Below are 49113 nucleotides of genomic sequence, written 5' to 3'. Positions count from 1 at the left end.
ATGATTCGCCATCGCTTATCGGCGCGTCAGGAACTTCCTGTGTGTAGCCTCCACCCCAACAATCATGAGTTGCTGTTCTTCCTGAAGGTCGATTCTGACACCGTCGAGCTTGAGCCCGGTTTCAGTCGAGACGTGCGCAAGATCGGACACTTCGGCACGGCGGACCTCGAGTTCAAGGTACGACGCTCAGTCGTTGCAGAGAGCCATACCGCTCATTCAGAGAAGCTACGAAGCCAGTTGAGGGCGGGGTGCGGTAGACGGTTGCGTGCGCCAGCCTTCTAAGACATTGGAGCGGCGCGCCGGACGCTGTGCAGGTAGCCGGCCGGTGGCATCTGCGGCAGAACCTGGCCCCTACTCCGAAAACGCATTTTCCGCTATTTATAGTCAAGGGCCGCAACGAAATCACCGAATGTTCGTCAGATCCAAATTCAGCGAGCGCCGTCAGGTCTGCTTGACCTGCTTGCCGGATCGAACCAACGCGATAGCACGGGCACGGGAATCCGGAGCGTAGGGACGGGGCATGGTCGGAGGCTTTAAGTAAGGCCCTCGACTCATCACCGGATTTGGAAACCTACCCGTAGGGCAGGTCATTGCGTCAACCAACCTCGGGACAGTCTAATCCCTCTAAACCAAGCCTGATTCACGAAGGAACACACTCGGTCCGTTGCTCTTCCTAGATCCCCATTTGGTCATGTACCAGCCAGAGTAGAGAACCTCGACCGTTTCTCGTGCTCGGGTGAACGAGACGTAGAACTTGCGTCGATCCTCGTTCCACGCTGCCGAGCCGCGAGCGGAGTTGAAGAACGGCAGTTTGCCCTGCTCCAACGCCGCGATAAAGACATGGTCGAACTCCAGTCCTTTGCTTGCGGACATTGTCGATACCTCGACGCGTCCGTCACGAAGGCGAAGGCGACCCAGGTCGCGCACGGAAAAGTGAGACATCTCCCCGGAAGGGTCCAGCGCTTCGCGCATATGGACAAGTTCGTTGGCGTCGTCCGACCTGAGAGCGTTCAGAGCGCCCGTTGACTCCATAATCGTCATGACGGTCTCGACGAACTCGCCTGCGGAAGTGTCCGCCGCCGCAGAGAGAAGAACGGTGACGACGTCATCGGTGCCGACTCGTAGGACCTCCCAGTCGCCAAGTTGCTGCCACTGGTCCAGGAGATCACCTAGCTTGTAGCCGCTGTCCTCACGGCCACAGGAAGCCCACGCGGCGAACGACTCCAGCGTGGTCGTCAGCGGCGTTGACGAGTAGGCGTCTGCTCGCCAGGCCACCGGAATGTCGTGACTTCGGAGAGCGGTGACGAGCTCGTCGCAGTCGTCGTGGGTGGGAGCCAGCACGGCAATCTCGTGCAGCGGGACCTCGTCTGCCTGTAGCTCCAGGATCCGGCCGGCTATGTAGTTCGCTTGTGCGCTTAATCCGCGAGGTTCACATCGGGTGGTGACGGAGCCGCCCTCTCGGGATGTCACGGCCTCGGGGCCGTCGCTACCGAGGATTCGCCGTCCCGCCGCCGCGATGAGTGCCCCGCATCGGTAGTTGATGCGCAGGTCTACCCGGTGGACAGACTCGCGCCCGGCGAGCTCAAGTAGGAGTTCTGGTCGAGTGCCGGTCCATCCGTAGATGGCCTGATCCGGGTCACCGACGGCGAACAGCGTCGTGTTTCCGGCATCAAACGAGAGCGCGGTGACGATGCGGTGCAGTCCTGGTGCGAGGTCCTGGTATTCATCGACCATTAGGTATGGGTAGCGGGCGTGAAGAACCGTCCTCACGAAGAGATGCTCCTCGACCAGGCGTGCCGCCATGGCGATAACGTCGTCGAAGTCGACGTAGTCATTGCCCCGCAATAGGCGTTCGTACTCGAGGGCGACTGCGCGAATGCCTGGGCCGGTGGCGGTCCACTCTTCCTCGGTCAGGCAGAGCTTGCGGTGGCGCCTTACCGTCGAGTCCACATATCGGGTGTCCTCGTGCGAGCTGAACACTCGACGGATGGCTTCTCGCATCGCGGCATTGGCCTCTCCGCGTGGTGCCAGTGCGTACTTTGACAATTTCGGGTACCCGGCTGCAGAAGCGAATGGCCGGATGATGTGCGACCAAGCGAACGAGTGGACTGTGCCGACGAAGACTGTGCGTCCCGCTGTTTGACCTAGGCGTCTGATTCGGGTGCGCAGCTCCGCTGCGGCCGGGTTCGTCAGCGTGATACAAGCCAGCCCGCGATCCGGCGCGACGGCATTGTTCGCCAGCCAGACCGCCTTCGTGGTCAGCAACTTCGTCTTGCCACTGCCAGGCGGGGCGAGGACGACACAGTGGCCCTCATGGTGGAATGCTTCCCGCTGTCTGGGGTTTGTCTCCAGCTCGGCTATCGCCCGCCGCAGGCCCGTCATGGCTTACTGCTCCAACAGATACTTGAGTGCAGCTGCAAGATGTGCTGGCGGGCTAAGTTGCGTGTTCGCCAGCCTTTGAGCGAATCGTCCCTTGCCGCCGATCGTAGAGATCATGTCGAGGAACTCCTTCACCTCCGGAGTCGCTTGCTCCCAGGTTTTCACAGTTCGGATGTCCTCAGTGTCGTCGAGAAGGTCGGTCAGCACCGCGACGATCGCGGAGCGGTTTGAGTCCGATGCCACGATGATGTCGTGCTCGAACGTGGTCGCGCCGACGAAGATGGCGTCCGTGTCCGCACCGATTCCCTGTTCCAGCAGCTGCTTGCGGCGAGCACCGGTGACCTTGATGGTGGGGTCACCGTCGGTCAGTACAGCCCAGGGGATTCCCAGCGCCTTGCACAGCTTGATGTAGGCGGTGAAGTGGGTTCCGCCGATGGCGCACACAGAAATACCGACCTTGTCCAGGTCCACGTCGATCGTGCGTGCGAGGGAGGGGACCATGAGCTGCTCGGCCACGCCCTCGACGAGCAACACCCGTCGAGCGAAGACCAGCTCCGAGCGAGTCGCGTCCAGATACCGGTCGATGTCGTCCCACTCGTCCTGGGTCAAGTCCGCCTCGGCAGCAGCGTGTGCAACGGTACCGTCGGGTGTCGCGCGCAGCATGACCAGGTTCCGCGCTGAGGTCGCGCTCGCGATGTGCGGCGAATGGGTAGTGACGATTGTGGACCGATTGACGTCATCCTGCTGCAGGTGTTTGAACAGCAGCCGCTGGAGATGCGGATGCAGGTGCGCCTCAGGCTCTTCGATGGCAAGTAGTACATGCGCGACCTCCGAACTCTCCAATCGTTGCTTGAGCTGCAGCTCAAGTAGCGAGAAGTACAGAACGTTCAATGCCCCAAGACTCGTGCCGGTTAATTGCCGTTGAGCGTTGCCGTCGACGAACAGTTGCATTGCCCGTATGAGCCTTCGCGGGTCCGGCGGTGCCGCGGCCAAGGTCGCTTCCAGCCCCTGATTCGCCCCGACGGCGGCTGCGGTGCTGGCGGAGATGTCGTTACTCAGCGTGACGAGCGGGCCCAGATTGTTCAGAGAGTCGTTTGCTGCCTTCATCGCCTTGTGGACATTTTCGAGGTCGGCAGGGGCTGCGTTCTGGGACGCCGCTTCGAGAAGCGCTCGAAGCGGTGATCGGCGCCAGCTCTTGACGTCGCTCTCGACATCCCGGAGGGCGTGCATGAACACAGTGATCAGACGATCACGCACGTCTCCGGAGGAAATGGGCTGTTCGTCGAGGCCTCCGTACAGGCGCGCTCGGTAGACCACGTCCTCATTAACCAACGGATCGGGCTCCCACCGATAGGTGAGTCTGGCGGTCAACGGACTTCCAGTCACGAGGGCATCGCCGAGAGTTGCGACCACGGAAGCTTCGTCTTCGAAATTCGTGACGTCTAGGGACACCTCAACGGTCTCGCCGCTGGCGGTCGGATCTCCGTCTGCGGTCGTGAGGCCATCCCAGAAGTCCTCCGGCCGTAACCGTCGGTGGTCGCCGGAAAGCGTGTTGTCGAGAACAAGGCGCATCGCGTGCAACAGGTTGCTCTTGCCTGACCGATTCTCGCCAACGATCACAGTGTGGCGGGTCAGGGGTACGTCGATGTCGACAAGATTGCGGAAGTTCTTGACCGCGATTCGGCTCAATCTCACGGACCTACCGTAGCCCGTAGCCTGCTGATTCCGACGGCTTCGCCAATGTCCGACCAAGACGATCCCGTGTTCCAGGGGCGGCTGCCATGGCTTCGTCGAGCCTATGATCGGACGCTTCCGCCACCTCGGCGGCCGCCGCGCCGCTCAAGATTGGCCGGCCGGACATGGTCAAGCCACTCGGTGTGACAGGTGTCCTCCACGCACTTGGGCGCGGGTTGCCTTCGGGCTCATACACCTGGTGGGGCTTGAGGCAACGTAGCGGTCCGTCAGGTGCTCGATCATCAACGGGCCGCAAGTGCACCGTGCCAGCCACCCAACTGTCGCCGAGACGTCCGCCGTGTTCTCGTCGTCAAGGATGAGGCTGTCGCCCTGGAACGCGGTCACTAACCGCCTGCCCGCGACCTCAATCGCAGCATATCCCTCATGTACGCCATCGGCTGTCTGCCAGCTCATCATTGACGTTGCTCTGGCCCGGCATGGCGCGGGGTGCCAGCAGGTTAGATCTTCAGTCGGAGGCGCCACAATGAATGCAGGTGTCCTCATACATCTAGGCGATGTCTAATCGGACAGGACTGCCAGGTCGTAGGGCTAGCCCGAATCCCGAACTGGAATGCCGACGTAGTGATCGAATTGTGTGATAAAGTAAAGTAAACCTCCCCGAGTGGGTGGATCAACTAAGCCTGTAGGGGTGGAAAGTTGAGACATACTGAGTTTTCCGACTATGAAATCGAACGTTTTGGCGACGCCGCTCCGTTCATCCGAAACGCGTTTATCAAGACAGTTAACGAGGCTCAGGATGCAGCCCTGCGCGCACATGTCGAGCAGGGCTGGCCCGACCGGGACGCCTACTCGAATGCCCTGCGTGTAAATCTGAATCGCGGTCTACTCAGGGAACTCAAAGGTGTACCCGGCATCATAGCTGCTAAGCCCGAGGGGCAACACACCCGGTTCGACCTCCCTGTAATCCAGCAAACCGGCGTCGTCCTGTACTGGTGGCGCGTGCCCGGCGATGGCAAGACGCCCATTTCCGAGGCAAAACTCCGGAAGACCTCGCGCCTGCAGGCGCACCTGATGACGCTCTCTCCGTCGTCCGCCGAACCTCAAATGACGTTCGAGCACGCAATGATGACCGAGGAGGAACTTGAGCAGCATTTCATCGAGGACGAGCAGTTCCGAGAGCAGATGTCACGTGCAAAGGGCCGCACGGTAATGCTCTGGGTATCTGCCTCCCCGGACGGTCTTTTCGATTTCGGCTGGGGTGACGCGGAACTGGTAAACGAAGACACCGGCGAGCTGGCATGGACCCGAGGTCCGTACTCGATAAAGAACCTCGAAACAATCGCCCCGACACTGAAAGTGATCGGCCACGATGACAAGTCCCTCGATCGGTTCGACGCGGACGCCGAGCACGAAAATGGGTTCGATCTGTCCATACGCAGCCCGGACGAACAGGTCTCCTCGGAGGAGCAGCAGGACGCTGATGAACAGAACACGGGTAGCGAGGACAGTTGAGTAAGCGTGAGTCGGGTCAGCTTTATCTCGTGCCGGACACGGATCTGGTGGGAGAAGAGCTTAGCGGCGGTGCCTTCGATTCGGCGAGGCTGACACAGGCTCGCCGTCTTGCCGGTGCGACGAAGAAGGCCCTTGCAGATCAGCTCGGGGTTTCCGCCGTCGCCGTCGGCCAGTGGGAAGCCGGCACGGCAAAACCACGACCGGACAACATCGAGGCGCTCGCTCAGGTTCTCGACGTCCCGATCGCCTTCCTCGCCGCCGGTCGCCCGTATGCACGTCTGGATGCCGCTGATGCGCACTTCCGAAGCCTGCGACGAACCCCGGTTAGCCAGAGGGACAAAGCTGTTTCATTCACCGAACAGGTCTGGGAGCTAACCTACGCTCTGGAGAAGCGAGTCCGATTCCCCGCAATCGATTTACCCGGATTCTCCGCCGGCGAGGTCGAACAGACCGACTTCCCAACTGACCCCACTACAGCAGCACAGGCACTTCGTCAGCATTGGGGGCTGGGCACAGGCCGGATCAGTCGCATGGTCCGCATGATGGAGCAGCACGGCATCGTCGTCACGCTCGCACCGTTCGCCGGTAATGCAACCAAGAACATCGATGCATTCTCCACATCGAAGCTGCCACGACCCATCGTGGTACTCACGCCTGATCGAGCGGATGACGTGTATCGCCATCGCTTTACTGCCGCACACGAGTTGGGGCACTTGCTGATGCACAGCGACTGTCTTCCCGGAGATGCACGGCAAGAGCGAGAAGCTGACGCGTTCGCCGCAGAGTTCCTGACCCCGCGAGCGGAGATCACGCCACTACTGCCGCTACGGCTGGATTTCGAGAAACTCGGTGAGTTGAGCGTGCAGTGGGGCGTGTCAGTCGAGTCTCTCCTACGCCGATGTAAGGAAGTCGGCGCAGTCTCCGAAGCCACCTACCGGCGCGCCCATCAGCGACTCGCAACCCTCAGATCGTCGGGACTGTTCGTCAACGAATCGGTCCAAGGCTATCCAGGCGAGATACCGGCCTTACTCCGTTCAGCATTGGAAATGGCCGAGTCGACCGGACTGACGCTCAAAGAGCTTGCCGCCGAGCTCCGGATAAACCTCCCCAGACTGCGTCTACTACTGGGCCAGGGTGACACCCGGCCCGAGCTGAAGCTGGTCTAACAATCCCCGCTCGTTCGGCACCGCTTCGAGCACCCTCAGGGAATTGAGGATTCGGATTGACCCCACAGAACATAGACGAACTGAATCAATGACATAGATCTCGAATAGAGGCGTTTATCCTTCGTGCTCGTCATGTGAAGGAGCACTCGCTCTACATGGACTATGAGCAGCTAGGCCCGAGTTGGCCGCGTTACCTTCGAGATTGACCGAGATGAGGCGGGACAAACCTGGGTGACGCAAACACCCCCTCCCGAAGAGTCGTCGAGTCGGCTGCTGCGAGAGTCCTACCGCTGATTCTTCAAGATGAAGACTCATGCTTCAAACACACCCTGAAGGCGCTCGGCTGGTTTCTCCGGGACGTGGACCGAGACGACACACGCCATGTGCTCGCCAGCCTGAAAAAGGAATGGGCCGAATTCAACCCACGGGGTAAGGACATCGTTGCATACAGCGTGCAGGTCGGGCGCATCGGTGAAGATGCGCCCAGGGAACCAGTAGGGGACAACGTTCTCACCTTCGCATGGATTTAGGGCGACGTGGTTCATGGAGACAGTGAACGCCTCGCACAGACAGCTCTTCACGGAGTGCAGGAGCGGTACCGTGCAGCCGCTCCGCTCGTCTGTCGACTTATTCGGGGTCGGGGAAGATCCGTGCAGTCGTTAGCGCTAGCGGTGGTTTTCGCTGGTAAGCAGATCCCGTCGGGTTGTCTCAGTTCGCGGCGGCGCGGGTTTTGATGTGTCTGTAGATCGTCATCGGTGTGACTCCGCAGGTCTGGGCGATTTCGGTCATGGTGAACTGGCGGGCGTCGTACATGCGCTGGGCTTTGTTGATCAGGGCGGGGGTCATTTTCGCTTTGCGCCCGCCTTTGCGGCCTCGGGCGCGAGCGGCGGCCAGCCCGGCATCGGTGCGTTCTTTGATGAGGGCTGCCTCGTACTCGGCCATGAGGGCGAACATGCCGAAGACGAGTTTGCCGTGAGCGGTGGTGGTGTCCACGATCCCGTTAGTCAGTGAGCGGACCCCGACGCCGCGGGTCTGCAGGCTGGTCACGATGTCGATCAGGTCGCGAAGGTTGCGGCCGAGCCTGTCGATTTTCCAGATGATCAGAGTGTCGCCGGGGCGAAGGTCGGCCAGGCAGGCGTTCCACTGTGGGCGGTCGGCTTTGGTGCCGGTCGCGGTGTCGGTGTAGACCTTGAGGCAGTCCGCGGCGCCGAGCGCGTCGAGCTGCAGCTGCGGGTTCTGATCAGCGGTGGAGATCCGCGCGTACCCGATGTTGTGCCCCACCCGCAGAACTCTATCGGAACCCAGAGTCGGCAGGGTGTTGTGTGGCATTGATTGCGTGGTGGGTTTCGTGAGTTCGCGACCTGGGGAAATATCCTCGGGGGGCTGCCCGGTACTGGGGTCTCGCGCAGACGGTCGTTTGCGATAGATGCCGTGGCGCGGTTATTGACTGTTGAGGTCCACTACCGGCACGTCGTGTTCGGGGCTGGGAGTCCCCCACGGTGTCGAGCGCGGTCACAGCGTCCAGCGGCTGGGCATTTTGCGCGTTCGTCAGGGGACTCGCTCGCACCTTTAGGCGGAATCGCGGAGCTCGTGCTCGACGGCGCGTCGAATCCAGGCCGAGACGGACCGGTCGTCGGCAGCGGCTGCTGCGCGGATCTTCTCGAGTAGGTCGGCTGGGAAGCGGACCGGCACGGTGGCGGTCAGCCGACGTTGCCCGGGGCCTTGCGGTTCCTGGTTCTCTGGGCGGGCGTAGAAGTCGTATTCCTCGTCGGGGGTCATGGGCTGGTTCATCGGTCTCTCCGGTACTGGTCGGCGAGGTGGTTGGATGCCTGGTAGCAGCCGATGGGGCGGCATTTGGCGGGGTTCGCGTCCCGGGTTGGGGCGAGGGGGACCATGAGGACCTGGCCGTGGACCTCGGCGACCATCAGCCAGTGCGCGGGCAGTTTCGCGGGATAAAACATGGGGTCGGATGCCCAGACCTCGTGGATGTCCGCGATGCCCAAGCGGGGATGTTTGAACAGGTGCGCGGCTTGAACATCGATCTCGAACGGGTCGTCTCCATCGAGGAGGTCCAGATCGAAGAGTTCCGCCACAGAACTAAATGTATTACAAGTGACTACATTTGAACACCTAGGAGGCGCGCGCCACGACACCGGTACCTCGGGGGGCGGGAAGATCGCCCCTGCGGATGCGTCAACCACGTGCACATTCACGAGACGGTGCCGTTGTCATGGCTGGTCGTTGTCGGCTGCGGGATCTCGCAGTGGGCGCAGCGCTGCTGTGGATTCGCGCACCGGGAAGGGCACTGTCACGTTGTTTGCGGAACTTGGCGATTCGAGCCCGTTGGTGAGGAAGCCCGGCGGGCGTGCCCGGTGATCCGGGCCACGATTCGCCGCACGCACAGACATGCAGACCCGGGTGGCCAAGTTCGGTCCACGCATTCGCACACAAGGTCGGCGCCGACTCGGCGGCCGCCGTCGTCGTTCCCGCACAGTTGCATCATCACCTTCGATTGCACGGAGACCGGGCACCGCGGGCTGCGGTACCGGTCGCAGTGTCCCTCCTACAGTGTGGTCGGCGGCTTCTTGTACCAGCCGACGATGGCGTTCACCAGGTGCACGATGTTCTGGGTACGCATGATCGGCGCAGACGCATTCGGCTCGAAGTCATCGGACGCGTTGCTGGTCCGCCAGACGCTGGTCTCCGTGACCGGGGCGGCCATGTGGCGATCGAGGCGCTTGAAGAACATCGTGACGTCGCCGAGATCGGCCGTGTCCGGATCCCCGGACCTCAGGTCGTGAAACACCCCGCCCAGGACGCGCAGCATACCCACCGAGCCGAGCAGCGACTTGCGGCGCAGCTTCTGGGCCGTGGTCAGCTCCCCCTTGCCGTCGTCCCATCTCTCCCGGTCCGCCACGGGGTCGGCTTCCGTGAGAGTGGCGAAGTCGACGAAGGCGTTGGAGAGAACGTCGAGGAAGTCCTTGACCTGTTCGATCACCTCGGCGTCGGTCAGCGTGGATTCGGCCTTCTTGCTGATCCGGCCACCGGCTCCGGCGACGACGGCCCGAGTGATATCGGCGACATGCTTGGCGCCCAACAGGTTCGGGTTCCTCTGGGTCATCCGGTCCTGTTCGGGGTCGACCCACCCCTTCAGCAGCGGGTGTTCCATGACGTCGCCCAGGGTGCGGTTGGCGACCTTGTAGTTGTCGAAGCGGGCGCGGACGGCGCTGCTGATGCCCTTGGCGTTGTCGGCGACGTCGACGAACATCTGCCGGTGCTTGATCGGGTCCAGTTCGACGTAGATGTCCAGGCCAACGTACTCCCTCTTCAGCCGCCCGATCTGGGCGACGAGCTTTTCGCGGTCGGCTTGCAGCTTCTCCATCCGCTCCGCGGAGATCTTGCGCGCCATGCTGCGGTCGACGAGGGCGATGTCGCTGGTGATGCGCCTCTTCTCGAGATCCACGCCCAACACGCGGTGCTGACCGTCGATGGTGGACAGGCAGGCGACGCCGCCGATCGCCCACGGGACGGTGAGGTAGCCGACGTCGTCGGATCCCTGGACGTTCTCGAAGACACAGCCGCCGTTGTCCCGAGCAAGGAGGGCCGGGGCCAGCCATTCCTCCTTGTCGTCGAGGTACTTGCCGAACTGCTTGGCGTGATTGCGGTCAACCTTGCGGTTGTCCTTGTCGACCACGTTCGGGTCGGGGACCGGCAGGATCGTAGGCAAATCGAGCAACGGAACGCGGGTCGAGTAGACGACGCGGCCGCCCTGGACTGTCCTCATGGCCAGGTAGGTGCTGCTGGAGATCGGCTTGGAGAGCCGTAGCGGGTCAATGGTGATGCTCACGGTTACTTCCTATCACGTTAGTTTAGATCTTATCGACTTAAGACAGACCCCTAAACTACGCCGCAACACCTTAAACATCAAGGTAAGTTCTTAAATCAGCGATCAAGATTTTGGTGACTCGCATAGCTAACCACCAGAGGGTAAAAATCTATGCGGGAAACCGGGGAGATGATCTCCGTGACCAGGACGAAGAGACGCCGCAGCAGCCTGTCGGCGAAGACCAACCAGCGACACAACACCACCAGCCCGGCCGCAAGAAGATGAGTACGGCCTCGTTCGGGCTGCTGGCGCAGAAAGGTACCGCATCGACGACCTCGCTGCCCGCAACGCGCTGGCCCTGGTGTGGCCCAGCACGGCACCTCCCCGCCGTCGACCTCGATCGGCACCCGCGGCGCCGAGGGGGCGGCAGGGCTGTGTCGGTTCTCGCCGGGGCGTTGGACTTCGACGCCTCGGTGGTCGGCATCGTGTCGCAGCCGTTTTGGCTGGGGGATATCGGCACTGTCACGTTGGTGGGCTGCGCGGCCGCTGGGAAGATCCGTGGGGTGAACACCGCAATGCCGTCATACAAGGGACACCGCTACCCGGGCGAGATCATCAACCACTGCGTGTGGTTGTACTTCCGGTTCCCGCTCAGCTTCCGTGAGGTCGAGGAGATGATCCTCGAACGCGGTGTCGTGGTCAGCTACGAGACGATCCGGCGGTGGTGCGCCAAGTTCGGGCAGGCCTACGCCAATCAGCTGCGCCGACGGCGGGCGCGGCCCGGTGACAAGTGGTACCTCGACGAGGTCTTCATCCGCATCAATGGCACCCAGCACTACCTGTGGCGCGCGGTCGACCAGGACGGCAACGTGCTCGATGTGCTGGTCCAGTCCCGCCGAAACGCGGTGGCGGCCAAGCGGTTCTTCCGCAAGCTGCTCAAGGGCCTGCGATACGTGCCGCGGGTGATCATCACCGACAAGCTGGGCAGCTACCAGGTGGCGCACCGCGAGGTGGTGTCGTCGGCCGAGCACCGCCGATCACGCTACCTCAACAACCGGGCCGAGAATTCCCATCAACCGACCCGCGCCCGGGAGCGGGCGATGAAACGGTTCACCTCACCCGGGCACGCGCAACGCTTCCTGTCCGCTTTCTCGGGAATTTCACCGCATTTCCGGACCCGCCGCCACCGGCTCTCGGCGACCGAATACCGACAGGTGATGGCCGACCGCTTCGCCGTCTGGACCGAGATCACCGGGCAGGCTACCGTCGGCTGACCGGCACCCATCCGACCGCGATCACCCACCCGCAAAATCGGCCAACGGGCTCGAATCGCCAAGTTCCGCAAACAACGTGACAGTGGCATTTCGGATCCGTGCCCGGGCGATAGCCGATCGGCTCTGTCGGTCTAGGCGAATTCGCCTGGCGGTTACGCCAGTTGGACCACGAATTCGCCGGGCATTACCGGGAGGTGTAAGCCAGCAAGACGCCAGATCATTCCAGACCGAACAGCGAGGAAGGTGAGTTGCCACCCCGGTGAGGTTCGCGGTCTCTCCAGATCTGGGCGGCTCAGGTATCGCTTCTGGTATCGATCGTCGGCGAGAGTGCTCCTTGGATCATGGTGGGGTCGCTGGTCGCGAGGGTGAGCGCGCGTCGGGCGGCTTGGGTGATGAGCATCCGATCGAAGGGGTCGCGGTGAGGCCAGGGGAGTGCCCCCGCCATGATGGCGTCCGCGCTGTCGATCGCGAGGGTTTCCGCGCGGAGGTGGATGATGGTTTCGCCCCAGACTGAGAGCAAGGCGTGCCCGCCGGGGAGTTTGCCGGTGCTGGTTTTTATCGAGACTTCCCAGGCGGACGCGGCCGATACCACGAGTTCGGTCGACGGTGTGGCGAGTAGTTCGAGAACCTGTGGCGACATCTTCTCTGGCGCTGCGGTCAGCCAGAGCAAGGCGTTTGTGTCCAGGAGTACGGTGCGCGTGATCACTCGCGGCCTTCCCAGAGGCCGAGCTCAGATTCGTCGAGCGGTGCGTCGAAGTCGTCGGGAACGGTGATCTTCCCCGTGAGCTGACCGAAGGTGCGCGGTGCCGGCGCCGACGGCGACAGGATCGCCACGGGCCGGCCGTGGCTGGTGATCGTCACCGGTTGACCGGTCGCCTCGACCTCGGCGAGGAGTGCGTTGAGTTTCGTCTTCGCCTCGGTGCTGCTGATCGTCCTCATGTGGCCTATGATATCCCGGCAGGATCGGTAAGACTAGTGACACTAGTGCGACTAGTTGTCATAATATAAATTATCGGCGTCTGTAGCTATCGAGTTATTCCTCAGGTGAATACCCAGGTCAGACTGCTATTGGACTGTCTCTGCTCAGTCATTCGGTGACTTGCTCACTTTAGTTGTCGCATTGTGAGCAACACGCTCAATTTAGTTGTCGCACGGACTCGTCTCGTGGTCTAGCTTCGTTGTTGCATGACTGCCGAGCTAGCCGAATCCTGGGTCCAGCTAGGTTCTTTCCCTTCGGTTGCATTCAGGCTCACTCCAGGGCTCGGTCGACGCGACTATCACGCCAGCCGATGCAGCTTCGGTAGCCTCCGAATAGGGTTGCCCCTTATCGGCAGATTCGGTCCTATCGCGGTCAGCGGCACACCTTCTCGCCCGACATCGACGCCGACACCCAGGTGTTGATCGACCGGCCTTCAGCTTCGTGAACTCACGCACTAACGAAATGAGCTAACTCAGGTCAGAACATGTCCGTCGTCGCCCGTAGCGTTGCTTTCACGACCGCTCGAAAATATGGAGGGAAAGTCCGAATGAGTCCAGTCGCTGATCGGATGTGGAGCATTCGCGATGCCCTGCTGCTCTGGTTGTACGAAGAGAAAGCTCAGGGCAATAACGCTCCCCAGAATATTGATCGCAATTCCATTCAGACCACCGCAAAGTGGCGGGCCGACCCGATCACTGAGCCAGAAGTGAACGCAGCACTTGACTATCTGAAGGACCAGGGCCTTGTTGCCGGCGCAGGTGTATGGGGCGGTGGAGTACTACGTCCCCGCATCACTTCGCGAGGCGAAAACCAGGTCGCCTCTGGGCTGTCCGTTTGTCCCGATCCCCCACAACAAGCGAACACAACGGGAGCGACCAACAACTACCACATCACCACACACGGACCAGCGAACGTCGCAGTTAACAGCCAAGACTTTAGCCAAACCCACGGTCTCGAAAGCGCGACAGACAAGATTCAGGCGGTGGTGGAAGCGCTTGAGGGCTATGTTGCCTCGAACGAGCCTAACTCAAGCAGTGCTCAGGTTGTCGCGGCCGAACTCCGCGAGGCATCGAAAGACCCTCACGCCAAGAAAGGCGCGCTGCGCGCACTGCTGGCAACTGCAATCAGCGCAGTGGCCGTATCGGCCGGAACGGAGGCAGGCAAGCAGATAACCAGCCTCGCCGTAGAAGCGATACAAACCCTGGGCTGAGTCACACTCCCCATTACCAGCACCCACACCGGGGCCAGCTCGATTCCGTTTGCGTGGCGCCCGGGTAAGGCATCCATGTCAGAGTCTTGCACTAGCGTAACCAGCCTGGATAGAGGAGGAAGCCTTGGGTTTGCTGGACGATGTAAACGCGCAGATTGCCAAAACGATCAAGCCGGTGATGTCTGTTTCAAAGAAGCAGGAGTCCAGCACCTCAGTGCCGGAGGCGACCGACCTGGGCTTTGCAGAGGGAAAGCTGGTTTCTGCCACGTACCTCTACACGGACATGCTCAACTCTTCGGGTCTCGCCGCGATCGGCGACAAGGAAGCGGCAGCACGGGTATTCCGAGGTTTTCTCAACGTCAGCACCAAGATCATGCGCTTTCACGAAGGTCACATTCGAAGCTTCGACGGCGATCGGGTAATGGGCATCTTCACGGGAGAAAACAAGGAAGACCGTGCCGTTAAAGCCGCCATGAGAATTAAGTGGGCGGTCGACCAACTTGTCACACCTGCAGTTCACTCCGAGTTTCCAAGTCTCAAATCCGCCGGGTGGACCTTAAAACAGTGCAGCGGAATCGCCACAGGCGAGACTCTCCTTGCTCGCGCAGGGTTTCGGGGCAGTGATGACATGATCTCGATCGGGCCAGCGCCCAACCTAGCAGCCAAGCTGAGCGACATTCGCGCGAACGCAGCAGCCGGGTATGTCACACGAATCGGTAAAGGGACTTACGGCAGACTGTCGCAATCGCACCGACTGTCAGACGGCAAAGAAATGTGGAAAGGCACCTGCCAACTCACAATGGGTGGCAAGAACTATGACTACTACCGGACCAGCTACTCTTGGAAATTCTCATGAGCAGTTCCGACCCGGTTGGCACCGGCTGGAGGATCCACTCGGCACTGATCGACTGGACCGGCAAAGTGGACACGAAGGCATCGTTCGCCCTAACGATCGAGAGCGCCGTTCTAGCCGGAGTAGTTGCGCTGTCGAGCAAGGGCCGCGTGTTTAGCGATCTAACCGGATGGTCGCTGTTCTGGTACGTCATCGGTGTCTTGCTGCTTGTAGCAGCGGTCGCATCTGCAGCATGGGTGGTCCGCCCGCGACTCCGATCGACGAATCTCGCTAAAGAGTCGCAGAACAACTTCATTTACTTCGGGCACCTGCGAGAACTGACGCCTGACGCTGTGCAAGCACACCTGGAGAACAGCCCTATCCTGCCCGTGCTGTCAAAGCAGCTAGTTGACATGAGCAAGATCGCCTGGGCGAAGCACCGGGCCGTGCAAATATCGATGAGCCTCGCACCCATCGGTGTTGCTGCTCTAGGGCTAGCTGCAACCTATGGGTAAATCACAGAGGGGCAGTATGCATTGCGCCGTAAGCCGACCGTCTGGCCTGAGTTGGCTCACGTTTCGGCGGCTGACCGCAGCGGCTCACCCCGCGTCGCGGCTCGCACGCCTCACGAGCTGCGGAGATCCGCATGTCCTTGCCACAAGGAAGCCCCCGTGTCGGCGAGTTGCTTCTTGCGCTGGTCATAGTCAGGCATGACCCGACCGAGCAGCTGCCAAAACGCAGGCCCATGATGTGCTTCGCGAAGATGCGCTAGTTCGTGCGCGAGGACGTACTCGACCAGCGTGGGGCGGAGTTGCATTGTTGCCCAGTGGATGCGCACACGGCCGCTGGGGAGTGCGGCTCCCCACTTGTTGCCGAGGTCAGCGACTTCGACCGCTTGCGGGTCGACTCGGAGGCGGGCAGCCCAGTCCTTGGCTCTCGGTTTGAGCCATGCGAGGCCGGTCGTGCAATACCAGGCGATGATGTGCTGATGGCCGGAATCGCTGAGCGATCGCGGAAGTATCAGCTTGCCGCGCCGCAGGCTCACGCGGTGATCATCGGTGTCGGTGATGCGGAGTTGGTAGCTGCGCCCGAGGTAGAGGAAGCCCTCGCCGCTGACCAACTCCTTGGTGACGGGCGTGTGGCTATGAGCTTCCTTCTCGGCGAGCTTGCCGTAGATCCATGCACGCTTGGAGGCCAAAAATCGCTCCAGCTCAGCGCGTTCCACGTCAGGGGCTGCGGTCAGGCGCAGGCTGCCATCACGGTCGATGGTGAGCTTCGCTTTGCGGCTGCTGCCTCCGGTGTCGACCGGTACGGACATCCCGTCGAGGCGCAGCGTCATGACGCCGGGGTTCATTGCCGCCTCCGGGAGGTGAGCAACGACTGGTTCGCCTTAGCGAGTTCCATCAGCTTGTCGGCCAGCGGCTCTTGTTCCTCGAACGGGAACAGGTCGCGGTCATCAAGTGTGTGGATCAGCTGTTTGCGCAGTGTGTCCTGAGCGTGCGGGTTGTGCCAGAAACGCACGATGCTCGCGCCTCGTTCGATTTCGACGACGATGTCCTGGGCGAGGTGAACAATGTCGATCCGCACCTCGTCGGGCAGTGTCGCATCGGTGGCGAACTCAGCTTCAAGCAACCCGTAGAACCGCGCAACCAGCGGGTCTTCGTGGACGGCGCCGCCGCTGCTGTCGTCCTGCGCGTCATCGAGGAGTTCGGTAAGCGCCAGGGCCAACTGGTCCCACTTGCCGGTGAGAGTGTTGAGGATGTCGTCGAGCCGCTCGGAAAGCTTGGTGTAACGGGCGGGGTCCTCATCGAAATTCTTGCGAATGTGGTACCGCAGCGCGTGCTCCATCTCCGAGGCTTTGGCCTTCTCGGACGTAAGACCCTGCACCTTGGCGAGGAAGTCGGGATCAGTGATCGATACCGGCGGGATTTTCGTGGCAATATCAAGCGCGGTGACATGCTCGTCGATTAACTTCCGCACTTTCTCGCCGAATAGCGAGCTGTCGAAGTCACCAAGCCCGTCGTCACGGTATCGCCGTTTGGCCGCCAGTGAGATGACGCCTAACCGCTTGGCATCCTTGACGAACGGCAGGGCCTCGGGACGCGGCATGACAGTGTCCATCGTCGATAGGAACTCCTTGAGCCGAACACCGAATCGAGCGCGGAGCGCCTCGTCGGCTAAGACCTCGACACACGCCTCAACGTCCTGTGCAGTATCGAATGTGTCGATTCCAGCCTGAGCGAAGATCGCGATGACCCGTGCGTGACGGTCACGCAGCTTCGGCAGTTCGTCTTTGATCGATGCCAGCGCACCGATCGCATCGTCAGCATCTTCTGGCGCATAGGCCCTGAGCGCCTTTTGTAGATGCGCACCGACGCCGTAATAATCGACAAGCAGTCCGACGGATTTGCCGGTGGCAGTGCGGTTCACACGGGCGATGGCCTGTAATAGTTCCGCGTCTTGAATTGAGCGGTCAAGGTAGAGAACCTGCTCGATAGGTGCATCGAATCCGGTCAGCAGCATTGTTCGCACGATCAGGAATGCGACCGGGCTGGCCTTCTCGCCGGGCAACCCCAGCTTCTTTTTGAAGTCCTCGATCACCGCGTCCTGGCGTGATTTGTCTGTCCACTGCGCCCACGTCGGATCGTCGTTGTTGCTGCCCGAGATCACCGGAACGAATTCAAGTGCCTTGAGCAGTTCTAACTGGTCAGCGGCTCGCACGAGAACTTGGGTCTTGCGGTCAAGCTGGTCGACGTCTGCATCAGCGTTGAGCAGAGGGGCTGGCAGTGCCTCAATCTGCGCGACCAGGTCGTCGCGCGCAGCGATCAGCGCTTCGCGGTAGCGCACCGTCGCGAGTCGGCTCGACGCGGTGACCTGCGCTTTGAATCCGTTCGGCATGACCGTCGAGACGTAGTGCCACAGCATTGACTTCGCCTTCGCTGCGATCAGTTTGGGCGCTTCGACCACCGCCCCAGTTGTGGCGTAGCGGGCCTTGAGCTCCTCGACCTCAGCATCGCTGAGCTCGGCGAACATATCCTCAAACAATTCATCGAGGTCACTGCCGCCGGCCACCGCACCCTTTGCTGTGCGCCCTTCGTAGAAGATCGGGACCACTGCACCGTCGGCTTCTGCCTGGCGGATTGTGTACTTGTCGATGAACTCACCAAAGACCGATTCGGTGCGCTTCTTGCCAGCGCGCATGATCGGTGTACCGGTGAAGCCGATCTTGGCGGCGTTCGGCAGTGCCGCCATCAGGTTGGCGTGCAAGGTGGAGGTTTGGGAACGGTGCGCCTCATCGACCATGATCACGATCGACTCATCGGTGTTAAGTACGCCAAAGGCCTCGGCCTTGTCGTCACCCTCAAGCCCCTCATCGGAATTGGCGGCATCGGTGTCGCGGTACTTGTGGATCATGGCGAACACCAGGGCGGGACCGTGCTCGGCCAACATAGTGCGCAGCTTGGACGACTTTCGGGCCCGCTGAACCGCCTCGCCCGACAGCTTGGCTGTCGCGGCCAACTGCTTTTCCAGGTCAGTACGGTCGGTAATGATCACAACCTTGAAAGCTCGCAATGCGGGGTCGGACCGCATCGCACGCACCAGGAACACCATGGTCAGGGACTTGCCCGACCCCTGGGTATGCCAGACCAGCCCACCGCGACGGTCATGCTCACCGTCAATTTTGCGGGTTTTGCCGGTGCGGAGACGAACGAGTGCTTTGCTAACGGCTCGGAACTGCTGATAGCGAGCTACCAGCTTGACCCGTCTACCACCGAACTCGGTGAACAGCGTGTAGTGACGAACGATGTCGAGCAGATTCACTGGGGTGAGCATTCCGGCAACCAAGAGTTCTTGCCCGGTCAGTTCCGCTGTGGGCTTGCCGAGCTGCTTAGCCAGTTGATCGCGGCTCAGCGGTGCGGGGTCCTTCCATTCCAGGAAGTGCTCGGCCCCCGAAGTGAAGGTACCGACGCGTGCTTTATCCCCGTAGGTCGAGACAACGAACTGATTGGTCCAGAACAGTCGCTCGTTGCCTTCTGGAGCACCCAGGTCGCGCTGATTAGCGTAGCGGCGCAGCTGATTGATGCCCGCCGCCATACGGTCGGTGACATACGGGCTTTTGCACTCGATCACCACCAGTGGGATGCCATTGACGAACAGCACGACATCCGGCACAACGAACTTCTTGGCTTGTCCGCCAGGTTCATCGACCCGGAACTGATTAACTGCGAGGAAGTCGTTTCGTTCGGGATGATCGAAGTCGATGAACTTCACACGCTGGTTGCGGCCCTGATCCCAATCGGGCAGCCCGGGCACCGAGACGCCTTCGAGCAAACGATCAGTCATGCGCTCGTTGATCTCGATCAACTTGCCCGTTTCGGTGCGCGTCAAGGTAGAGACGGCTTCCGACAGGCGCAAATCATCCAGCCACGGCTCGCCGTCGGGTCCGAGGTTAATCTGCCGCAACATTTTTCGTAGAGTCGTTTCGACGAGCGACTCTCGAAACGACTCACGGCCAGTCACACCAGGATCGGACTTCGAACCTTCGATATGGAGCCAACCAAGGCTGATCAGCTGATCCAGTAGCGGCTTCTCGGACTCCGTGTATTCGGCGCCGGAAGTCACGAGGCAGCCTCCAGAGGTACACGGACTCGACCTGCCAACAGATCCGACATGAGTCCCACCTTGAGTATCTGCGACTTTTCAAGACGGGATTTCTCTTGGGCGATTAGGTGATCAGCGGAAGCGACCCTCTCGGCTACTTGATGTTGTATATCAATGCCAGGTAGTGCAATTGTGACTTTTCGAAAGTCGGCAAGGGTGAGCTTTTGCCTGGTCACACCGGCTGCAATCATTCCAATCTGCTGCTTGACTGGTAGTGAGTTTATGTACATAACCAGCCATTCAGGGAGAACAATATTGCCATTCGGACGGATCCTAATTATGTCCGCAGTTATTACGCCAGAAGGAAAATCTGCCGGGTGAAGCGCCGCAGTACCTGGGGGATCGCCCATTTTGGTAACTAGCACATCTCCCGGGTCGGTCCGATGGGAATTTAATTCGCGCGCCTTGCGCGGAGAAACAAATACTTGACTTTTACTATCGAATACCCCGGATTGAATATCGCGGACGAAGACCACGGGAACTCCGTAATTGCGATAGTCGGAGGCTACCAAATTACTTCCAAAGGGACCGATTGCAGATCCAAACTGGCCTGGTGCCACCAAATCGGCGATGCAGTGTCGATCCGAATGCCGGTGATCGTCACGCTCCACCAAATCAGCCATTAGTCCTGCCCGAGCAAGCTTGAGCTTCGCGATGATCTGCTCGGTGGCGCGGATCTGGTCGTCCAGCGTGTCCAGGATCTCCGCGATCCGCCGCTGCTCCTCGTACTCGGGGATTTTGAGCTCGATCGAACGCATTTCCGCTTGAGTAAGTTTGGTTCGTGTACCGCCCGAGATGAACCGGCGGATATCGCGATGGACTAGGCTCCAGTACACGAAGTTTTGATCATTTCCGCGTACGGCTCTAATGATATGGGCGTGGTTGTTGACCCAGGATGGTCCAGTAATTCGATACGCGATCGGCCTTCGTGCATAATCGTCGAAATTCCCACCATCCTCGGCCAGCAGAATTAGCGGCTCGTCGAATAGCGGTTTGTCGATCCAACCTTGCTGACCGTTGGCCCCATAGTAGGGCACGTCGCCGAGGCGCTTACTTCGTTCCTCTGAGTTGATCGGACAACGCAGCGAATCGAGCACGTCGACGATCTCACCTAGTGTGGTCGTCCGCCAGTCACTCATATCCGAGCTCCTTGAGGAACCCGGCAAGTTTTTCGGCCGCAGAATCACGATTAGCTTCAAGATCGGCGAGCGTTACTTGGTATTTGTCCCACCAAGATTCGAACGAGTCGACAATGCTTCGCCTATGTCGGGTGACACGTTGGTCGGCCACGGTGAGGATGTTGGTCTGGAACAAATCGAGGACAAGTTCGCGTGCAGTAGAGTCATCGAGTCCCTGACTAGCATCGCTCAACTTCTGCGCGAACCCGGCTCTGTCCGCCTTCAGTTGTTTCCTAGCGGCCGTGAGTTGCGCCTTCAGCTTCTTGAGCTCGGCGGGCGATAGTTCCTCTGGAGCTTCGTCGGCTTCGTCATCGTCGGGTTTGGCCGTGGCAGCCTTGATGGTCGAATCAAGTTCGGCAACTACAGCTTCGATCGTCGCTAAGCCCTCGAGGTACTCGGGCAAAAGGGCGCGGGCGACCTTGTGGTCAAGTGGGTCGACCTTCGCCTTCTCCTCCGCGAGAGCGTCGAGCACGGTACTGACCCAGGCGTCGATCAAGCCTTTGAATCCAATGTTGGCCAGCGTTTTGAGATCAGCTTGGTTGTCACCCCACCAGCTGGCGATGATGCCGCTGACCTGGAAGCGGTCGAGCATGCCGACGGGTTGCAGCGTCGTCTGGAAAGTGGAGACCAGTTGCTTGCGGAGGTCGATCAGGTCCGAGGTCGCCTCGAGCTCCGTGAAGCAGTGCCGTTCGGTCTTCCACCAGGCTTCGATCGCGCGGGTGACGGCAGTCTCGGCTCCCGTGACCCCAGTGTTGGTCTCGATCAGTTCCTTGAGCTGACGTTTGGCCGTGATAGTGGCCACGAATTCGAGGTAGTCGGCGTCACGTTCGACCAGAAGGTCGTCGACATTGAGGCCGTGGGTGGTGAACAGCTCTGACTTAGCGGCCACCTCGGTCTTCTGGATGCCGCCGTGCAGGTGGGCGCGCACGTCCTGTGGTTCTGGGGGTGGGGTGGTGTCGACGTAGCGGCGAATATTGAGGTTGTCGTCGTTCTCTTTCAGGTCTTGGCGACTGACGACCTTGGCGAACGCGGGGATGTCGTCGAACTCGCGGTACGCGGAGACGATCTTCTCGATGTGCTCAGGTTCGAGGTAGTTCTGCGCGCGACCTTCGCGGTACTCACGGTCAGCGTTGATGAACAACACCTTGTTTTGCCGTTCGATGGACTTGGAGCCCTTGTGGCGCAGGATCAGGATGCAGGCGGGAATGCCGGTGCCGTAAAACAAGGACGGGCCGAGGCCAATGACGGCTTCGATGATGTCGTCGTCAAGCAAGCCCGACCGGATACGACCCTCATCACCACCGCGGAACAACACGCCGTGCGGCATGACGGTGGCGACCATGCCGTCGGTGTGGGTGACGGCGAGCATGTGCTGGACGAACATGAGGTCGGCCTTCTTGCCGGACTCAGGGGTATAGCCATAGCGGAAGCGTTCAGGAAACGGGATGGCGTCCTTGCTGTAATTCAGCGAGAACGGCGGGTTAGTGATGACGCGATCGAAACGCATCAGCTCGCCGCCCTGAATGTGGGCAGGATCTTCGAGCGTGCCGTCGTCGTTGTTGCGCAGGTCGGCGTCAGCAATGCCATGCAGCAGCAAATTCATCTTGGAAATAGCCCAGACGCTACCGTCTTTCTCTTGCCCGGCCAGTGCAAGGTTGCGGGGGTTGCCGCCGTTCTCTTCGACATAGTCCTTGGACAGGATCAGCATGCCACCCGAGCCTGTGCAGGGGTCGTAGACGCTCATGCCCTCTTGTGGGTCGGCGATCTGCACCATGAGGCGCACAACCGAGCGGGGCGTGTAGAACTCGCCGCCCTTCTTTCCGGCTGAATCGGCGAAGTCACTGATCAGGTATTCGTATGCGGCACCGAGGAGGTCCGGGAACTCAAAGCGGCTCTGCTGCAAGGATTCCTTGTTGAAGTGCATGATGAGTTCGCGCAGCTTCTTGTCCGACATCTGCGACTGCCCGACCTTGCGGGTGAAGTCGATGTGCTGAAGCACGCCATCGAGGGCGGGGTTGCGCTCTTCGAGGGCCTGTAGTGCTTTGTTCAGTTCGTCACCGACCTGCTTGTGTGCGTGGTCGCGCAGATACGGCCAGCGGGCACGTTCGGGGACGTAGAAGGTTTTGTAGAACGACGAGTTCTCAGCCCGCTTTTCGGCTTCGGCCTGATCACGCCCTTTGGCAAGCTGGTCGGCGATGACCTTCTCACGCTCAGCCTCGAACTGATCCGACGAGTACTTCAGGAACAACATCCCGAAGATGTATTCCTTGTAGGCCGACGCCTCCATCGATCCGCGCAGCACGTCGGCCGCCGAGAAGAGGTGCCGTTCGAGCTGCGGCAAGGTCAGGCGGGCCATAGAGGAATCCTTGCTGGTGAGGGTCGTTAAAGTATAGGTGTCGCGCTGTGGTGGTTGGCCGGGTGTGGGGCACGGCCCTGCGCTGTCGCGTCGCGGGCTGTATCGCGGTCTCATGCCGCGCCGCGCTCCCGCTTCTGGCGATGGCCACACAGGACTGCGACCGACTCTGTCGGTTTTTCTGCTCTGGGAGTGCGAGGAGTTGGGCGCGTTGGTCGGCGAACACCGCCATCGTGGCCTGGTTTTCTTCTGCAGGGCCGAATTCTCCTCGCGGAGTCGGGCGACGGTGCGTCTGAGGGTCTGGATCTCTTCCTCCAGCTTGGTGTACTTAGCCTCTCGGGGCGCCGCGTCGGTGACGGCGGCGTCCCATTCGGCGGTGATCTGCGTTGCCCGGTTCATGGTGGCGGGCTGACCCCGCCTCGACGTGCAGGTTCGCCTTGGTCAGGCGGCCCTCGGTCTTGGTCGCCGTCCCGGTCAGGAGTCGCCGCATCGCCTCACGCAGCTTACCCTCGGTTGCCGGCGCGACGGGCGAGGTGCGCTTCTCTGCCTGTTCCGTCATCGTGGCTCCTGAAGGGTGACCCTGCGGACGTCGTCGAGTTGTTTCTGCAGCCGTTCTCGGTGGACGGCCGCCATGCGCTTTGTCCTTCAGTTTGTCGGCTAGGTCGGCTTCCCGTGCCGCCAGACAGGCAGGTGCTTATCGGCGATGACCGAGTTTCTGCAGGTGGCGGGGCTGCACATGCTGGGGATCGGGCCACTCGGGAAATACGCCAGCGAGTTGCACGCCAACGAGATCATGCTGCTGGCCTACTACATCACCGCCGTCAACATCGAAGCCACCTTCCACGGCGTCCATGGCAGCGACTACCAGCCCTTCGAGGGCATCGTCCTCACCGACACCTTCCAGATCAGTGAAGAAGACGATGTCGCCGACCTAGACCTCTTCCCGCAGAACAACGCGCGCATCGAACGGCAGCAAAAATCCCCGTTTATGAGCCACTTCAACGCTTACCGTCCGGGACACGGTTTCGCCAGGAACCGAATGCATCAAAACTCATGCTCGAAACACTGAGCGCAAAACATCGGCGTGTCAGTGGGTTATGAGACGCTGCAGGCGTGACGATGCTGGGATACGCGCGAGTATCAACAGAGGATCAGACCACTGATCCGCAGACTGACGCTCTGACCGCGGCAGGCTGCTGGCACCTGGTGTTGGGGTGTACCCCAACCTGACATCTCCTGCGACAGGGCAGGACTAGGGTTGAGGAGTGGATGTCCACCGAGAACGCCCGACATCTGGTGTCGTCACAACGAAACGGAACATATGTCGGGTTGGGCTCCTGACTCTGCGTAAAGCATCCTGGCGCGATTGGCACGCGACCTTGTCAGCAGTTGAGCTTAGGATTTCAGGTTGTGACACGACCACCCATTAGTGACGACATTGCTGCCACCGTCGCACGATTCTACAGCGGCGGTACCGGCCCTACCCACACGAAGCTCAGCGCAGCATTCCGCCGCAGTGGGTATATCGATTCGGACCCTTACGATTCCGAGACACGCACCCCCAGCAAGGAAGTCCGAGTATCCACTGTGCTGGGAGCTGCAACTCGGCGGCCTGCGAAAGCGCGCGAGCTGGTAGACGCACTCCTACGAGACTTGCGGGCCGATGGATTCTTCGACGACGGTTTGATTCCGCGTGATGTGCTTACCCGAGCACAATCCGCATTTCAGAAGCAGGGATGGAAGCTATCAGACGAGGGAGAACTACAGAACGCTGCTCCAGTAGACCTCGATACTGGAGGTCGGCCCGCCCTCGATGAGCAGCTGCACCGACTGCAGCAAGCCGACGGCGACCCGGCGCTGGCACTCGGATCAGCGAAAGATCTACTTGAGGCTATTGCGAAGTTCGTGCTCCACGAACTGAACTGGCCGATCAACGAGAAGACCGACTTTCCACAGCTGTGGTACTTCGCCCGCGAGCGGCTGAACATCCTTCCGCAACAAGTCGCAGGCAACACACCCGGAGCAAATAACATCAAAGCAATCCTGCAAAGCGCCTGGAAGATCGCCGAGCAAGTAAACGAGCTGAGGAATGCTCAGGGCACAGGCCATGGAAGGACGTTGCCAACCGGCGTACCGCCCGAACTTGCGCGCCTAGTAGTGAGAGAGGCATGTAGCGTCGCCGAGTTCACACTGGCCACACTCGATCGATCGCGCCCTCCGTACTTTCGTACCGGGTAAGCACTCCAGGCAATGCCACGATAGGGAAAGCCGGAATGAAAGGGTCCGTCGTGATGGATCTGGAGACATATGTTGGCCAGGTGTGGAGTCCCGCCGTCCGCCCGCTTGCTGATGAGGCATGGCGGTGCTACAACGCCGGAGCTTTTCGCGCTTCCATCGCCGCCACCTGGACTGCGGTCACTGCCGATATCATCTCGAAACTCACCCGTCTTGCAGATGATGGCGACGCCAAAGCGGCCGACTTCCGTGACAAGCTCAGCAGCGCTAAAGCCCAGGGCATCACCCCGCCCGGTGTACGCGCTATGCGCGAGATCGAAGACACACTTCTGGCTGAGGCCGAGGCCTTCGAATTTATCGACTCTATCGGCGCCCGCGAGTTGGTGCGGATCCGCGAGGATCGCAACCTGTGCGTCCATCCGTCACTCCGGGGGCTAGGCAACGTTTACGATCCTCGTCCCGAGATTGCCCGTGCCCATCTAGCGGTAGCGTTGTCAACGCTCCTGACTCACCCACCCACCCAAGGTCGTAAGGTTCTCGAAGAGTTCAAGGCCTACATTTGCGACACGTACTTCGTGCCCACAACGCCGCATATCCAGGCCACCTTCTTCGACAGAGTTCGGACGGCGACCCGCCGCAACATCGTGTCCCTCGCGGCGAAGCATGCGCTCCTCGAGATCCCACCACCGGAAACAGTGCCGCTGACGCCGATTGAACACGCCGACCGGATGGCGACGGCCGTCAAAGCCTTCGCTCTTCGAGATCGCGAACTAGTGCGAAGTCTTGTGGTCGATCTCAGTGCGCGATTTCAGCCACTGGACGGCGCTACACAGCTACGCGCGCTCCTGCGTCTCGGTGATCAGGACTTCTTCTGGGACATGGTTGATCCGGCACTTGCCAGCCGGATCAACGAGCAGCTAAGTCAGCTTCCGATGGCGGCTAACACGTGGGAGCCGCTTCCTGTGGAGACAGCAGCATACCTTGCGCTGATTCGAGAAGACCTCGCCCGCGAACGTCTGCCGATCCTTGAACAGCAGTACTCCACACTGGCACCACTGCACCGGACGAACATCGCTGCCGCGCACCCGGATCGGTACTTCGTCCCGACCGTGATCAGTTCCGTGAAAGAGGCTTACAGCTTCCGCGTGGGCGAACAAGCTGGCCAGCTTGCAGTCCAGCACGCGCCGTACCTGTCGGTGCAAGATCTTAAGTCGGTGCTTGTTGAATGGGCCGCCAACGACCAATGCCGCATCGCGGCACTTATGCCCGGTCTTGCGGTTTCGTTGTTTCACGCCACTGTGCACCTCGGCGGTGAGCGGGCCCAAGCGTTCGAAGAGTTTCTCGCCACCGTGCGTGAAAAGGACGAAGAGCCTGGTAGCTACTACACATACCCAGACTTGGAGAGGACCCTGCAAGTCGCTAGACCCAGTGGTCGCTAGCGGCTCGCTGGAACCGTACGCGACGCTAGCCTGAAAGCGGCAGACAGTGTGGCCGTCGCGTCAGCGAACGTCCCCCGCACATGGCGGTCGGCAAGCTGTGCCAAGGTCAGCAAATACGGGCCAACCGGGGCACCCCGCGGGAAACCTGCGAGGTCTTCCCCCTGTCCCGAGCAACGGTAGTCCTCCACCTCAGTAGCTAAACTCCACCAATCAAAAACAAACGTTTGTGGGGTCAACCTCAACACGTAAACACGGAAAGACAGAAATACGGCGGTACAGAATTAGGAAGAGGGAAGTTGGGCGAGGAAACGATCCTGATCAGCGAGGGCGACCTCGCTGAGGCTGCCGGGGCGGATGCGGAAGCCTATGAGGTGCAGTTGCTTGGGGCGTTGATGTGGGCGCCGGAGCACCTCGCTGCCACCGCGGCCGGGCTGATCGGTCCCGCCGATTTCTACCGGCCCGCCGCGGGCGAGCTCGCCGCGGTGATCATTGAGCGCATCACAGACGGGCGGGACTATCACCCCGCAGCGATCCTCGCTGCCCTCACTGCCACGGGGAAAACCAGCGGGCAGCACGGGACCACGCTGGCCCGGCTGCTTACCGCCGCGACTACCAGCCCTGCCGACCCGCTGCACCTGCCCGCACTGACCTACCTCGTTGCGGCCGCGGCCGCGCGCCGCGCCTACACCGCGGCCGCGGTCACTCTTGATCAGGCCGCGCGCACCGCACCCGAAGCCCGGCTTTTCGAGCAGCTCCTCACGATCGGGCACACCGCCCGCGCCCGCGAGAACCGTATGACCCGCATCCGCGCATGGGCAGGCCACACCACCGGCTGAACCGCCACGAGTGCCGTGCTCGGCGCATTCGCTGGAATATTTATCCTTCCCGCAATCATCATGCTCATCATCTACTCTGCATCGCGACCCGTCCGCTACCAAACGCATTATTATTAGGCACTCGCGCCCAGCGGTGGCCGCTCGGGACTGTCTGATTATCGGTGGATCTGATCTTGGTTCGACACGCTGAGCGTTTGCTTGGTGGGAAGGAACCGAGGTGACCGAAACACTGGATCCCGTGGCGGAGACATTGGATGAGAAGGCTGTCGCGGAGCTGATGCTCGCGCAGGCCAGAGAGCAGGGCGTGGAGCTGGTCGGGCCGGACGGGCTGCTCAACCGGCTGACAAAGAGGGTTCTGGAGACCGCGCTGGAAGCGGAGATGAGCGAGCATCTCGGCTACGACAAGCACGACCGGTCGGGGCGCGGAAGCGGCAACTCGCGCAACGGCACGAGACCGAAAACGGTGCTGACCGAGATCGGGCCTGTTGAGATCGAGGTCCCGCGCGACACCGATGCGTCGTTCGACCCAGTGATTGTGCGTAAGCGGCAGCGCCGGTTGACCGGCGTCGATGAGATCGTGCTGTCGTTGACAGCGAAAGGCCTGACCACTGGGGAGATCGCCGCGCATTTCGACGAGATCTACGGGGCGAAAGTCTCCAAAGACACCATCTCCCGGATTACAGACAAGGTTGTCGCGGAGATGGCCGAGTGGTGCAATCGCCCACTCGATGCCGTGTATCCCGTGGTGTTCATCGACGCTATTCACGTCAAAATCAGGGACGGCCAGGTCGCCAACCGCCCCATCTACGTCGCCATCGGCGTGACCGTGCACGGTGAGCGCGACATCCTCGGCCTATGGGCCGGGGAGGGCGGAGAGGGTGCGAAGTACTGGCTGCAGGTGCTCACCGAGATCAAAAACCGCGGCACCGCCGATGTGTGCATCGTGGTGTGCGACGGGCTGACTGGGCTGCCGGACTCGGTGAATACCGTGTGGCCGGAAGCGGTGGTTCAAACATGCATAATCCACCTCTTGCGCAATACCTTCCGGTACTGCTCCCGCAAATACTGGGACGAGATCGCCCGCGACATCAAACCGGTGTACACCGCTAAAACCGCTGCCGCAGCATCGGAGCGGTTCAGCGAGTTCGCAGCCAAATGGGGTCCCCGCTACCCGGCGATCGTCAGGATGTGGGACCAGGCGTGGAGCGAGTTCGTGCCGTTTCTGGCCTACGACCCGGAGATAAGGCGTGTCGTGTGCTCCACGAACGCCATCGAAAGCATCAACGCGCGCTACCGCAGAGCGATCCGGGCGCGCGGGCACTTCCCGACCGAGCAGGCCGCGTTGACGTGTCTCTATCTTGTGACCCGTTCCCTGGACCCAACCGGGCGCGGCAAGGCACGCTGGGCAGTGAGGTGGAAGCCAGCGCTCAACGCGTTCGCGATCGCATTCGAAGGCCGCATTAACCCGAGCGGAAACTAACAATGCCAAGATCAGATCCACCCTTTATCGGACACTCCCGGCCGCTCAACACCCAGGTCAAAAGGGTTTTGCATGTTACCGGCTGCTAGGGTCGGTAGGCATGTCGCGCCCCTCCCGCGGTCGCGCGCGGGGCGCTGCAACCCGAGTTCAGGGGTGAATACGAGGAGGCCGGGTGGCGCAGCGGAACGAGGATCAGGGCGCATTCGAGTTCAATATCGGTGAGGGGAGCGACGGTGATGGTGGACAGGGAACTGGTCGAGGGAATCGATCAGCAGATCGTGAGCGAGACACAGCGGATTCTGACCGAGTGGGTTGGGCTCGGCCCGGGGCTGAGCCTGGCCGAGAAGCAGGATCAAATCGAGCGGGAAGCGTTGCGGCTGCAGCAGATGACCGAGGCCGCAGCCGAGATGTTCGAAGCTCAAGCATTGAAGGAGTGGACCCCGCCGGGGCAGACACCGAGCTTCCGCACCAAAGTCCAGGCGCGGGAGAGCGCGTGGAGGCAAGCGCGGGAGATGGTGCTCGCCGAGGAACTGTACTCACAGGTGACCCCGGATATGAAGCAGGAGAAGGAAGCGTATATCGCGGGGCTGGATCAGCAGATCCAGCAGGAGTACGACCGGGCGATGCTGGCGCGCGAATCCGATCGGTGGAAGACACAGAACGTCAAACCGAACACGGTGGCAGTGAGGGTCGTGGACCGGGTGTGGATGCACAAATCGGGGGCATTCAAAGCGTTAGCGGAATCGCTCATCGCGCAGCGGATCGAGGACAATCAGCCGGTCCCGGCGACGCCGCACGATCAGTTGGCGGAAGATCTGGAGGCGATGATTCTGGACGAGCTCCAGGCGAATCCACCCGACGATCCGCAGCTTCCGTTCTAGACCTGCAGTACGCGTGGGCCGGTGCCCATCGGGATGTTTTAGCCGTCGTCGCGCGTGGGCGCACAGTCGCTAAGCGACTCGCATCAGCCCAGCGCGCATTAGAAATCGCTGAGGCACGCGGACTCAGCGAGGGCGCGAGCACCAACGCTGCACGAGTGGACCAGCTGCAGAGTGAATTGCAGCGGATGCGTGGTGAATGGCGCACACTAGCTGACCGCGACGCCCAGCTTGCCAACCAGCTACGGGAAGCCGGGATCGACCCGGCTGAGGTCCCGCAGTCCCTCGTTACTCAGTCCCCGAATCGCAAGACGGGGCGTGACTGGCGCACCGAATCCGCGACACCGCGGCAATTGACGACGCTGAATCGCCTCAGCCGTGAAGCTGGCCAGGACTTCACCCCCGAGCCGGGTCTGACGAAAGGCGAGGCCAGCGATTTAATCCAGGCCCTCAACACGCCCGCGCAACAGCCGGAACCACCTGCCAAGCCGACCACGAGTCCCGCACACGAAGCCGCGTCGGGACCAGCCACTGAGACCCGGCATGAATCGCCTGTTGATGTGGAGTTGCTGCTCTTGCAGCGTCTCTCCGAGCACGATCCGGAGATGGACACGGTTGCAGCGTCGCCGTCTAACACTTTCGATCAGTACGCCATCATCGCGAATGAGCAATTCACCCAGCGGGCAGTGCTAGAGGCGGGTGAACTCGCTCTCGATCCTGACACGAGCCTGCAGCTCCGTGACGAACTGCGCTCCTTCCTCAACGACGAGTCGCGCTGGCGAGCGACGGGTGAGCGCGCCGCGGCCGCTTACTGGGAGCAGCGCCGCGGCCCCGCAGAGCCAGACCCGGCTGTTGAGCAGCTACGTCAACGGGTCGAGCAAGAACGCGAACCAGGTGAACCGGTACTGTCGGCCCTCCAGCACATACTCGACACCACTGCCCCGCAAACGGAGGCAGAGGTATCAGTAGCCAGCGATACGGACGAACTCCGGGCCGCCGACGCACAGCGATCTGATGCGATTGCACAGCAGCAAGACGCTATCGACATCATCGCGGCCGAAAGTACACAGCTACCGGCCGAGAGCATCGCCCCACCGGCGACGATCGTCATTCCTGACGACGTGTGGGGTCCCCCGCTGACTCACCCGGCCTGGCGGGACGGCACGCTCATTCCCGCGGTCACAGAATCTGGGGCAAACCGCTACATCACCCCCGAGCAGGCGGCGCAGTACCAGGGCGCGGCGGCAGCACCCGAATCCGTCTCTGCCCCGGACCAGCCTGAACCGGAAGCACCTGAACACCAGCCTGGGTCCGTGCCGGTACCTCCCCCTTCTCCTCTTCTGAGCCAGGAGACACTCGGCCGAGGTAATTACGAGCTTGGCGACGAGGTCGTTGTCCCGTCGGGAGCGAAGGCGCGTGTCCGCGCGAACATAGAAGCAGTCCGCCTCGTCCAGCTTCTCGAGGAACAGGGCCGGGATGCTTCTCCAGAGGAGCAAGCTATCCTCGCGCAGTGGTCAGGGTGGGGCGCCACCCCGGAGGTGTTCGACAACCGCCAGCGGTTTGCGGAGGAATGGCAGGCCGAGCAAACCGAACTGCGTGAGCTGCTCGGGGAAAAGGGATTCGCGGCCGCACGCGCAACCACACTCAATGCTCACTACACCGACCCCGGGGTTGTGCAGGAAATGTGGAGGGCACTGCAGCGTGCGGGTCTGCCAGACCGGGCGCTCATCGTCGAGCCAGGCTGCGGTTCCGGCAATTTCGTCGGCACCGCACCTTCCGGTGTGAACATGGTGGGCGTCGAAATTGAGGCGGTCAGCGCGAGAATCGCGCACCATCTTTATCCCTCAGCCCAGATACGTAACCACGGTTTTGAACGTAACTTCGCGCCGGACGGTGCTTTCAGCGGCGCGATCGGCAACGTGCCCTTCGCGAAAACCGGTATCTACGACCCGGTCCACAACCCCGAGGGTTTCTCCCTGCACAACCAGTTCATCGTGAAAAGCCTCGCGCTGACAGCTCCGGGCGGTTACATCGCGATGATCACCTCGGCGCACACCAGTGATTCGGTCCGGCCAGAGGCCCGGCAGCGCATGGCCGAACTGGGTGACCTGATAGGCGCAGTCCGGTTGCCGACCGGGGCGTTCGACCGGCAAGCCAAAACCGATGTCGTCACCGATGTGCTGATCTTCCGGCGGCGTGAGGAAGGCCGACAGCCGAGCGAGGAAACCACATTGTGGGCAGGTCCTGTCGATGAGGTGGAAGTCCGCAACGAACGGTCCGGCCACCTCGCACCACTGCGCCTGAACAGATACTTCGCCGAGCATCCCCAGCGGGTCCTTGGTGATCTCACACTCGGCAGTGGACTGCACGAACGCATGGGACTCGTCGTCACTGCCCGCACTGACACGCCGCTCGCCACGCAGCTCCGCGAGCAACTCGACCCATTCATCGATCACGCCCTCGCCGCAGGCCTTGCGTTCAGCGCCAAGCCAGGCAGCGGCTGTGAAGCACTGCGCGAACCAGGGCTGCTCGACGCAACAGCAACCGACCGTGACACAGAGATACTTCCAGGAACTCTTCGGTGGAACGAAGTAGCCGAGTCCTTCGAGCAGTTCAACATTGGCAGCGGATGGAACACCGTCAATTGCCGGGGGGCCGCGAAACAACAGCAGTGGCGGCTCATCACGGACATGGGGCAGACAATCCTTGAGCTGAACGAAGTGAGCCGCGACCCCAGCTCGCAGCGAGCTGACCGTGACGCTCTGCGGGACCGTCTGAACAGCTTGTACGACCAGCACCTCGCCGGGTTCGGGCCGGTCAACCGCTTCAAACTCCAAACGGTGCAGGCACTGACCGACGATGCGATCAATAAAGCGTTCGACGAAAAGATCGCTAAATGGCGCAGCGACGCAGGCAAGGCCGAAGCCCGTGAAAACGGACTTGACCCAGCTGAGGCCCGGTCGCACACAGGTGAAGTCCCCGCAGAAATACGTGAACAGCTCTATGACGAAGCATCAACACCGCGCTCCCCACGGAAGGTCCGAAGCCACCTCGAAGGCGCGATCGCACGCGATCCGCGGCTGGGGATGGTTCTCGGAGCCGAAGACTTCACGTCCGACTATGACGGCAGCAACGCCGTCGCGGTGAAAGGCCCGATCTTCACCGAGGACGTCACACCCTTCACCGATCCCGCGGTCTCCGCGGAAACCGCTGAAGAAGCCGCCGCTATCAGCTTCGATGAAACCGGCGAGATCAGGCCCGAACGGATGGCTGAACTGCTCGGGATGTCGATTCCAGACACTCTCGCAGCATCGCGGGGCACAATTTTCCCGTCACTTGACGACGATCACCGCTGGGAGTTCGCGGCAACCTTCCTGTCAGGGCATATCCGCGACAAACTCACCCTCGCACGACAGCGCGTCCACCAGAACCCCGCTCGCTACGACGGAGTGGTCGAAGCCCTCGAAGCGGTCATGCCGACTGAGGTTGAACCCGCGAACATCCGCGTCCGGCCGGGTGCAACCTGGGTGCCAACGGAGTATTACCGCCAGTTCCTCGCCCAGGAGTTCAAACTGGACGCTGACCGGCTGACCACTGAACTTGACCCAGTCAGCGGCCAATGGTCGTTCTCCACCGAGCAGAACAACCGGCACGTCGATGACATCCGCGGCTACCCGGACCCGTATGGCAGCCGCCGTATCAGTGGTGTGGAAATCTTCAACATGATCGCCAACAACAAGCCCGTGGTCGTCAACAAAACGGCCGACGAGCTGGAGGCGAACCCCAACCCGTCCTATCACCTCGAACACACCGCAGCTGCCCGCGCCGCCGCAACACAGCTGCAGCAGAAGTTCGCGGACTGGCTGTGGGCTGACGGCGATCGGTACCTGCGGCTGAAAAACATCTTCAACGAGAAGTTCAACAGCTTCGTTAAACCTGTTCACAGCGCCGAGTACAAAACCTATCCAGGGCTGAACCCCAAATACCGGCTCTACGCCTACCAGGCCCGCGCAGTGCAGCGGTACCTCAACGACGAAACAATCCTCCTCGACCACGTCGTCGGCGCCGGAAAAACCCTGACTATCACCGTCAGCGCGATGGAAGCCAAAAGACTCGGACAGGTCCGGCAACCGTGGATCGTGGTACCCAACCACTTGCTGGGCCAGTGGGCCAACGAGGCCCGCGACGCTTACCCCAACGCGAAAATCCTTGTGGGCACAGATATGTCCGGTCCCCAAGACAGGCAGCGTTTCATCGGCCAGACCGCTGCGGCCGACTGGGACCTAGTCATCGTCCCGCAAAGTGTGTTCACACTTATCGGAATGAAACGTGAAGCGCAGATCGAATACCTCGAAAACGAGATCACCGATATGCGCCAGGCCCTCGACGCCGCCAACCAGAATGGCGCCGACTTCACGGTCAAACAGATCGAACGGTCGATCCGCGCAACCGAGGACCGGATCACGAAGATCATCGAGCAGACCCGCAGCGATGAGGGACTGACGTTTGAACAGTCAGGCTGCGACTCACTGTGGGTTGACGAGGCACACGAATACAAGAACCTCACCCGCGCCTCCGCCTCCCGTGACCTCGCCGTCAACGACGGCAGTCAGCGCGCCTCCGACCTTGAAATGAAAGCTCGCTACCTGCGCGCTGAGGGAGAGCGCCGCAACGCAGTACTAGGCCGCCCCAACGCCCCTGTGAAAGCACTCGCCTTCGCTACCGGAACCCCGGTAAGTAACTCCCTGTCCGAGCTGTGGGTAATGAACAAATACCTGCGCCCCGATCTGCTCGCCGACGCGGGACTGGGCCGAATCGACAACTGGGCGCAAACCTTCGCCGAATCGGTGACAAAAGCCGAAATGAACGTCACCGGAACCAAACTCCGCATGGTCACACGCATGGCGGAATACGCCAACGTACCCCAGCTGGTTGCCATGGTCGACCAGTTCCGCGACGTCGTCACCCGCGACGACATCCCCGTCAGACTGCCCGCCATCGCAAGCGGCCAGGCACAGAGCCTCGAATTCGACATGCCGCAAGAAGTCCTCGACTTCATGGCTGATCTCGACGATCGCCTCGCTGACCTCAAAACAGAACACCCCGAACTGCACGAGCAGATGCAGCCAACCTGGGACAACACTCTCAAAATCGCCACTGACGGGCGTAACGCCACCATGCACCCGCGTCTCGCGGGCCTCTCATCACCGCCCCCAGAAAAATCCCGCGTCGAGGCCGCAGCGGACTACCTATGGAAGGTGCATACCGACAACACTCACCTGCACGCACCCGCCGACAAGCACGGCCCGGCCGTAGACGGAGTGTTCCAGCTGGTCTTCTGCGACAGAGGTACACCGAAACCCGGTGACGGTCCGCGCGCACAAAACGTCTACACCGAGCTGCGAGATGCGCTCATCGCACGAGGCATGGCGAAGGAGCAGATTGCGTTCCTCCACGACGCGAAAACCGCCAAAGCCAAGACCCAGATGATTGAGGCATGCCGCGACGGACGCATCCGCGTGCTCATCACCTCCACCCGAAAAGGCGGTACCGGGCTCAACGCGCAGCGGCTGCTGAAAACCGTACTGAACATGGACGCCGCATGGACCGCAGCTGACATGGAACAGCGGATCGGCCGCGGCATCCGGCAGGGCAACGTCAACGACGACGTCAACATCGTCAACCTCGTCGCACGCCGCTCCTACGACGCCACCATGTACCAAGTCGTCGAACGCAAAGCCAACGCGGTCGCGCAAATCCGCAGCGAAGACCTCCCTCCAGCCATGGAAGACATCGGCGCTGACCTCACCCTGTCCTGGGCACAAACTAAAGCCGCAGCGACAGGCGACCAGGTTTACATCAAACAGGTCGAAGCCGATCAGAACGTCGAAACCCTCGAAGCGCGGCAGAAAGCCGTCGACAATGCTAACGCCGCGCGGCGCGCCAGCATCTCAGCGCTGCGCCGCAGCATCCAGACAATCGAGAAACAGCTTCCCGGCCTTCAGGATGTCTCGGGCCAGCTCACGACATGGAGCAACACAGACCGCGACCACAGATACTGGCAGTTCAACAGCCGCGCCATCGCTGACAGTGACACCACGGGGCTCGTCACCGGGTTACGCGAATCACTCACCGGGGTCATCCGCAACAAACACGCACTCGAACGTGAACCGGCAGTTGCAACAATCGCGGAAGACTCCGCCTTCACACTGTCGTACAACTCAGCGACCTCGATGTACGGTCTCAGCTTCCACGGACGCACCCGCTACCTGGACCGGGACAAAGTCACCGAAATCATGCGCTCCGACAGCGCCGTCCACGGCATGCTCAAAATCATGCGGAACATGGCCGGGGAGATCCCGTCCCGCGCTGACGCAATGCACCGCCAGCTCAAAGAAAACAACGTCAAACTCGCCGCGGCCATGAAAGAGCCCGAAGCCTTCTTCACCGAAGCCGACGAACTCGAACAAGCACGACTTGAAGCTCAAGAACTCCGGCTAGAGGTCAACGCCCGCGAAAACTCACCCGAAGCCCTGACACGGCAAACATCCGACGTCGAACGACGGCGGTCCCAGGGGCAATACCGCGGGTGGTCCCGCGACCTCAACCCCACCGAAGGGTGGGCCGAAGCACGCGGCACGACCCGGGAGCAACTCAGCGCCTCCGTCCCTCAGCGCATGGCCGACGCCAAAAACCAGTGGGAAGCCGACGCCGCCGAACGCGAACAGCGAGCGCGTACTAACCCATGGCAGGCAACCCATATCGGTGCGAACGAGCTGCGCTACGGCTACAACCCAGAGACGGGGAAACCCGGAGCTCGCACCTCCTGGCGCGCCCGCCAATGGCATTGGCAAGCCTGGAATAGCGACGGTGACCTTGTATCCGGTGCCGCAAACACCCAGGGGAGGGCACGCAGCAGCGCCGAAGCAGCGCTGCACGACAAACTCAAAATCCCCGCAGGCGAGCTAACCCACGCAGACCTCACCCGCGAAAGCCTCCGCCGCTACACCGAACGCCAGGCCATAGCCACCGAAGCAGAATCCAGCAGCCTCACTGACAGTCTCCGTGCTGCCGCGCTAGGACGAACCACCCCCCAGATCAGATTCAAGAAAAAAAGCACAGCAGCGCACCACCCGAACGATGCAACCCATCGCCACGCCGACAAAACCGCCGATCAAGGTGCTGAACCCGAGTTATGACCACAGCCGGAGATACAGCTACTTCGCTATAAGCGCTACATTGCCAGCATTGCTACAGCCATCAGAAATGGGGCCGCAGAAAGGCTAAACATGACCATGAATGAAGACGCTGAGAATGCGGCCGAGGCTATCCGCACCATCAACCACACCTTGTCGTCACGGTTCGCTGTCCCCGCGCCCGAGGTGTATGGGGTGCTCAGTGAGCTGAAATTGGTGGCGTACCGATTCCCGCAAGCGCTGACGAGTCTCGCGGAAGGGCTCGCGATTTCCCTTGATGAGTACGACGTGTACGACAACGCGGGCGAGCCCGCTAGCAGTGTCGCGGCGTGCAACGCCAGCTTGCAGCGCGCCGCCATGCTCCTCGCTCAGGCCGGAGAAGAACTGGAGAAGGCTCAGTCGGCCCTCTCGTCCCAGGGATACCGCGACTAGCCATTGCTGCTATCGCCACGGTCGAGCAGCGTCCACCCGCACGCCCGGCACGTCCATGTCCGGCAGTACGGTTCCTCCTCGGTCTGCCACCCCACAAGCACCGTTCCCGGACCCAATCTGTGCCCGCGCGGACAGGCGCGTGGGGACCACTCCACCAGCCGGGCCACACACCAATTCTACCCAAGCATCGAACGCTTGTTCGATATAGTGTTCCGGGTGTGGCAGGGCATTCGAGGGAAGCGTTTGCCCTGCCACACAATCAGTCTGCGGATAGGGCGAAATCTGGTGAAGCGGTATGCGTGAAGGGAGCCGGCTTAAATGAGTTACCCGCCCGAGGACGATCGAGGCCAGCGGGGATTGGTGCGCCTGCCGGACGGCACCTATGGGTTCCGTTATGACGAAGGCGCCGACCCTATCCCGCTGGTAACACCACGGCCAGCGAAGGCCGCGCGTCCTGCTGACGGAAACGACTGACCAGGTCACTGGCGAAGAACGGGGCCTGTCCCCCTGTTGCTTTGTCTATTACGCAGACGGCCACATGCTCACCTCGGAGCGGGCCAGAAAGGGCACTCGGGGCATGCTGGTCGACTTGCTACAGCGTGCTCAATGCGGAGGACGCACGATGTAGATGAAGTACGCGCAGTGGTCGAACCGTCGGAACCGCCGACACTTGCGGTCTTTCGCGCTCATCAGCAGCTGGACGATCGCCCCCTCGCTGACATCACCGTCCCCTACTACCCACCCCAACTGCGCCGGTTCACCGACCTGGGAGACGGTCGAGTGGAGCAGCAAGCACGCCCTTTTGTTCTCGAGTACCCATTCCAGCGGACGGTCGTGCGGATCGGTCCCGACTGCCATGAACCGGACCTGCCTTGCCCTGCCGGGTCACGGATTCACGACACGCCAGTCCGTGAGTGTGGATGCCCCATAGGTTGGTGACAGCGCTACAGTGCGGATCCGAATGAGGCGCGTGCCTCTTCGTGCGACTTCTTCGGCGGGTCCGTTCGGAGGTGCGAAGCAACCTCGTCGAGTAGTGCCAACATGTCGCCCCGACTTAGGAAGCCGAAGCTTCCGAAGACTCCGCCCGTCGTCTCTTTGGTGATTTCAAGATTCCCGAACCGTGCGTTGAGCTCCCAGTATCTAGACTCTTGATACGTGAACTGACCTCCATGCGCCAACCCGTTTCGCACATGTCGCAAGAAGACGAGGACCGGCGCTTTATCAAAGTACGCGTGCTCGCCCAGCGCAGCTGCAACACGGATGACAGCGAGTTCGAGCCAACTATCAACGACAGCGAATTGGCGCTCCTTATCATGCCGAGCGCCCTCGACAACCTCACGAAACGACAGCGTGTAGTGACTGCCACCTCGCCGATTAAGCACGATCGGAATCGGTCTCGAGTGACACTCCAGATTCAGCGAGTAGCCGCTCGACATTCGGGCTCACCGCCAACGGTAGACCGACGACGGTGAGCACGAAGTGCCCTTTCAGCCGGTCGATCAGGTCGGCGGTTTCCTGTGCAGTCACGCATCCAATGGTCTCACTGCGCGACACTCAAGGATGTTGCGGACCCGCCAGTCCAGGTGCCAAACCGTCCGCCGCACAGCAGCCCAGCCCGCTGCACACCAGCAATTGAGTGTGCATCTAAACCGAGACGATTCAAGGGGCTGGCCCCCCTTTCATTTACTCGGCCCCGATCGTGTGGCGCCGCGCGGGGCGGGTGAGCGCCTTCGGCGGATCACCACGCTGCGCGTGGTGGCCTGTGTTGACCCGGCCTGGCGGCCGGGACTGTGTCCTATGACGTGTTTGCTTTCCCTGACACGCCGATTCTCGGCGGGGCCTCGTCGCAGTCAAGCGCCGCAGCAAAGCTGCCGCGATTCCCCCGAAAACTTTGTGCGCCCTGCGGGCCGCTGCGCTCGCAAGAACTTTTCTCCTCCTCGCGGTCCCGGAGCTTGACAGCTCCCACGGCCCCGTTCGATTCGGCTTCATGTCAGGGAAAGCAGAACTTCGGGCGCAACCTCGAAGGAAACGGAGGCCGTCATGGCAGGCACACACACCGAAACCGTCGTCGTGATCGACAGCGGAAAGGTCCGCATCGCAGACGTTGATATGCGCTCCTACAGCAGCCTTGCGGGTGTCGGAATCACCAGTGAGCAAGAACGAGTCAACGCCATCGCACGCGCAATATCCGGTCACACATGGTGGGCAATCCATCACGCAACCGGGCCGCGCGGAACCGTCGACGCGATCGCGGAGATCGGCACCCTCACCGACCGCAACCACACCGCCGAGCGCTTCTTCACCCACCACCGCATGCCCATGCCAGCACTTGGATTGCGCGGCCCCGTGGTCCTCATCCGCGACGGAATGACACCGGAGCAAGCCGAACGCATCACCGCGCAGGTCCGCGAAGACCTCGCACAGCACGCCGCCTAAAACCCACCGTCACTGCTCAACAACAACGAAAAGGAACCCCAATGATCGCCACCCTCATCACCACAGACGGTGTGTACCGGCAGCTCTCCGACGGCAACCGCGACACGCTGCACGAACATCTCGGCGCACAGTTCGACATGCTCACCCTCACCGACACCACCGACATGTGGATCAGTGACGACCCGCACCACGCGCACACCCTCAACCCGGAAGCCACACAGATCGCGGCCCAAGCAGGCTTCCCCATCGAGGTGTACGGCACCGCGATAGTGCTCACCGCACCGCAACCGGCCTACGCGCTCGCGCACTAAAAGACGGTCCCGTACCAGGCTCCGCGAACTCGCGGCAGTGTTCGAGGGAACCCGAACACACGTCCCCGCAACAGGCCGGGGCCAACAGGCCCCGGCCCCGCCAGACAAGGGAGGAACCAGTGCAACCCGGCCTATTCGGGACCGTGGACACACGCCAGGCACACCATGCCGCGTGGATCGCACGCGTCCAGGTACTCAGCGGGTGGCGGTGCCCGCACTGCGGCCACATCGAGCCGACCGACTCCACGCTCGGCATCAATCACGGTTTCTGGGAGCACACGCCAGACCCGGTGACCCCGATCTGCGCGCGGCGACGGAAGGACTAAATGATGTGCAGGTACCGAGTGATCGACAAGCCCACCATCGGCCGGACACGGTTTCACTATCCCGGCAGCATCGAGTACGGCTGGTGGACCGTCAGCGTGCTCGCCCAATTCGACGGAGACACCCGCATTGTGATGCTCGGAGACGAGCACGACAACTGGCACGACGCGATCAGGGAAGCCCACGACATACTCAGCCGCAGCGAAGGAACACCCCAGCCATGACCACGCCACTGTTCCCCGACTGCATCATTCCAGGGTGCACACACCCAGTCACCACCTTCGGTGACGCGTGCACCGACTGCCACACCACATTCGGCCCGATGCTCCGCGACGGAGGCACACCCGTCACCGAAGAAGAAATCCGGGAACGCGACGACACGACCCGCGCGATCTACCAGCACCGCACACACATGCGCCGATACCGCACCACACCAGACGACGGAGGCCTAGGAATGAAACCCCCGCACCATCACCGGCACCGCCTCTGACTCCGACAAAAACGAATGTAAAGACTGTAAACGCCAGTAAAGAACCAGCGAGGGAACCCACATGAAAACCTATGCCGTCACAGTGGCCGAGCACTCCGTATCAACATTCACCCTCACCGCCGGAACCGCCGCGAGTACCGATGTGCGCGAACGCGGCGTGCACGCGGCCGAACGGCAACGTCACCCGGAAATCGCGGGAGTGAGACCGGGCGCCATCGAGGCACCCGGCCTCACACTCGCTGCCTGGGGAGAAAGGGAACGATCACAGTGCGCGGCCCGATCCGCCGGATCCAGGACATCACCCTGCTCACCACCGTGGAGCAGTGTGCCCCTCATCGTGTGCCGGATTCGTGAAGACGGGACACTCTGGCGCCCCGAACACGCCCTCCCCCGGGTGCGTGACGTGAGCAGAATGATGGCCGGAAGAAGCGCCAGCGGCAGAATCAGAACAACGCCGGATGATCACCCGCACCGTGCAGCGCGTCACGGAAACGCTGCCCGTCCCACCCGTCACGGACCGCGGCGCGCACCGCCCGGGACCGCTCTGCCCGGTCCCGGCCAGTGCCGGGAAGCCACCGATTCCAGCGCCCCCGCACCCGGCCCTTCTCCGCCATATCGCGTGAATTCTCCCGTGGCGTTCCCGCCACAACATGTGCGCCCGCCCGCACACACAACGGGACGTCGCACAGGTGCAGGCTCACCCAGTCCAAGGGAAGCGGAGCGCCACCATTAGCAAGAACCAGCGCATAGCGGTGCGGGCGCACCGCGCGCTGACGACCGTCCCGCTTGATCCAGAAACGCCCGTACCCGTCATCACCAATCGCGCCGACCCACACCCAGCAGTCATCTGCGCCTGGCCCCCGCACCACCGACGACCAGAACCGCGCAATCTCACGCTCGTTACGCACCGGATCGACCGCTAACGGCTGCGGTGCACTCACCGCGCCCGCCCCTTCGCTTCTCTGCGCCGCTGCACCACAGCCGCGCCACCGTGAAACAGCGCGCTGACCCACGAGGGTGATGTCTCCTGTCCGGCTGCGAGAGTGACGTGGACAACGGTCACGACGCAGCGGCGACCGAATCCGGAACGGTCTCCCGGTCCGCACCGGCTGACTCCACCGACGCGGTGGCATCTTTCCTGCTGTGTTTCTGCGCCAGCACGGCGCGTACCTCCTTTGTGGACAGTCCTGTCCATTCCGCGATCGTGCCGATGGTCTCGCCGTTGTCCTTAATCCCCGCGAGCGCGTCTCGCTTCGCCGATGACAGCGAGTTCTTCTTCTCGTCGGCTTCCGCGCGGATACGCTCGATCTTGCGCTCGGTTTCGTCGTCAATCACGGATTCCCGCTCGACCGACTCGAAAAACATGTCGAGGTGTTTCGCGTTCTCCTCGTCGCGACGGCGGCGCTGCGCGAGCGCTTCTGCTGTCCGCTTGCGCGCCTGAGCGCGCGCGGAAACCTGTGAATTCGTCGATGCCATGCCCAGCATCATACGAACACCGTCTGACACTCACACCTCGGCACACATCGAGGTGATCGACACAACAGGAAGCGGTCCGCGAGTACCTCACCATCCCGCCGGAAACCGGAAAACCTAACGCCACCAAACCACCGGAACACTCACAGTGGTGTCGCTGCGAGATTAACATCCGCGTCGCCGGTCACTCGCACCTCCGAATCCCCAGCGCGTGCCTGTCCCGCACCTCAACCCGCTATGCACGCCACACATTGTGGCTCTGTAGCCCTGCAGCTCTATGGCGTGCATCACTTTGTTCCTTCACACCTCTGGCTGAAATTCAGACTTTAGGGGAAGCGCCGTAAGATCACTCGCGTGATGACCGTGCATGTCCTCCACGCGGGCGACGGATACTCGTATCTGTCGCGCAGTGTGGCGACCCAGGACGTGCAGCGCGAGGCAGGCCAGTCGCTGGCCAGCTACTACCACGCGGCCGGGACACCACCCGGACGGTGGGCAGGGTCTGGGCTGCGCTCGCTGGCGGAGTACAGCGGTCAGCGCCGCGACGAGCGACTAGTGTCCGGCACCGTCACCGAAGCCCAGATGAAGGCATTGTTCGGGGAAGGGCTGCATCCCAACACCGAGGCCATCACAACGGCGGTGCATGCCGATGCTGTGACGAGACGCGCTCAGCAGCGCGCGGCACGCGAGGAAGTCCGGCAGACCAGGCTGGGCCGCAAGTTCCCTGAGTTCAAGAACGTCTCCGTGCTGCGGGACACGCTCACAGCCGCGGAGCAGCGCTTCACCGAAGACAACGGCCGCGCGCCCACGAAAGACGAACGTCAGCACCTCCACGCCCAGGCTGCGCTCCCCGTTTTCGAGAAGCAGCACGGCCGCCAGCCAGTCAGCAGCGCGGAGCTGTCCTCCTGGATCACCGCGGAAGCGGCGAAGAAGAAGCGCTACCCGGTAGCGGGGTTTGACCTGACGTTCACGCCCGCGAAATCCGTCAGCGTGCTGTGGGCACTCGGCGACGAGAGCGCACGCCGAGCGGTGGAGAAGGCACACCATGACGCGGTCGCTGACGCGATCGGGTTCCTGGAAGATAACGCCGCCTTCACCCGGCGCGGGGACCGCAGCGAGCGGCAGATCAACACCCGCGGGCTGATCATCGCCGCCTACGATCACTACGACACCCGCGCGGGTGATCCCAACCTGCACACCCACTGCGCTGTGTCAGTGAAGGTGCAAGGTGTCGATGGGACGTGGTCCGCGCTCGACACCCGCGCGGTGTTCAAACACGGCGTGGCCGCGTCGCAGCGGTACAACGTCGCCGTGATCGACAACCTCAGACGATCACTGGGCATCAGCACGGTCGAGCGATTCACCGGGCGCGGCAAGCAGCCGGTAATCGAGGTCGCCGGGATAGATGAGCGGCTGTGCCAGTCGTGGTCGACACGCGCGCAGATGATCCAGGACCGCCGCGATGAGCTCGTGCGCGACTACCGTCGCCAGCACGGCTACTCACCCGGCCGGGAAACAGAGTTCCGGCTCCTGCAGCAGGCGAACCTGGAAACCCGGCAGGGCAAAAACGAAGCTAAATCTCTCGCCCAGCACCAGCAGCAGTGGCGCCGCCAGGCCGCAGCCATACTCGGCGGTGAGGCCAGCGTTGAAGCGATGCTCAACCGTGCGCTGCGGCCCGAGCAGAAGCTGGGCGCGCGGGCCTTCCGGGGTGTGGATGCGGAGGCCGCGCTCGCCATCGCTGCCGTGTCGGAGAAACGCGCCACGTGGGCGCGGCCCCACATCGAGGGCGCGGTGGAAGCGCAACTCGCCAGCGTTGTCTTCCCCACCATCGAGCAGCGCCGCGCCATGATCGACGCGGTCGTGACGCGCTCTCTCTACCGCGAATCCGTCACCCTCGAACCACCCGAAACAGTCCCGGTGCCCGACGTGCTGCGCCGCGCTGACGGAAGCTCGCAACTCACCCGGCACGGCGAACAACTGCACACCAGCACTGCGGTCCTCGATGCCGAAGCCCGCCTCATCGGCGCGTGTGGCGAACCGACCACCGCGTTCACCACACGTGCTGACCTTGTGCACGCAATCGACGCGATGAACAGGGCGCCGAACCCGGGACAGCGTGCGCTCGCGGAACACTTCTGTCTTTCCGGCGCGCGCGTCGCCGTCGCCACCGGAGCCGCAGGCGCGGGTAAAACCACCGCCATGAAAGCTGTCGTGGACGCGTGGAACGCCAGCGGCCGTGACGTCATCGCGCTCGCGCCCTCAGCGGCTGCCGCCACCACACTCGGCGAAGAAATCGGCACCGGCGCCAGCACCGTCGCCTCGCTCACCTACCCGTGGCGCGGCCGGATCGACGGTGTCGCCGCCGGGACACTGACCCGCGACATCACACCAGAAACGATGCTGCTCGTCGACGAAGCCGCGATGACCTCACTGCACGACCTCGACGCGCTGCGCGAGATCGCCGAGCGAACAGGTGCCGTCGTACGGCTGCTCGGTGACCCAGCCCAGCTCGACGCGGTCGAGACCAGCGGCACCCTGCGGCTGCTCGCCACCCACACCCACGCCCCGCAACTCACCACCGTGGTGCGCTTCGGTGACGACCAGCAGCAAGCGGTCAACTCGCTCGCCCTGCGGTCCGGGAAACCTGAGGCCATCACCATGTTCGAACAACGAGGCTGGCTGCACGGCGGAGACGGGGACAGCCTCCTCGACGAGGTCGTGCACGCGTACCTGCACGACACTCAGCGCGGACTGACCTCGATCATCATGACCGACACCGTCGCGCTGACACGGGAACTCAACGAACGAATCCAGGACCACCACCGCAACACCCGCCGCGCAGACGCCACCACCACTGTCACACTCGCCGATGAACTCGACGCAGGCCGCGGCGACCGTATCGTCACCCGCGACAACGACCGCGACCTGCGCACCAAAGGCGGTATCCGGCCCGGCTCACGAGTCCTCAACGGGGACCTCTGGACCATCGAGCAAGTACACGCGGACGGCGCACTGACCGTGCGCCACACCGAGCACCGCGGCTCGGTCACCCTCCCCGCCGGCTATGTGCGCCAATCCGTCGAGCTTGGCTACGCCTCGACCGTGCACCGCGGCCAGGGGCTCACCGTCGACACCGGGCATTACCTCACCGTCCCAGGCAGCGCATCACGCCAGTCCGCGTACGTCGGTCTCACCCGCGGCCGCGGCGAGAACCACGCATGGGTCATCACCGACGAGCCGCTCGACGTCGACACCGAGGGCCAGCACATCCGCAACGCCCCCGACAACCGGCTCGCCACACACGCCCAGGTCTCCCCTGGAACCGAAGGACTGCGGCGCATCCTCGCCGCGGACGCCGCTGAACTCTCTGCCACCGAACAGCTGCGCGCAGCGCTGCAAGAAGCCGACAACCCCGAACGCGCACTCAACGCCTACACCACCGCACAGGTCATGCTGCGCGACGCATACCTCGAGCACCTCATCGACACCGCAGTGCCGTCCGCGATCGCCGCGACCATGCGCGAGGAGTCACCGGAAAGCTACACGCGCCTGAAAGCACGCCTCGCCGAGCTCCACGACGCAGGCATCAACACCGCCGCTGCACTCAGCGCCGCCATCCACACACGCGGTCTCGCCACCGCCGGCGACATCGCCGCCGTGGTACGCCACCGCCTCGACACCACCACCACCGCGCCAGCCGGACACGCCGGACCGGCGCCGCTGCCACCCCGGCACCCCGGCACTGACATCGGGCTGGCCGAATACGCCGCCATCATGCGCCGCCGCTACCACCGGCTCACCACCGACAAAAACACCGCAGAAACCCGCGAGCTCTACGACGCGATCCGCGCACACCGGGAACGCCTCTACAGCGACGCCGAACTCAAAGCCGAAATCGCGAAACCAGCCGCCCCATTCCCCTCAGCACACGCGGCGGAAGCGCACCAGCACGCCGCTGACGCACAGAAAGCCGCCGCGCTCGTTGAGGCCCTCACCGAGCGCCAGCACCAATGGCAGCGCTACGACGAAGCCGAAGCCCGCACCCAGTCGGCGCTCGAACACGCCACCCAGCTGCGCCACCAGATCACCGAGCTGCAGCGCCAGCGTGACCAGCTGGGCAGACTCGCCCGCCGCCAGCGCGGCACTCTCGACACCCGGATCGAACAACTCACACACGAACACGACGCGGCCAGTCGCCGCGCCGAACAGCTCCGCGCGGCCGCGGCCGGGCTCACCCCCGATCGGCCGCGGCCCACACCCGGCATGCTCAACCGGGCTCGCCGCGACCGCGATCAGCACGCGGAATTCGCACGCACCGCCAGCGACACCCTGCGCCGCAGACAACACGAATGGACTGTGCAGCAGCAACAGCGCAAACATCGCCTGCATCAAGAGCTGCAGCGCCGAACCACCCTCATCCCGGAACAGAAACAGCGCGAGGACACCATCCGATCGCAGATACGGCAAGAGCGCGCTACCGAACAGGCACGCAAAGCCGCAGCTGCCTACGCTCACTACGACACAGGAAGTCTCCGCCTCGCACTCACCGAGACAAACCGCAAGATCACCGATGCCCGGCGCCAGCTCGATCCCCACAGTCAGCAGCAGCCAGCAAGCACCATCACACAACAACATGACCTGCAGCGCCAGCTCGCAGCCGCGCAACAGCGCGCACAGCTGATGAAAGCAGAACTCGATGCGCGCCGCCGAGACCCCGAACGCGGGCCGCAGCGCTCAGCCAGCACTTCGCGCGTACATGACAATGACCGCGGCCGGGACCGCGGACACGGTATCGACGACTAGATCCACCACAAGGGAAGGAACCATCGTGGCTGACACGACTCGCAGACAGCGGCGCACCCCGCTGCGCCGCCGCGGCCGCATCACCGCCGCAGACCACACGGCAAGCGCACACGCGGAAAAGAAGATCAGCGCAGTCACACGCTTCGTTGACAACGTCGAGCAACGGCGCGTGGCAGGCCAGCACACACCGCAGCCCCGGCCCGCTGAAGACATCACCCGCCAGCTCACCCACCAGCAGCGCGCAGCCGCCCAAGCACTCGCGGCCGCAGCCGCTGCCCGGCACCTGCACGGCAGTGAAACCGAAGAAGCACGCGACTACGCCGCGATCGCGGCCGAGAACGAACGCCGCCTCGCCGAAGAACATGAACGTGCCCACCAGCACGCCCAGGCCGAACAACAACGTGAACGAAACGACCGCATCATCTTCGAAGCCGCAGCCGCGCTCGCCGCGGTTTACACCGCCTCCAAGCTCATCCCCCACACCTCACACGAACTCGATGAGCAAGCACGAGCTGCGTTCACCGACGCGACACCCACCGCGCCCAGCAGCGCCGCCTCGAACGGCGTCAGCCTCACCACCGCAGCGCTGGCCGGGGCAGCGCTTCACCACACCCGGCAAACCATGGGCCAAGTCGCAGGCGACGATCATGTCGAGCCACCCATGACAGACGGAGCAAACCCCGGCCAGATCCCCCACGACATCATCGACGCCCTCACCGCAGCCCAACTCGGCCACCCACGCACCCCCGCCGAAATGCTCAACAAGCAGCCAGAACAACACGCAGAAGCGGGACCAACAGCCGACACTGACTTAGATGTTCCACTCAGCGCCGAACACGGACAAGAAATCTAGTTTCTAGGGTGTCTCGTGGAACTCAGTGTTTACTGGGTACCACCGGTTGATTAGGGTGTCGTCGCTATTCGGGACGAGAGACATCTGGGTGCTCAGGTGAGGTGGTTCTGCGTCGGGAGCGATCGCAGCATCCGTAAAGGTGAACACATAAGATCCGATGTCTATCAAGGCTCCACGGAAGCCGATAGGCAGCTGTTGAGGTATGACGATTGTGATGGGGCCAGGGAGGACGTCTTTCCAATCGACTTCTTTCGTGACTTGGGCGTCGTACTTCGTCCAGTGACTAGTCACTGAGCCTTCCCTCATCACCTTCGCGGCGTACGCAATTTGGCGGCCGGTCTTGGATCTCAGGGTTTCAAGTTCGGGCACGAACACTCTCGACGTGACGCGCTCCTGGATAGTGCTGAGCGCCTCAATCATCGTGTGCAACCACACGCGAGCAGGGTGCGCTTCAGCCGGTGACGGGATGGGGAGTTGTTCAGCCGGTGACGGGATGGGGAGTTGTTCACCGGTTTTGATTCCGTAAGGCCGCTTGACGATCAGGATGTTAGGGCAGTGGAGATGGCGGATAAACGCGGTGAGCGGCAGCATCGCTGCCGGAGAACCCCCCTTCCATTCTTTGAGAGAGAAGGTCCAGTCAGTCGTGGTGGTTCCGTACCTGACTCGGAGTTCATGCGTAAGCAATCCCGTCGGGTCTTTCAGCGCCCGCCGCCTGCCAGTGCCGCTCAAGCTCTGCGTCGTCTCAACAACCGTGAAGTTGACCCCGGCGAGGGGAAGACTGGATGGTTTGACAATCTCGAGTCTTACTTCGGTCGGTTCCTGATCACGGTGAGGAGTGAGTGGGAGTGAAGTAATTTGGCC

Annotated in this window: 44 protein-coding genes (1 of these 44 cut by a window edge); 23 read left to right on the top strand and 21 right to left on the bottom strand. The window is 62.0% G+C overall.

The annotated features are described in order from the left end of the window. Positions 1 to 624 precede the first annotated feature (624 nt). Positions 625 to 2382 (bottom strand): ATP-dependent helicase, encoded by a 1758-nt coding sequence (locus AS9A_RS22485; RefSeq protein ID WP_013798170.1) that lies wholly within the window; start codon positions 2380 to 2382, stop codon positions 625 to 627. A 3-nt stretch (positions 2383 to 2385) separates the two neighbouring features. Further along, positions 2386 to 4074, bottom strand: coding sequence for an ATP-dependent nuclease (locus AS9A_RS22480; RefSeq protein ID WP_148262674.1), 1689 nt, complete (start codon positions 4072 to 4074; stop codon positions 2386 to 2388). 696 nt (positions 4075 to 4770) lie between these two features. Here AS9A_RS22480 and AS9A_RS22470 point away from each other — a divergent pair. Continuing rightward, entirely contained in the window at positions 4771 to 5586 is an 816-nt protein-coding gene (locus tag AS9A_RS22470; protein ID WP_013798166.1) for a hypothetical protein, read from the top strand. Positions 5587 to 5615: 29 nt separating this feature from the next. Beyond that, entirely contained in the window at positions 5616 to 6752 is a 1137-nt protein-coding gene (locus AS9A_RS22465; protein WP_013798165.1) for a helix-turn-helix domain-containing protein, read from the top strand. Positions 6753 to 7063: 311 nt separating this feature from the next. Here the strand turns inward: AS9A_RS22465 and AS9A_RS24010 are convergent, their stop codons facing one another. The 6 genes from AS9A_RS24010 to AS9A_RS22435 form a co-directional block, all read right to left on the bottom strand. After that, a complete protein-coding gene (locus AS9A_RS24010; RefSeq protein WP_148262672.1) occupies positions 7064 to 7297 on the bottom strand; it encodes a hypothetical protein in 234 nt (77 codons plus the stop codon). A 163-nt stretch (positions 7298 to 7460) separates the two neighbouring features. After that, positions 7461 to 8033, bottom strand: coding sequence for a recombinase family protein (locus AS9A_RS22455; RefSeq protein ID WP_041452446.1), 573 nt, complete (start codon positions 8031 to 8033; stop codon positions 7461 to 7463). A gap of 288 nt (positions 8034 to 8321) precedes the next feature. Continuing rightward, positions 8322 to 8543 (bottom strand): YlcI/YnfO family protein, encoded by a 222-nt coding sequence (locus tag AS9A_RS22450; protein WP_013798162.1) that lies wholly within the window; start codon positions 8541 to 8543, stop codon positions 8322 to 8324. Then, positions 8540 to 8845 carry a hypothetical protein gene (locus tag AS9A_RS22445; protein WP_013798161.1) on the bottom strand — a complete coding sequence of 102 codons (306 nt, stop codon included), beginning with the start codon at positions 8843 to 8845 and terminating at the stop codon, positions 8540 to 8542. The genes AS9A_RS22450 and AS9A_RS22445 overlap by 4 nt, the downstream gene beginning before the upstream one ends. Before the next feature lie 135 nt (positions 8846 to 8980). Further along, positions 8981 to 9160 carry a hypothetical protein gene (locus AS9A_RS22440; RefSeq protein ID WP_013798160.1) on the bottom strand — a complete coding sequence of 60 codons (180 nt, stop codon included), beginning with the start codon at positions 9158 to 9160 and terminating at the stop codon, positions 8981 to 8983. Between the two features lie 155 nt (positions 9161 to 9315). After that, positions 9316 to 10599: a DNA sulfur modification protein DndB gene (locus AS9A_RS22435; protein ID WP_013798159.1), complete on the bottom strand. Its 1284-nt coding sequence runs from the start codon at positions 10597 to 10599 to the stop codon at positions 9316 to 9318. 554 nt (positions 10600 to 11153) lie between these two features. Between AS9A_RS22435 and AS9A_RS22430 the strand changes: the two genes are divergently transcribed. After that, entirely contained in the window at positions 11154 to 11852 is a 699-nt protein-coding gene (locus tag AS9A_RS22430) for an IS6 family transposase (protein ID WP_148262681.1), read from the top strand. A 292-nt stretch (positions 11853 to 12144) separates the two neighbouring features. On the opposite strand, the gene AS9A_RS22425 is transcribed toward AS9A_RS22430, so the two are convergent. After that, the gene (locus AS9A_RS22425; protein WP_013798157.1) at positions 12145 to 12558 is read right to left on the bottom strand and encodes a type II toxin-antitoxin system VapC family toxin; all 414 of its coding nucleotides are present in this window, start codon (positions 12556 to 12558) and stop codon (positions 12145 to 12147) included. Then, positions 12555 to 12791 carry a type II toxin-antitoxin system Phd/YefM family antitoxin gene (locus AS9A_RS22420; protein WP_013798156.1) on the bottom strand — a complete coding sequence of 79 codons (237 nt, stop codon included), beginning with the start codon at positions 12789 to 12791 and terminating at the stop codon, positions 12555 to 12557. The genes AS9A_RS22425 and AS9A_RS22420 overlap by 4 nt, the downstream gene beginning before the upstream one ends. 587 nt (positions 12792 to 13378) lie before the next feature. On the opposite strand from AS9A_RS22420, the gene AS9A_RS22415 reads away from it, so the two are divergent. The 3 genes from AS9A_RS22415 (at position 13379) to AS9A_RS22405 (ending at position 15388) form a co-directional block, all read left to right on the top strand. Then, entirely contained in the window at positions 13379 to 14041 is a 663-nt protein-coding gene (locus tag AS9A_RS22415) for a hypothetical protein (protein WP_013798155.1), read from the top strand. Between the two features lie 124 nt (positions 14042 to 14165). Then, the gene (locus AS9A_RS22410; RefSeq protein ID WP_148262671.1) at positions 14166 to 14897 is read left to right on the top strand and encodes an adenylate/guanylate cyclase domain-containing protein; all 732 of its coding nucleotides are present in this window, start codon (positions 14166 to 14168) and stop codon (positions 14895 to 14897) included. Further along, positions 14894 to 15388, top strand: a complete 495-nt coding sequence (locus AS9A_RS22405) for a Pycsar system effector family protein (RefSeq protein ID WP_013798153.1) — start codon at positions 14894 to 14896, stop codon at positions 15386 to 15388. The genes AS9A_RS22410 and AS9A_RS22405 overlap by 4 nt, the downstream gene beginning before the upstream one ends. A 110-nt stretch (positions 15389 to 15498) precedes the next feature. Here AS9A_RS22405 and AS9A_RS22400 read toward each other — a convergent pair whose 3' ends face one another. The 5 genes from AS9A_RS22400 to AS9A_RS22380 all read right to left on the bottom strand — a co-directional run bounded on the left by AS9A_RS22400 (position 15499) and on the right by AS9A_RS22380 (position 23625). After that, a complete protein-coding gene (locus AS9A_RS22400; protein ID WP_013798152.1) occupies positions 15499 to 16227 on the bottom strand; it encodes a M48 family metallopeptidase in 729 nt (242 codons plus the stop codon). After that, positions 16224 to 19496: a type I restriction endonuclease subunit R gene (locus AS9A_RS22395; protein WP_013798151.1), complete on the bottom strand. Its 3273-nt coding sequence runs from the start codon at positions 19494 to 19496 to the stop codon at positions 16224 to 16226. Before AS9A_RS22395 ends, AS9A_RS22400 begins: the two co-directional genes overlap by 4 nt. Continuing rightward, the gene (locus AS9A_RS23040) at positions 19493 to 20674 is read right to left on the bottom strand and encodes a restriction endonuclease subunit S (RefSeq protein ID WP_013798150.1); all 1182 of its coding nucleotides are present in this window, start codon (positions 20672 to 20674) and stop codon (positions 19493 to 19495) included. The genes AS9A_RS22395 and AS9A_RS23040 overlap by 4 nt, the downstream gene beginning before the upstream one ends. Beyond that, positions 20667 to 23069, bottom strand: coding sequence for a type I restriction-modification system subunit M (locus AS9A_RS22385; protein WP_013798149.1), 2403 nt, complete (start codon positions 23067 to 23069; stop codon positions 20667 to 20669). The genes AS9A_RS23040 and AS9A_RS22385 overlap by 8 nt, the downstream gene beginning before the upstream one ends. A gap of 325 nt (positions 23070 to 23394) precedes the next feature. Further along, positions 23395 to 23625 carry a hypothetical protein gene (locus AS9A_RS22380; protein WP_013798148.1) on the bottom strand — a complete coding sequence of 77 codons (231 nt, stop codon included), beginning with the start codon at positions 23623 to 23625 and terminating at the stop codon, positions 23395 to 23397. Positions 23626 to 23769: 144 nt separating this feature from the next. Between AS9A_RS22380 and AS9A_RS24280 the strand changes: the two genes are divergently transcribed. The 10 genes from AS9A_RS24280 (at position 23770) to AS9A_RS24275 (ending at position 38036) form a co-directional block, all read left to right on the top strand. Beyond that, positions 23770 to 24135 (top strand): hypothetical protein, encoded by a 366-nt coding sequence (locus tag AS9A_RS24280; protein WP_013798147.1) that lies wholly within the window; start codon positions 23770 to 23772, stop codon positions 24133 to 24135. Positions 24136 to 24185: 50 nt separating this feature from the next. Then, a complete protein-coding gene (locus tag AS9A_RS25035) occupies positions 24186 to 24296 on the top strand; it encodes a recombinase family protein (protein ID WP_148262680.1) in 111 nt (36 codons plus the stop codon). 180 nt (positions 24297 to 24476) lie between these two features. Further along, positions 24477 to 25304 (top strand): abortive infection family protein, encoded by an 828-nt coding sequence (locus AS9A_RS23035; RefSeq protein ID WP_013798145.1) that lies wholly within the window; start codon positions 24477 to 24479, stop codon positions 25302 to 25304. 35 nt (positions 25305 to 25339) lie between these two features. Then, complete coding sequence (locus tag AS9A_RS22365) at positions 25340 to 26740, top strand: hypothetical protein (RefSeq protein ID WP_013798144.1); 1401 nt, start codon at positions 25340 to 25342, stop codon at positions 26738 to 26740. Positions 26741 to 27036: 296 nt separating this feature from the next. Then, complete coding sequence (locus AS9A_RS22360; RefSeq protein ID WP_013798143.1) at positions 27037 to 27576, top strand: DnaB-like helicase N-terminal domain-containing protein; 540 nt, start codon at positions 27037 to 27039, stop codon at positions 27574 to 27576. 277 nt (positions 27577 to 27853) lie between these two features. Then, a complete protein-coding gene (locus tag AS9A_RS22355; RefSeq protein WP_237707999.1) occupies positions 27854 to 29056 on the top strand; it encodes an IS256 family transposase in 1203 nt (400 codons plus the stop codon). A 236-nt stretch (positions 29057 to 29292) separates the two neighbouring features. Beyond that, on the top strand, positions 29293 to 29937 hold the full coding sequence (locus AS9A_RS22350) for a hypothetical protein (protein WP_041452413.1): 645 nt from the start codon (positions 29293 to 29295) through the stop codon (positions 29935 to 29937). 155 nt (positions 29938 to 30092) lie between these two features. Further along, a complete protein-coding gene (locus AS9A_RS22345) occupies positions 30093 to 37133 on the top strand; it encodes a helicase-related protein (protein WP_148262669.1) in 7041 nt (2346 codons plus the stop codon). Positions 37134 to 37223: 90 nt separating this feature from the next. After that, a complete protein-coding gene (locus tag AS9A_RS22340; protein WP_013798139.1) occupies positions 37224 to 37562 on the top strand; it encodes a hypothetical protein in 339 nt (112 codons plus the stop codon). Positions 37563 to 37880: 318 nt separating this feature from the next. Continuing rightward, on the top strand, positions 37881 to 38036 hold the full coding sequence (locus AS9A_RS24275) for a hypothetical protein (RefSeq protein ID WP_013798138.1): 156 nt from the start codon (positions 37881 to 37883) through the stop codon (positions 38034 to 38036). Positions 38037 to 38165: 129 nt separating this feature from the next. Here AS9A_RS24275 and AS9A_RS23995 read toward each other — a convergent pair whose 3' ends face one another. The 3 genes from AS9A_RS23995 to AS9A_RS24270 form a co-directional block, all read right to left on the bottom strand. After that, the gene (locus AS9A_RS23995; RefSeq protein WP_041452412.1) at positions 38166 to 38420 is read right to left on the bottom strand and encodes a hypothetical protein; all 255 of its coding nucleotides are present in this window, start codon (positions 38418 to 38420) and stop codon (positions 38166 to 38168) included. A gap of 86 nt (positions 38421 to 38506) precedes the next feature. After that, on the bottom strand, positions 38507 to 38944 hold the full coding sequence (locus AS9A_RS23030; RefSeq protein ID WP_013798136.1) for a hypothetical protein: 438 nt from the start codon (positions 38942 to 38944) through the stop codon (positions 38507 to 38509). Continuing rightward, entirely contained in the window at positions 38937 to 39089 is a 153-nt protein-coding gene (locus tag AS9A_RS24270) for a hypothetical protein (protein ID WP_013798135.1), read from the bottom strand. Before AS9A_RS24270 ends, AS9A_RS23030 begins: the two co-directional genes overlap by 8 nt. 513 nt (positions 39090 to 39602) lie before the next feature. Here AS9A_RS24270 and AS9A_RS22325 point away from each other — a divergent pair. The 5 genes from AS9A_RS22325 (at position 39603) to AS9A_RS22305 (ending at position 41123) form a co-directional block, all read left to right on the top strand. After that, on the top strand, positions 39603 to 39998 hold the full coding sequence (locus tag AS9A_RS22325) for a hypothetical protein (RefSeq protein ID WP_013798134.1): 396 nt from the start codon (positions 39603 to 39605) through the stop codon (positions 39996 to 39998). A 41-nt stretch (positions 39999 to 40039) separates the two neighbouring features. After that, on the top strand, positions 40040 to 40309 hold the full coding sequence (locus AS9A_RS22320) for a hypothetical protein (protein WP_013798133.1): 270 nt from the start codon (positions 40040 to 40042) through the stop codon (positions 40307 to 40309). 119 nt (positions 40310 to 40428) lie between these two features. Beyond that, positions 40429 to 40635 carry a hypothetical protein gene (locus tag AS9A_RS23990; protein ID WP_041452411.1) on the top strand — a complete coding sequence of 69 codons (207 nt, stop codon included), beginning with the start codon at positions 40429 to 40431 and terminating at the stop codon, positions 40633 to 40635. 3 nt (positions 40636 to 40638) lie between these two features. Next, a complete protein-coding gene (locus tag AS9A_RS22310) occupies positions 40639 to 40857 on the top strand; it encodes a hypothetical protein (RefSeq protein ID WP_148262668.1) in 219 nt (72 codons plus the stop codon). Beyond that, positions 40854 to 41123 carry a hypothetical protein gene (locus AS9A_RS22305; RefSeq protein WP_013798132.1) on the top strand — a complete coding sequence of 90 codons (270 nt, stop codon included), beginning with the start codon at positions 40854 to 40856 and terminating at the stop codon, positions 41121 to 41123. Before AS9A_RS22310 ends, AS9A_RS22305 begins: the two co-directional genes overlap by 4 nt. Before the next feature lie 443 nt (positions 41124 to 41566). On the opposite strand, the gene AS9A_RS22300 is transcribed toward AS9A_RS22305, so the two are convergent. Together AS9A_RS22300 and AS9A_RS22295 are read right to left on the bottom strand one after the other, a co-directional pair. After that, complete coding sequence (locus AS9A_RS22300) at positions 41567 to 42064, bottom strand: HNH endonuclease (RefSeq protein ID WP_041452436.1); 498 nt, start codon at positions 42062 to 42064, stop codon at positions 41567 to 41569. Between the two features lie 118 nt (positions 42065 to 42182). Continuing rightward, positions 42183 to 42599 (bottom strand): hypothetical protein, encoded by a 417-nt coding sequence (locus AS9A_RS22295; RefSeq protein WP_148262667.1) that lies wholly within the window; start codon positions 42597 to 42599, stop codon positions 42183 to 42185. A 354-nt stretch (positions 42600 to 42953) separates the two neighbouring features. Here AS9A_RS22295 and mobF point away from each other — a divergent pair, with 354 nt between their 5' ends. Continuing rightward, on the top strand, positions 42954 to 47399 hold the full coding sequence (gene mobF / locus AS9A_RS22290) for a MobF family relaxase (RefSeq protein ID WP_013798125.1): 4446 nt from the start codon (positions 42954 to 42956) through the stop codon (positions 47397 to 47399). Between the two features lie 25 nt (positions 47400 to 47424). Continuing rightward, entirely contained in the window at positions 47425 to 48252 is an 828-nt protein-coding gene (locus AS9A_RS22285; protein ID WP_013798124.1) for a hypothetical protein, read from the top strand. 3 nt (positions 48253 to 48255) lie between these two features. On the opposite strand, the gene AS9A_RS22280 is transcribed toward AS9A_RS22285, so the two are convergent. Next, positions 48256 to 49113: the 3' portion of a PDDEXK family nuclease gene (locus AS9A_RS22280; RefSeq protein WP_148262665.1), read on the bottom strand. Its footprint extends 876 nt past the window's final position; 858 of the gene's 1734 nt are visible here — the last part of the coding sequence; its start codon lies off the right edge, out of view; its stop codon occupies positions 48256 to 48258.

It is taken from the genome of Hoyosella subflava DQS3-9A1 (assembly GCF_000214175.1).
Classification (GTDB): Bacteria; Actinomycetota; Actinomycetes; order Mycobacteriales; family Mycobacteriaceae; genus Hoyosella; species Hoyosella subflava.
Note: the sequence above shows the minus strand (reverse complement) of the source record. Positions and strands in the feature narration are given on the sequence as shown.

What these genes read in the sequence shown, in the direction of transcription:
- AS9A_RS22485 (WP_013798170.1), bottom strand. Translation starts at nt 2,382, where the DNA reads ATGACGGGCCTGCGGCGGGCGATAGCCGAGCTGGAGACAAACCCCAGA.
- AS9A_RS24010 (WP_148262672.1), bottom strand. Translation starts at nt 7,297, where the DNA reads ATGAACCACGTCGCCCTAAATCCATGCGAAGGTGAGAACGTTGTCCCC.
- AS9A_RS22450 (WP_013798162.1), bottom strand. Translation starts at nt 8,543, where the DNA reads ATGAACCAGCCCATGACCCCCGACGAGGAATACGACTTCTACGCCCGC.
- AS9A_RS22440 (WP_013798160.1), bottom strand. Translation starts at nt 9,160, where the DNA reads ATGTCTGTGCGTGCGGCGAATCGTGGCCCGGATCACCGGGCACGCCCG.
- AS9A_RS22430 (WP_148262681.1), top strand. Translation starts at nt 11,154, where the DNA reads ATGCCGTCATACAAGGGACACCGCTACCCGGGCGAGATCATCAACCAC.
- AS9A_RS22420 (WP_013798156.1), bottom strand. Translation starts at nt 12,791, where the DNA reads ATGAGGACGATCAGCAGCACCGAGGCGAAGACGAAACTCAACGCACTC.
- AS9A_RS22415 (WP_013798155.1), top strand. Translation starts at nt 13,379, where the DNA reads ATGAGTCCAGTCGCTGATCGGATGTGGAGCATTCGCGATGCCCTGCTG.
- AS9A_RS22405 (WP_013798153.1), top strand. Translation starts at nt 14,894, where the DNA reads ATGAGCAGTTCCGACCCGGTTGGCACCGGCTGGAGGATCCACTCGGCA.
- AS9A_RS22400 (WP_013798152.1), bottom strand. Translation starts at nt 16,227, where the DNA reads ATGAACCCCGGCGTCATGACGCTGCGCCTCGACGGGATGTCCGTACCG.
- AS9A_RS23040 (WP_013798150.1), bottom strand. Translation starts at nt 20,674, where the DNA reads ATGAGTGACTGGCGGACGACCACACTAGGTGAGATCGTCGACGTGCTC.
- AS9A_RS22385 (WP_013798149.1), bottom strand. Translation starts at nt 23,069, where the DNA reads ATGGCCCGCCTGACCTTGCCGCAGCTCGAACGGCACCTCTTCTCGGCG.
- AS9A_RS22380 (WP_013798148.1), bottom strand. Translation starts at nt 23,625, where the DNA reads ATGACGGAACAGGCAGAGAAGCGCACCTCGCCCGTCGCGCCGGCAACC.
- AS9A_RS24280 (WP_013798147.1), top strand. Translation starts at nt 23,770, where the DNA reads ATGACCGAGTTTCTGCAGGTGGCGGGGCTGCACATGCTGGGGATCGGG.
- AS9A_RS25035 (WP_148262680.1), top strand. Translation starts at nt 24,186, where the DNA reads ATGCTGGGATACGCGCGAGTATCAACAGAGGATCAGACCACTGATCCG.
- AS9A_RS22365 (WP_013798144.1), top strand. Translation starts at nt 25,340, where the DNA reads ATGAAAGGGTCCGTCGTGATGGATCTGGAGACATATGTTGGCCAGGTG.
- AS9A_RS22355 (WP_237707999.1), top strand. Translation starts at nt 27,854, where the DNA reads ATGCTCGCGCAGGCCAGAGAGCAGGGCGTGGAGCTGGTCGGGCCGGAC.
- AS9A_RS22350 (WP_041452413.1), top strand. Translation starts at nt 29,293, where the DNA reads ATGGTGGACAGGGAACTGGTCGAGGGAATCGATCAGCAGATCGTGAGC.
- AS9A_RS22340 (WP_013798139.1), top strand. Translation starts at nt 37,224, where the DNA reads ATGACCATGAATGAAGACGCTGAGAATGCGGCCGAGGCTATCCGCACC.
- AS9A_RS24275 (WP_013798138.1), top strand. Translation starts at nt 37,881, where the DNA reads ATGAGTTACCCGCCCGAGGACGATCGAGGCCAGCGGGGATTGGTGCGC.
- AS9A_RS23995 (WP_041452412.1), bottom strand. Translation starts at nt 38,420, where the DNA reads ATGGCAGTCGGGACCGATCCGCACGACCGTCCGCTGGAATGGGTACTC.
- AS9A_RS22325 (WP_013798134.1), top strand. Translation starts at nt 39,603, where the DNA reads ATGGCAGGCACACACACCGAAACCGTCGTCGTGATCGACAGCGGAAAG.
- AS9A_RS22320 (WP_013798133.1), top strand. Translation starts at nt 40,040, where the DNA reads ATGATCGCCACCCTCATCACCACAGACGGTGTGTACCGGCAGCTCTCC.
- AS9A_RS22310 (WP_148262668.1), top strand. Translation starts at nt 40,639, where the DNA reads ATGTGCAGGTACCGAGTGATCGACAAGCCCACCATCGGCCGGACACGG.
- AS9A_RS22305 (WP_013798132.1), top strand. Translation starts at nt 40,854, where the DNA reads ATGACCACGCCACTGTTCCCCGACTGCATCATTCCAGGGTGCACACAC.
- AS9A_RS22295 (WP_148262667.1), bottom strand. Translation starts at nt 42,599, where the DNA reads ATGGCATCGACGAATTCACAGGTTTCCGCGCGCGCTCAGGCGCGCAAG.
- mobF (WP_013798125.1), top strand. Translation starts at nt 42,954, where the DNA reads ATGACCGTGCATGTCCTCCACGCGGGCGACGGATACTCGTATCTGTCG.